At 67.6% G+C, this 53871-nt stretch carries 57 protein-coding genes, 9 tRNA genes, 1 pseudogene and 1 riboswitch (2 of these 68 only partly in view); of the genes and pseudogenes, 20 read left to right on the top strand and 47 right to left on the bottom strand.

All coding sequences use genetic code 11. From position 1 onward, the window contains the following. A protein-coding gene (locus C1932_RS07365) for a TraB/GumN family protein (RefSeq protein ID WP_159094510.1) crosses the window boundary here: on the bottom strand, window positions 1-960 show its 5' portion. It extends 45 nt beyond the left edge of the window; 960 of the gene's 1005 nt are visible here — the first part of the coding sequence; its start codon is at window positions 958-960; its stop codon lies beyond the left edge, outside the window. Between the two features lie 130 nt (window positions 961-1090). Between C1932_RS07365 and C1932_RS07360 the strand changes: the two genes are divergently transcribed. Continuing rightward, window positions 1091-1177: transfer RNA gene (locus C1932_RS07360), tRNA-Leu, on the top strand. Window positions 1178-1241: 64 nt separating this feature from the next. After that, window positions 1242-1469 (top strand): hypothetical protein, encoded by a 228-nt coding sequence (locus tag C1932_RS07355; protein ID WP_108761708.1) that lies wholly within the window; start codon window positions 1242-1244, stop codon window positions 1467-1469. 39 nt (window positions 1470-1508) lie between these two features. Here C1932_RS07355 and hemN read toward each other — a convergent pair whose 3' ends face one another. After that, window positions 1509-2915, bottom strand: a complete 1407-nt coding sequence (gene hemN, locus C1932_RS07350) for an oxygen-independent coproporphyrinogen III oxidase (protein ID WP_108761707.1) — start codon at window positions 2913-2915, stop codon at window positions 1509-1511. 44 nt (window positions 2916-2959) lie between these two features. Beyond that, on the bottom strand, window positions 2960-3400 hold the full coding sequence (locus C1932_RS07345) for a group III truncated hemoglobin (RefSeq protein ID WP_108761706.1): 441 nt from the start codon (window positions 3398-3400) through the stop codon (window positions 2960-2962). Window positions 3401-3583: 183 nt separating this feature from the next. Here C1932_RS07345 and C1932_RS07340 point away from each other — a divergent pair, with 183 nt between their 5' ends. Next, a complete protein-coding gene (locus C1932_RS07340) occupies window positions 3584-3868 on the top strand; it encodes a hypothetical protein (RefSeq protein ID WP_108752715.1) in 285 nt (94 codons plus the stop codon). Further along, complete coding sequence (locus C1932_RS07335; RefSeq protein ID WP_108761705.1) at window positions 3865-4908, top strand: 4Fe-4S dicluster domain-containing protein; 1044 nt, start codon at window positions 3865-3867, stop codon at window positions 4906-4908. Before C1932_RS07340 ends, C1932_RS07335 begins: the two co-directional genes overlap by 4 nt. A 1-nt stretch (window position 4909) precedes the next feature. Here C1932_RS07335 and C1932_RS07330 read toward each other — a convergent pair whose 3' ends face one another. Both C1932_RS07330 and C1932_RS07325 read right to left on the bottom strand, forming a co-directional pair. Beyond that, complete coding sequence (locus tag C1932_RS07330) at window positions 4910-5146, bottom strand: hypothetical protein (RefSeq protein WP_108749200.1); 237 nt, start codon at window positions 5144-5146, stop codon at window positions 4910-4912. A 326-nt stretch (window positions 5147-5472) separates the two neighbouring features. Next, the gene (locus C1932_RS07325; RefSeq protein WP_108763379.1) at window positions 5473-5682 is read right to left on the bottom strand and encodes a hypothetical protein; all 210 of its coding nucleotides are present in this window, start codon (window positions 5680-5682) and stop codon (window positions 5473-5475) included. A 78-nt stretch (window positions 5683-5760) separates the two neighbouring features. Here C1932_RS07325 and C1932_RS07320 point away from each other — a divergent pair, with 78 nt between their 5' ends. Continuing rightward, entirely contained in the window at window positions 5761-6201 is a 441-nt protein-coding gene (locus tag C1932_RS07320) for a helix-turn-helix domain-containing protein (RefSeq protein WP_233614986.1), read from the top strand. 22 nt (window positions 6202-6223) lie between these two features. Then, window positions 6224-6284, top strand: a riboswitch (Fluoride riboswitch). An 82-nt stretch (window positions 6285-6366) separates the two neighbouring features. Next, entirely contained in the window at window positions 6367-6759 is a 393-nt protein-coding gene (gene crcB, locus C1932_RS07315) for a fluoride efflux transporter CrcB (RefSeq protein ID WP_108752712.1), read from the top strand. A 3-nt stretch (window positions 6760-6762) separates the two neighbouring features. Here crcB and C1932_RS07310 read toward each other — a convergent pair whose 3' ends face one another. Further along, window positions 6763-7590 (bottom strand): AraC family transcriptional regulator, encoded by an 828-nt coding sequence (locus C1932_RS07310; RefSeq protein ID WP_108761704.1) that lies wholly within the window; start codon window positions 7588-7590, stop codon window positions 6763-6765. Here C1932_RS07310 and C1932_RS20145 point away from each other — a divergent pair. The 3 genes and pseudogenes from C1932_RS20145 to C1932_RS07295 all read left to right on the top strand — a co-directional run. Continuing rightward, window positions 7471-8127: pseudogene (locus C1932_RS20145) on the top strand (DUF6265 family protein); the annotation flags it as partial. The gene C1932_RS07310 and the pseudogene C1932_RS20145 sit on opposite strands and share 120 nt — an antisense overlap. Before the next feature lie 51 nt (window positions 8128-8178). After that, window positions 8179-9261: an alpha/beta hydrolase gene (locus C1932_RS07300; protein ID WP_234412373.1), complete on the top strand. Its 1083-nt coding sequence runs from the start codon at window positions 8179-8181 to the stop codon at window positions 9259-9261. A 25-nt stretch (window positions 9262-9286) separates the two neighbouring features. After that, entirely contained in the window at window positions 9287-10051 is a 765-nt protein-coding gene (locus C1932_RS07295; RefSeq protein WP_108761703.1) for a thioesterase family protein, read from the top strand. Window positions 10052-10063: 12 nt separating this feature from the next. Here C1932_RS07295 and C1932_RS07290 read toward each other — a convergent pair whose 3' ends face one another. The 6 genes from C1932_RS07290 to C1932_RS07265 form a co-directional block, all read right to left on the bottom strand. Further along, window positions 10064-10333: a hypothetical protein gene (locus C1932_RS07290; RefSeq protein ID WP_108749195.1), complete on the bottom strand. Its 270-nt coding sequence runs from the start codon at window positions 10331-10333 to the stop codon at window positions 10064-10066. A gap of 131 nt (window positions 10334-10464) precedes the next feature. Continuing rightward, the gene (locus tag C1932_RS07285) at window positions 10465-11016 is read right to left on the bottom strand and encodes a DUF4124 domain-containing protein (protein WP_234412321.1); all 552 of its coding nucleotides are present in this window, start codon (window positions 11014-11016) and stop codon (window positions 10465-10467) included. Window positions 11017-11106: 90 nt separating this feature from the next. Beyond that, on the bottom strand, window positions 11107-12024 hold the full coding sequence (locus C1932_RS07280; RefSeq protein WP_108761702.1) for an ADP-ribosylglycohydrolase family protein: 918 nt from the start codon (window positions 12022-12024) through the stop codon (window positions 11107-11109). Window positions 12025-12140: 116 nt separating this feature from the next. After that, window positions 12141-12214: transfer RNA gene (locus C1932_RS07275), tRNA-Cys, on the bottom strand. Window positions 12215-12279: 65 nt separating this feature from the next. Beyond that, window positions 12280-12355, bottom strand: a tRNA-Gly gene (locus tag C1932_RS07270). Window positions 12356-12510: 155 nt separating this feature from the next. Next, a tRNA-Gly gene (locus C1932_RS07265) sits at window positions 12511-12586 on the bottom strand. Between the two features lie 35 nt (window positions 12587-12621). On the opposite strand from C1932_RS07265, the gene C1932_RS07260 reads away from it, so the two are divergent. After that, on the top strand, window positions 12622-13128 hold the full coding sequence (locus C1932_RS07260) for a hypothetical protein (protein WP_159094509.1): 507 nt from the start codon (window positions 12622-12624) through the stop codon (window positions 13126-13128). A 3-nt stretch (window positions 13129-13131) separates the two neighbouring features. On the opposite strand, the gene C1932_RS07255 is transcribed toward C1932_RS07260, so the two are convergent. The 14 genes from C1932_RS07255 to C1932_RS07190 form a co-directional block, all read right to left on the bottom strand. Continuing rightward, window positions 13132-13207 (bottom strand) — tRNA-Gly (locus C1932_RS07255). Between the two features lie 125 nt (window positions 13208-13332). Next, window positions 13333-13408 (bottom strand) — tRNA-Gly (locus C1932_RS07250). A gap of 151 nt (window positions 13409-13559) precedes the next feature. Further along, window positions 13560-14186: a CDP-diacylglycerol--glycerol-3-phosphate 3-phosphatidyltransferase gene (gene pgsA, locus C1932_RS07245; protein WP_108752707.1), complete on the bottom strand. Its 627-nt coding sequence runs from the start codon at window positions 14184-14186 to the stop codon at window positions 13560-13562. 17 nt (window positions 14187-14203) lie between these two features. Further along, window positions 14204-16048 carry an excinuclease ABC subunit UvrC gene (uvrC, locus tag C1932_RS07240; RefSeq protein WP_108761700.1) on the bottom strand — a complete coding sequence of 615 codons (1845 nt, stop codon included), beginning with the start codon at window positions 16046-16048 and terminating at the stop codon, window positions 14204-14206. Continuing rightward, window positions 16045-17457 carry a hypothetical protein gene (locus C1932_RS07235; RefSeq protein ID WP_108761699.1) on the bottom strand — a complete coding sequence of 471 codons (1413 nt, stop codon included), beginning with the start codon at window positions 17455-17457 and terminating at the stop codon, window positions 16045-16047. Before C1932_RS07235 ends, uvrC begins: the two co-directional genes overlap by 4 nt. After that, on the bottom strand, window positions 17454-17939 hold the full coding sequence (locus C1932_RS07230; protein WP_108761698.1) for a low molecular weight protein-tyrosine-phosphatase: 486 nt from the start codon (window positions 17937-17939) through the stop codon (window positions 17454-17456). Before C1932_RS07230 ends, C1932_RS07235 begins: the two co-directional genes overlap by 4 nt. After that, complete coding sequence (gene kdsB / locus C1932_RS07225) at window positions 17936-18709, bottom strand: 3-deoxy-manno-octulosonate cytidylyltransferase (RefSeq protein ID WP_108761697.1); 774 nt, start codon at window positions 18707-18709, stop codon at window positions 17936-17938. Before kdsB ends, C1932_RS07230 begins: the two co-directional genes overlap by 4 nt. Window positions 18710-18784: 75 nt before the next feature. Continuing rightward, window positions 18785-19804, bottom strand: coding sequence for a tetraacyldisaccharide 4'-kinase (gene lpxK / locus C1932_RS07220; protein WP_108761696.1), 1020 nt, complete (start codon window positions 19802-19804; stop codon window positions 18785-18787). Beyond that, a complete protein-coding gene (gene msbA / locus C1932_RS07215; RefSeq protein ID WP_108749184.1) occupies window positions 19804-21552 on the bottom strand; it encodes a lipid A export permease/ATP-binding protein MsbA in 1749 nt (582 codons plus the stop codon). The genes lpxK and msbA overlap by 1 nt, the downstream gene beginning before the upstream one ends. Continuing rightward, window positions 21549-21971 (bottom strand): biopolymer transporter ExbD, encoded by a 423-nt coding sequence (locus C1932_RS07210; RefSeq protein WP_108749183.1) that lies wholly within the window; start codon window positions 21969-21971, stop codon window positions 21549-21551. Before C1932_RS07210 ends, msbA begins: the two co-directional genes overlap by 4 nt. A 3-nt stretch (window positions 21972-21974) precedes the next feature. Continuing rightward, on the bottom strand, window positions 21975-22637 hold the full coding sequence (locus tag C1932_RS07205; protein WP_108749182.1) for a MotA/TolQ/ExbB proton channel family protein: 663 nt from the start codon (window positions 22635-22637) through the stop codon (window positions 21975-21977). Window positions 22638-22640: 3 nt separating this feature from the next. Beyond that, entirely contained in the window at window positions 22641-25049 is a 2409-nt protein-coding gene (locus C1932_RS07200; RefSeq protein ID WP_108761695.1) for a DNA internalization-related competence protein ComEC/Rec2, read from the bottom strand. Window positions 25050-25108: 59 nt separating this feature from the next. Further along, a complete protein-coding gene (locus tag C1932_RS07195) occupies window positions 25109-26461 on the bottom strand; it encodes a HAMP domain-containing sensor histidine kinase (protein WP_108761694.1) in 1353 nt (450 codons plus the stop codon). Window position 26462: 1 nt separating this feature from the next. After that, a complete protein-coding gene (locus C1932_RS07190) occupies window positions 26463-27134 on the bottom strand; it encodes a response regulator transcription factor (protein ID WP_108761693.1) in 672 nt (223 codons plus the stop codon). A 144-nt stretch (window positions 27135-27278) separates the two neighbouring features. Between C1932_RS07190 and C1932_RS07185 the strand changes: the two genes are divergently transcribed. The 4 genes from C1932_RS07185 to C1932_RS07170 all read left to right on the top strand — a co-directional run bounded on the left by C1932_RS07185 (window position 27279) and on the right by C1932_RS07170 (window position 29301). After that, window positions 27279-28052 (top strand): MipA/OmpV family protein, encoded by a 774-nt coding sequence (locus tag C1932_RS07185; protein ID WP_108761692.1) that lies wholly within the window; start codon window positions 27279-27281, stop codon window positions 28050-28052. 32 nt (window positions 28053-28084) lie between these two features. Then, entirely contained in the window at window positions 28085-28375 is a 291-nt protein-coding gene (locus C1932_RS07180; RefSeq protein ID WP_108761691.1) for a hypothetical protein, read from the top strand. 150 nt (window positions 28376-28525) lie between these two features. Further along, complete coding sequence (locus C1932_RS07175; protein ID WP_108761690.1) at window positions 28526-28756, top strand: hypothetical protein; 231 nt, start codon at window positions 28526-28528, stop codon at window positions 28754-28756. A 65-nt stretch (window positions 28757-28821) separates the two neighbouring features. Further along, window positions 28822-29301: a hypothetical protein gene (locus tag C1932_RS07170; RefSeq protein WP_108761689.1), complete on the top strand. Its 480-nt coding sequence runs from the start codon at window positions 28822-28824 to the stop codon at window positions 29299-29301. An 81-nt stretch (window positions 29302-29382) separates the two neighbouring features. Here the strand turns inward: C1932_RS07170 and C1932_RS07165 are convergent. From C1932_RS07165 to uvrB, 3 genes are all read right to left on the bottom strand, one after another. After that, window positions 29383-29457: transfer RNA gene (locus tag C1932_RS07165), tRNA-Val, on the bottom strand. Window positions 29458-29541: 84 nt separating this feature from the next. Next, a tRNA-Val gene (locus C1932_RS07160) sits at window positions 29542-29616 on the bottom strand. Between the two features lie 103 nt (window positions 29617-29719). Next, on the bottom strand, window positions 29720-31744 hold the full coding sequence (uvrB, locus tag C1932_RS07155) for an excinuclease ABC subunit UvrB (protein ID WP_108761688.1): 2025 nt from the start codon (window positions 31742-31744) through the stop codon (window positions 29720-29722). Between the two features lie 152 nt (window positions 31745-31896). On the opposite strand from uvrB, the gene C1932_RS07150 reads away from it, so the two are divergent. Further along, window positions 31897-32409 carry a GspH/FimT family pseudopilin gene (locus C1932_RS07150; RefSeq protein WP_108761687.1) on the top strand — a complete coding sequence of 171 codons (513 nt, stop codon included), beginning with the start codon at window positions 31897-31899 and terminating at the stop codon, window positions 32407-32409. Between the two features lie 62 nt (window positions 32410-32471). Here C1932_RS07150 and C1932_RS07145 read toward each other — a convergent pair. From C1932_RS07145 to grxD, 11 genes are all read right to left on the bottom strand, one after another. Then, window positions 32472-32548, bottom strand: a tRNA-Asn gene (locus C1932_RS07145). 54 nt (window positions 32549-32602) lie between these two features. Next, on the bottom strand, window positions 32603-33031 hold the full coding sequence (locus C1932_RS07140; RefSeq protein ID WP_108761686.1) for a type IV pilin protein: 429 nt from the start codon (window positions 33029-33031) through the stop codon (window positions 32603-32605). A gap of 14 nt (window positions 33032-33045) precedes the next feature. Further along, a complete protein-coding gene (locus C1932_RS07135) occupies window positions 33046-36909 on the bottom strand; it encodes a PilC/PilY family type IV pilus protein (protein ID WP_108761685.1) in 3864 nt (1287 codons plus the stop codon). Window positions 36910-36919: 10 nt separating this feature from the next. Next, entirely contained in the window at window positions 36920-37429 is a 510-nt protein-coding gene (locus C1932_RS07130) for a PilX N-terminal domain-containing pilus assembly protein (protein WP_108761684.1), read from the bottom strand. A gap of 4 nt (window positions 37430-37433) precedes the next feature. Beyond that, window positions 37434-38600 (bottom strand): PilW family protein, encoded by a 1167-nt coding sequence (locus C1932_RS07125; RefSeq protein WP_108761683.1) that lies wholly within the window; start codon window positions 38598-38600, stop codon window positions 37434-37436. Then, entirely contained in the window at window positions 38597-39073 is a 477-nt protein-coding gene (pilV, locus tag C1932_RS07120; protein WP_108752687.1) for a type IV pilus modification protein PilV, read from the bottom strand. The genes C1932_RS07125 and pilV overlap by 4 nt, the downstream gene beginning before the upstream one ends. Next, window positions 39070-39585 carry a Tfp pilus assembly protein FimT/FimU gene (locus C1932_RS07115; RefSeq protein WP_108761682.1) on the bottom strand — a complete coding sequence of 172 codons (516 nt, stop codon included), beginning with the start codon at window positions 39583-39585 and terminating at the stop codon, window positions 39070-39072. The genes pilV and C1932_RS07115 overlap by 4 nt, the downstream gene beginning before the upstream one ends. Before the next feature lie 207 nt (window positions 39586-39792). Beyond that, window positions 39793-41181, bottom strand: coding sequence for a nucleotide 5'-monophosphate nucleosidase PpnN (gene ppnN, locus C1932_RS07110; RefSeq protein WP_108749166.1), 1389 nt, complete (start codon window positions 41179-41181; stop codon window positions 39793-39795). A gap of 252 nt (window positions 41182-41433) precedes the next feature. Beyond that, window positions 41434-44646: a carboxypeptidase regulatory-like domain-containing protein gene (locus tag C1932_RS07105; protein WP_234412320.1), complete on the bottom strand. Its 3213-nt coding sequence runs from the start codon at window positions 44644-44646 to the stop codon at window positions 41434-41436. A 229-nt stretch (window positions 44647-44875) separates the two neighbouring features. Continuing rightward, window positions 44876-45649, bottom strand: a complete 774-nt coding sequence (locus C1932_RS07100; RefSeq protein ID WP_108761680.1) for an SDR family NAD(P)-dependent oxidoreductase — start codon at window positions 45647-45649, stop codon at window positions 44876-44878. Next, entirely contained in the window at window positions 45646-45966 is a 321-nt protein-coding gene (gene grxD / locus C1932_RS07095) for a Grx4 family monothiol glutaredoxin (protein WP_108749163.1), read from the bottom strand. The genes C1932_RS07100 and grxD overlap by 4 nt, the downstream gene beginning before the upstream one ends. 119 nt (window positions 45967-46085) lie before the next feature. Between grxD and C1932_RS07090 the strand changes: the two genes are divergently transcribed. Beyond that, window positions 46086-46664, top strand: a complete 579-nt coding sequence (locus C1932_RS07090) for a superoxide dismutase (protein WP_108761679.1) — start codon at window positions 46086-46088, stop codon at window positions 46662-46664. 38 nt (window positions 46665-46702) lie between these two features. Here C1932_RS07090 and C1932_RS07085 read toward each other — a convergent pair whose 3' ends face one another. The 3 genes from C1932_RS07085 to purE form a co-directional block, all read right to left on the bottom strand. Beyond that, window positions 46703-47044: a carboxymuconolactone decarboxylase family protein gene (locus C1932_RS07085; RefSeq protein WP_108752682.1), complete on the bottom strand. Its 342-nt coding sequence runs from the start codon at window positions 47042-47044 to the stop codon at window positions 46703-46705. 97 nt (window positions 47045-47141) lie between these two features. After that, on the bottom strand, window positions 47142-48290 hold the full coding sequence (locus C1932_RS07080) for a 5-(carboxyamino)imidazole ribonucleotide synthase (RefSeq protein ID WP_108761678.1): 1149 nt from the start codon (window positions 48288-48290) through the stop codon (window positions 47142-47144). After that, window positions 48287-48790, bottom strand: coding sequence for a 5-(carboxyamino)imidazole ribonucleotide mutase (gene purE / locus C1932_RS07075; RefSeq protein WP_079221357.1), 504 nt, complete (start codon window positions 48788-48790; stop codon window positions 48287-48289). The genes C1932_RS07080 and purE overlap by 4 nt, the downstream gene beginning before the upstream one ends. Before the next feature lie 58 nt (window positions 48791-48848). On the opposite strand from purE, the gene C1932_RS07070 reads away from it, so the two are divergent. From C1932_RS07070 to C1932_RS07055, 4 genes are all read left to right on the top strand, one after another. Further along, window positions 48849-49118 carry a Trm112 family protein gene (locus tag C1932_RS07070; protein WP_005408847.1) on the top strand — a complete coding sequence of 90 codons (270 nt, stop codon included), beginning with the start codon at window positions 48849-48851 and terminating at the stop codon, window positions 49116-49118. Further along, the gene (gene nadC, locus C1932_RS07065) at window positions 49115-49966 is read left to right on the top strand and encodes a carboxylating nicotinate-nucleotide diphosphorylase (protein ID WP_108761677.1); all 852 of its coding nucleotides are present in this window, start codon (window positions 49115-49117) and stop codon (window positions 49964-49966) included. Before C1932_RS07070 ends, nadC begins: the two co-directional genes overlap by 4 nt. Before the next feature lie 114 nt (window positions 49967-50080). Continuing rightward, a complete protein-coding gene (locus C1932_RS07060; RefSeq protein WP_234412319.1) occupies window positions 50081-51025 on the top strand; it encodes a DUF2272 domain-containing protein in 945 nt (314 codons plus the stop codon). Between the two features lie 67 nt (window positions 51026-51092). Beyond that, window positions 51093-51443, top strand: coding sequence for a DUF3301 domain-containing protein (locus C1932_RS07055; protein WP_108761676.1), 351 nt, complete (start codon window positions 51093-51095; stop codon window positions 51441-51443). 38 nt (window positions 51444-51481) lie between these two features. Here C1932_RS07055 and C1932_RS07050 read toward each other — a convergent pair whose 3' ends face one another. The 4 genes from C1932_RS07050 to C1932_RS07035 all read right to left on the bottom strand — a co-directional run. After that, window positions 51482-51934, bottom strand: a complete 453-nt coding sequence (locus C1932_RS07050; protein WP_108761675.1) for a ClpXP protease specificity-enhancing factor — start codon at window positions 51932-51934, stop codon at window positions 51482-51484. 84 nt (window positions 51935-52018) lie between these two features. Then, window positions 52019-52654 carry a glutathione S-transferase N-terminal domain-containing protein gene (locus tag C1932_RS07045; RefSeq protein ID WP_108761674.1) on the bottom strand — a complete coding sequence of 212 codons (636 nt, stop codon included), beginning with the start codon at window positions 52652-52654 and terminating at the stop codon, window positions 52019-52021. 133 nt (window positions 52655-52787) lie between these two features. Continuing rightward, complete coding sequence (locus C1932_RS07040; RefSeq protein WP_108761673.1) at window positions 52788-53537, bottom strand: cytochrome c1; 750 nt, start codon at window positions 53535-53537, stop codon at window positions 52788-52790. After that, window positions 53530-53871, bottom strand: the end of a protein-coding gene (locus C1932_RS07035) for a cytochrome bc complex cytochrome b subunit (RefSeq protein WP_108761672.1). It continues 918 nt past the right edge of the window; only the last 342 of its 1260 coding nucleotides appear in the window; its start codon lies off the right edge, out of view; its stop codon occupies window positions 53530-53532. Before C1932_RS07035 ends, C1932_RS07040 begins: the two co-directional genes overlap by 8 nt.

Below are 53871 nucleotides of genomic sequence, written 5' to 3'. Positions count from 1 at the left end.
CTGCAGGTAGCCCTCGCCCAGCAGCAGGCTGACCGGCACGGTGGCGAAGGTGGCCGCATGCTCCTGCAGCGCGTTGTCCACGCCCTGCAGCCAACGCTGGCGTACCTGCTCGGGCAGATTGCTCCAGCCGCGACGGCGCACGAAGGCCGACTCCTGCAGCACTTCGCGGCAGGTCTGCGCCATGGCCGAGCCGGACAGCCGGCGCAACGCTGCCACATCACCCAGCGCCCAGGCATTGGCACGCTCACGCAGCACCGGCGCCTGGAATTCGACCGTATCAAGCGTGCGCTCGAAACAGGCGCGGTCATCCACTTCGGTCACCTGCAGTTCCTTCAGCGTGGCCCGCGCATCGTCGATCTTCAGGGTGACCTTCAGTGCCTCCGGCTGCAGGTCGCGCGCCTTGTAGAGCCGCTGCAGCGCCTTGTCCACCTGCCGGCCATCGCGCAACCCGTTACGCTTCAGGAACGCCTGGTACAGACGACCGGACGCCACCAGCGGGCGCTCCTTCTCGACACCGCGATCGCTGCCCAGGTAGGTCTGCTTGAGCTGCAGCCAGCGCGCGTAGGTCGGTGCCGACAGGACCTGCTGCAGCGTGCGCCCCTGCGGATCGCGCGCGCTGCGGCGCGCCAGCGGCAGCAGGGTCAGGCCCTTCAGCAGCCCCACCTGCGCATCGACCTTGAAGCCCGGTTCGCCCAGCACGTGATCGACCCCGGCGATGGTGCGCTCGACTTCGTCCGGTCGCCATTCCACGCCCGCCGGCAAGGGCGAAACCGTGCCCAGTATCCACAGCACATGTCCCTGCGGCGCGGTCACTTTCCACAGGCCGGGGCCGGGCTGCTCGCCGGTGACCTGCACGGTGGCCATGTCCACCACGCCATCGGCCGGCAGCGGGCGCTGCTGCGCGCCCAACGGAGCCGTTGCCAGCAGCAGCACCGACAGCCCCAGAACCATCCTTCGCATGCGCCGTCGTGCCATGTCGCCCTTCCTGTATGCGTTGGCGGACTGTAGCGGGCCGCGCACGGCCCTGCGTAAAGGCCGCGTTAGCCGCTGCCGGCCGGGTCGATTCGGCTACAATCGGCGCGCGCTGCAGGCCCGGATGGCGAAACTGGTAGACGCATCGGACTTAAAATCCGCCGGGGGCAACCCCATGCCGGTTCGATTCCGGCTCCGGGCACCAAAGCTGCTTTTCCTGTTTGAATGTATGCTCATGGTTCCAATGGACATGGAACTGGGGAACGAACATGAGCGAAACCGTGCAACGCGAAGAATACGCCTACCGGGTCGCAGCGGTTATCAGGAACGACTTCAAGCGCGAACTCTCTGAGCAGGAGACTGAGAAACTGTCCGCACTTATCAGACCTGTGTTTGACGGAGCTCCCGACCCGGACAGTCTGGAACCCATCATCCGGAAGGTCTTGATCGAGATCGGCATCGATGGTGATGACCTCAAGGTGAAGTGGCCTCTCTGATTCAACCTCCGCTGCAAAGCCGCTGACTCGAACAGCGGCTCAGATCGCCCGCGAGTAACGCGGTTGCTGCTGCGCGCGCAGGTACGGGTCGAAACACATCGCCAGCAACCGCAGCAGTGGCCGGCCCGGCTCGGTGGCGCGCACCACGCCATCGCGGTACTCGGCCAGTCCGTCGCCCTGCAGCCGCTGCACGGCCTGCAGGTCCTCGGCGAAGTACTGCTCGAAATCCACACCGTGGCGCTGCCCCAGCACTGCCCCATCCACTTCGCCCTGGCACATCAGCTGCTGGATCAATTCGGCGCGCAGCTGGTCATCGGCACTCAGGGCCACGCCGCGCCAGACCGGCAGCTGGCCCTGGTCGACGGCCGCTTCCCACGCCGTCAGTTCGCGCGGATTCTGGCTGTAGGTGGCGCCCACGTGGCTGATCGCACTCACGCCCAGGCCCAGCAGATCGGTATCGGCATGGGTGGTGTAGCCCATGAAGTTGCGGTGCAGCTGCCCGGCACGCTGGGCGCGCGACAGGTCTTCTTCGGGCAGGGCGAAGTGGTCCATGCCGATGTACTGGTAGCCGGCAGCGGACAGGCGCTCCACCGCCAGGCCCAGCAACGCCAGCTTGTCCTCCGGCGACGGCAACCGGGTTTCGTCGATCTGCCGCTGCGCGCGGAACAGATGCGGCAGATGCGCGTAGCCGTACACCGCCAGCCGATCCGGGCGCAGTGCCAGCACCAGTTCCAACGTGCGCCCGAAGCCTTCCAGACTCTGCCCAGGCAGGCCGTAGATCAGGTCCACGTTCACCGAGCGCATGCCGTTGTCACGGCAGGCCCGCAGGATGTCCAGGGTCTGCCGCACGCCCTGCACGCGGTTGATCGATTCCTGCACCTGCGGGTCGAAATCCTGCACGCCCAGGCTGGCGCGGTTGAAGCCCAGCCGGGCCAGCAAGGCCACGTCGCCCACATCGATGAAGCGCGGGTCCAGTTCGATGGAGAAATCGCGATGGGCCGATTCGCTGAAGTCGAAGCGCCTGCGCAGCCCTTCCACCAGCGTGGTCATGGCCTCGGCGTCGAGGAAGTTCGGGGTGCCGCCGCCCAGGTGCAGCTGGATCACCTCGCGACCGTCGGCGAACTGCGGCGCCAGCAGGTCCGCCTCGGCCAGCACGCGCGCCACGTAGCTGTGGCCGCGGCTGCGGTCACGCGTGATGATCCGGTTGCAGCCGCAGTAGAAGCAGGGGCTGCTGCAGTACGGCACGTGCACGTACAGCGACAGCGCGCGCGCCAGCGGGTTGCTGTCGGCGATGGCCTGGCGCAGGGCGGATGCATCGAAACCGTCGTGGAAGTGCGGCGCGGTGGGGTACGAGGTATAGCGCGGCCCGGGCCGGTCATGCCGGCGCAGCAGGTCGGGGTCGAAGGTCCAGGCCAGGCCGCCGGCGGCGGGAGAGAACGTGTCCATGGCTCCAGCATCGCCCTGCCCCGGGCGGCACGCCTTGACCCAGATCAATCGCGGCCGGGAACACCCAGGACCGGCAGGCCCACCTGCGGCCAGCGCAGCATCTGGTAGCGGCGCCAGAAGGTATCGGCGATGCGCGCGGCCACGTCGTCGGCCAGCGCCTGCATCGGCGGGTTCCCGCATTCGGCCGTGGTCTGCCGGAACAGCACCAGCCAGCGGTCGAACAGATCCTTGTCCAGGGCGATGGCCATGTGTTTGGACATCGGCGAGCCCTTGAAACGGCGCGTGCCGCGCAGCATGGCCGACCAGAAGTCGACCAGCTGTTCCAGGTGTGCCGGCCAGTCGTGCACGTGCCCGCCGAACACCGGGCCCAGGCGCTCTTCCTGGCGCACCCGCGCATAGAAATCGTGCACGAGTCGGGTCACCTCGGCTTCGCTGCACAGCTCCAGCGATGCAGTGGGAATTTCAGGCGGGGACATTGCGTTCATGCAGGGGCACCGGAAGCGTTGCAGCAGTGTGGTGCCAGCCTTCACCGCCACCGTTGATCCAGATCAATGTCGGCGCCGGGCACCGCGCATAGGCTGACGCGCTTGCAGGACCCACGCCCCGCGCATGCCGCGCCCGCCACGGCGAAGTATACGCGGCGCCCACCACCCCGAGCCCGCACGCACATGAACACACCGCATTCCAGCCGCCGCCAGCGGTTGATCCAGCACTGGGGCGCGATCCTGTGGCCCAGCTTCGTCGCCGCCGGCCTGGCCAGCGTGATCTTCTTCGCCTTCGTCGACCCGCTGCGGCTGCAGGCCATCAGCTTTCCTGGCACGCCCATCAGCCGTGAACTGGGCTACAGCGTGGGCTTTTTCATGTTCTGGTCGGTCACCGCGCTGGCCAGTGCGGTGACCGGATACCTGCTGCGTCCCATGGCTGAGGACGACGACGAGCTGCCGCTGGGATGAGCGCGCCCGTCCGCTCCCGCCACTGGCACTGGCGCGGCCCCCTGCGGGTGGGCCTGCTGGCGCTGTTCTACGCCCTGCCGTGGCTGCAGTGGAATGGGCGCCAAGCGCTGCTGCTGGATCTGGCCGCGCGCCGCTTCGACCTGTTTGGCTGGACCCTGTGGCCCGATGACGTGGGGGTGCTGCTGGGCCTGCTGGCGGTGGCGGCCGTCGCGTTGGCCCTGTTGACCCACTTGGCCGGGCGGGTCTGGTGTGGCCATGCCTGCCCGCAGACGCTGTGGTCGGCGGCCTTCGACACGCTGGCGCGGGCGGCCAGGCGCGCCCTGCCGGCGTCGCTTGCGGCTCCGGCCACGCAGACGGCGTGGCTGCTGTTGTCGCTGTGGACCGGGTTGACCTTCGTGGGTCTGTTCAGCCCGATCCGCGCGCTGCTGGCGGCCGCCCCGCACGCCGGCTGGAGCGCCTGGGAGACGTTCTGGGTGCTGTTCTATGCGGCCGCCACCTGGGGCAACGCGGGCTTCCTGCGCGAACAGGTGTGTCGTTCGTTGTGCCCGTTCGCACGGATGCAGCCGCTGCTGACCGATCCCGATACCCCGCGCATGCTGTACGACGCGCCGCGCGGCGAACCCCGCGGGCTGCGTCCAGCCGGGCTGGGCGGTGTGCTGGAACGGGGGCGCGGCGTGTTGGATCCGACCACGGCACAGGACTACGTATTCCGCGCCGCGCATCCGCTGCTGGCCGGGCCGCTGCCGTCCTTCCCGGATGATCGCCTGGGCGACTGCCTGGATTGCGCGGCCTGCGTGGCCGCCTGCCCGATGCAACTGGACATCCGCCACGGCCCCCAGGCTGACTGCCTGGCCTGTGGCGCCTGCCTGGAAGCCTGTGCCGAGCAGCAGCAGAACGCGGGTTTCGGCGCCGCGCTGGTGCGCTACTGCAGCCCGCAGGCCATGGCAGGCCAGCCACGACGCTGGTGGCGACCACGCACCCTGGGGCTGCTGGCCATGCTGCTGGCGCTGTTGGGATGTGGTGCCTGGCGGTTGCTGTGAATCAGCGCGTGCGATCGGCGTCCGGCGGCACCAGCTGGGCGCGGCGGACGATGCCGAGCTGCTCGATGATCAGCGCCATTTCGTTGGTCACTTCGGTGCGGGCGGTGCCCTGCGGTACCAGCCGGTTGAGCACCTGCTGGTAGGTATCCCAGAACGCGGGGCCGCATCCGTGTCTGTGGTAGCTGGCTTCCAGTTCGCGGCGTACCCGTTCAGCCAAGCCATGCATGCCGTATTCCATACGACCTCCGTTGGACTTGTTCTGCATCAGTGACGGACGACCACTTGTGATCCTGCTGCTGCCACTCCCGGCCTTCACAACCGGCTGATGCCAATTAGTCACAATTTTCACGACAGGTCAATTACAAGCCGCACGTTTTTCGATTGAAATTATTAATGGTTCATGCTGCGACGTGCGTGTGCCAACCGGTCCATTGGCGACAGATCGCCCGCGCGATGGGTTGGGCAGCCAATCAGAAGGCACGGTTCGATTGAATTTCCCTATTTTGTTAAGCGTACTTAGCGTTTTCTGCAGCCCGAGGTAATCGCGCCATACCATGTCGCAAATCAGACGCTTTCGCCCTCAGGGCTCCGGTTGGCCGGGAACAGATGCGGGTAGCGCTGCTGCAGGATGTAGCGGCGCAGCGGCGGTATGGGGAAGTCCCGGGGCCATTGGGACACCGCAGAACGGCTGACACCAAAGAATCGGGCCAGTTCCGCGTCGGTGCGGAACCCGAGCCGGTTGCGGACCTGTCGTTTGTTCCAGAAGTCGGGCATGGGCTGTTCCATTCATCAATCGGCCCGATGGTGCGCCAAGGATTCTTCGGCATCCACGCGTTAAGCTGGCTTGCATAGATGAATACTCTTGGACAACGACTCGCCGCCGCCATGAAGGACGCCGGGCACCCCCGCCCGGCCGACCTGGCCCGCGCCGCCGATACCACCACGGCCACGATCAGCAACTGGCTCAACGACCACGTCAAACCCGGCCATGTGAAGGCCGAGCAGCTGTTCCGCATTGCCGATGCGGTGAAGCTTGACCCGCGCGAACTGCTGCTGGGCCCAGAAGGCCGGGGCGTGGGCGAGCACGGCACGGCCTACATGTACATGCCCAGCGAGGCCTATCTGGATGTCTGGCAGACGGCCTGCGAAATCGTCGCGCGCCTGCTGGAGCAGCGCGGCCTGACCGTTGATTACCGCCGCCGCGCCGCACTGGAACTGATGGCGCACGACCTGCTGATGGAAGGCCTGCACCGCACGAAGGTGGCGCGGGTGGTGATGACCTCGCTGCCCTGACGCCATCGGCACTGGTAGCATGCGGGTTGATGGGGATGGGGCTCCCCGACAACCGCCAGATGGCTGATGGCTCCTGCCGTACAACGAACCGGCGTTCGTTGATGGCAGGCCCGTGCCCGCCATCGCCCACGCCTCCGCACCCGTGCAGCACAGACGAGGCCTGCCATGCAGACAATGAACAATTATTTCCTGGTTTTCCTGGGCGGCGGCGCCGGCGCCTGCCTGCGCCATGCGTGCAACCTGCTGGGCGCACGGGTGGCGGCCAGCAGCGGCTGGCCCTGGTCCACGTTCCTGGTGAACCTGAGCGGCGCCGTGCTGATGGGCGTGGTGGTGGAGGCCTTCGCGCTGCGCCACGGGGCATCGCCGCAGCTGCGGCTGCTGCTGGCCACCGGCGTGCTGGGCGGGTATACGACGTTTTCGACCTATGCGCTGGAAATCGGCCTGCTGCTGCAGCGTGGACAGCACGGCCTGGCCGCCCTGTATGCGGGCGGCTCGGTGGCACTGGGCGTGGCCGGCCTGTTTGCCGGCATGAAACTGAGCCGGCTGCTGCTGGGCTGAGGCCTAGGCCGCGCGCGCCTGCCCGCGCCACTGGCGGGGCGACTGCCCGGTGTGTGCCTTGAAGGCGCGCGACAGGGCCGCCTCGCTGCCGTAGCCCACTTCGTCGGCAATGATCTTCAACGGCCGCCCCTGGCGCAGCGCCTGCTGCGCAAGGCCCACCCGCCAGCCCTGCAGGTAGTGGCCCGGCGTGGTGCCCATCGCCTCGCGGAAACTGGCCGCGAACACGCTGCGCGACATGCCGGCCACGTCGGCCAGGGTTTCCAGCGTCCAGGCCTGGGCCGGTGCCTCGTGCATCGCCACCAGCGCAAGCCGCAGCCGCGGGTGGCCCAGGCCGGCGAACAGGCCACCGCGCATCTCGCCGCCTTCCATCAGCTGGCGCAGCACCTGGATCATCACCACCTCGAACAAGCGGTTGACCATTGCCGTGCGGCCGCAGCGCTGCTCGAAGGCCTCCTCGAACAGCAGCTCCAGCGCGGTGCCACCGCCGTGCAGATCGGCCAGCGGCATGCACAGGAAATCAGGCAGCGCGGCACTGATCGGGTTCAACCGCCCGCCCTCGAAGGACAGGTTGGCGCAGGCCATGTCCGCCCCCTGCTGCGGGTCGGTGTGGAAGCGATGCGGCATCGGTCGCGGGTACAGCAGCAGGCTGGGCACGTCGATCTGCAACGTCTGTTGACCGTGGCTGACCTGCAGCGGCCCGCGCCGGACCAGATGCAGCTGGCCCAGCTCATCCTCGCCCTGCAGGCTGTTGATGCCGCACAGCGCGCCGGCGTGGAAGACCGAGGCGGTGACCGCAAAGCGGTCGAGCAGAATGGCAAGACGATCGACCATGGACAGACTCCGGATCAAGCATTGCGATGCTATATACGACAAATCGTATCGGAAACGGCCCGTTCGCGCTGGGCACTGGTCCGCGCGCAGGGGCGGCGCTATACAGGCACCACCCCATCACGCACGGAGGCACCGATGTCGATCCGGACCCTGCTGGCCAGCCTGCCGTTGCTGCTGGCCACGACCGTCAGCCAGGCCGCAGACCCGCCATCGATCACCCAGCTGCAGTGGTTGAGTGGCTGCTGGCAACTGCAGGGTGCGCCCAGCGGATCGGGTGAGCAGTGGTCAAGCCTGGCCGGCGGCACCCTGCTGGGCAGCAGCCGCACCCTGCGCGACGGGCAGACGGTGGGGTTTGAATTCATGCAGCTGCGCCAGCACGACAACGGGCGCCTGGTATTCACCGCCCTGCCCAACGGCCGCGATGCAACCGACTTCATCGCCACACGGGTGGACGCAGACAACGCGGTGTTCGAGAACCGCGACAATGATTTTCCGCAGCGCATCCACTACCGGCGCGTGGACGCGCAGCACCTGCTGGCACGCATCGACATCGCCCGTGACGAACCCGGCAGGGCCATCGACTTCCCGATGCAGCGCGTGGCCTGCGCCGACGGCGCGACCGCAGGCACCGGGCGCACTTTGGACGGCGTACTGCAGGGCGCCCCCTGGCGGCTGGACGTTCCTGCCGGCTGGAACGGCGAGCTGGTGATGCTCGCCCACGGCTATGAGCCCAAGGGGGTAGCGCGGCCAACACCGATGGCCGCCAATGACGCCACCGCGGCTCTGACCGGCGCGGGGTTTGCCGTAGCGCAGAGTGCCTATGCCTCGCAGGGCTGGGCCGTTGCCGATGCCATCGCCGATACCGAACGTCTGCGCCGCCAGGTGCTGGCGCAGTTGCCGGGCCTGCGGCACACCTGGCTGCTGGGCTTTTCCATGGGCGGCGCGGTGACCCTGGCCACCCTTGAACGCACGCCGCAGGGCTACGACGGCGGCGTGGCGCTGTGCGGCGCCAACCTGCCCGGCGAGGTACTGGCCAGCGATCTGCTGACCACCCTCGTCGCGTTCGACTATTTCTTCCGCCAAGCCGAGGGCCTGCCGCATGGCGGATTGCTGGCTGCCGAGACCGCGGCCCTGCCGCAGGCGACGCTGTACCAGGGCATCGCCACCGCGTTGCAGGGCGATGCGGACGCCGCCGCGTTGTTGGCCACACGCCTGCAGGTGCAGCCAGACGCGCTGGCGGGCACGATCAGCCTGCATGCGCTGGTGCTGCACGAGCTGATCGAACGTGCCGGCGGCATGCCGGTGGGCAACGTCGCGGTGCGCTACAGCGGCTTCGGCGATGACCCCGCATTCAATGCCGGCGTCGCACGCGTGCGTGCCGCGCCTGCCGCACAGCGCTACGTGCGCGGACCGCTGGCCCTGACCGGCGCGCTGCAACGACCGGTGGCACTGCAGTTCAACACAGGCGATCCGACCATCGTGCCGCACATGCAGGCGGTGTATCCGCAGTTGGCAACGCGCGCCGGGGCGACTGCGCGACTGCGGCAGTTGCCGGCAGCAGGGGAAGGCCACTGCGGCTTCAGCGATGCGCAGGTGCTGCAGGCCCTGCAGACCGTGCGCGCCGCGGTCGTACCCGCCGCCCTGCACAGCGAAGGCGCCGCGCTACGATAGAGCGTTTCCTCATGCTGCTGTAGCGATGTCCTTTTTCGAACGACTGAGTGATACCCGCTACCTGCCCACCGCCCACACCAGCGGCGCGTGGAACATCCACGAACAGCACATCGCACCGGCGATCGGCCTGCTGGCCCACCACATCGAGCGCGATGCCGCCGCGCGCGAACATGGCTTCGTGATCGGGCGCCTGTCCTACGACATCCTGGGCACGATTCCGATCGACGCGATGGACGCGCGCGTCGAAGTCCTGCGTGGCGGTCGCACCATCGAACTGGTGGAAGCCACGCTGCTGCACGACGGTCGGGCCGCACTGCGCGCGCGCGCCTGGCTGCTGCGCCCGAACGCGACCGGTGCCATCGCCGGAACGCCGATCGCGCCCCTGCCCTCGGCCGAGACCATGCCGGCGTGGGATCCGGCCAGCGTGTGGCCGGGCGGTTTCATCCAGAACGTGCAGGTCCGCCGCCTGGACCACGGGCCCGGCCGCGCGCAGTACTGGGCACGGGCACTACAGCCGCTGCTGGCCGACGAGCCGGTGAGTGCGCTGGCGCGCGCGGCCACCCTGTTCGACCTGTCCAACGGCATGGCCGTGCGCGCCGACCCGAAGGACATTGCCTTCCCCAACCTGGACCTGACCGCGCATCTGTTCGCGCTGCCGCAGGGCGAGTGGCTGGGCTTCGATACGTCGGTATCGTTCGGACCACAGGGCATCGGTCTGACCAGTACCGTGCTGCACGACATGCACGGCCCGATCGGCAGCATCGGCCAGGTGCTGACCGTGCGGCCGTGATTCCCGCAGTACTCAGCCGCCCAGCGTCCCCATGGTGAAGATGTAGCCGGACCGCATCAGGAAATCGCGCATGCGCAGTTCAGCGGTGCGCGGCGATGCCAGGTCTGCCGGCGCGTACAGCGCATAGACGGTGCCGTGGCCTTCGTTGCGTTCGCGCCGCACCCCGCAGTGGCGGGTTCCCGCGGCCGTCACCCAGCCATCCTTCAACTGGTCGGGCCCGATCGACTGCCCGTTCTTCAGCCGGAACGTGAGCCAGCGGACATCGGCAATCGGCTGCTTCATGCGCAGTCCCCCGCGCGGTGCCCTTCGGTGTTCATGTGCTTGCCTGCCATCGCCGCTCCTGACTACCTGGACCCCGACCATAGCGCCTTGGCATGTCTTGGCGGTTTGAGACTGGGCCGGCGCCCGCGGGCTCAGCGGGCGGCGCTGGTGGGCTGGCTGTACTTGTCGTGGACTTCCTTCTCGCGGTCGCGGCGCGCGGCCGAACAGCGGTCGCGTGCGGCCGACATCTGCCCATCGGCGGCACTCCGTTCGGCGCTGAGCGACTGCTGCAGGCTGGAGATCTGCGCGCGGATACCGGCATCGGCGGTGGCACCGGCCAGGCTGTCGCTGGTGGCGGCCAATTGGCGATTCAGATCGGCGACCTGGCGGCTGACCGCCTGCGAGCGGGCGTCCAACGGGCCGTAGATGCGTGACTGCTCGCTCTGCAGGCAGTTGCGCTCGGCAATACCGGCATCCGTCAGCTCCGTGGTGCGATACACCGCCGAGCGATTGGCCGCTTCACCGGCGGTTTCAGTGGCCGCGCGGTTCGAACGCAGCTTCACCGATTCTGCACCCTTGCCGCAGGGGTCCTGCGAATAGACCGTTTCGCCGGACGCGCCCTTGCACTTGTACACCTGCGCCGACGCCCAGGGTGCGGCCGCCAGCAGTGCAATACCCAGAACGACCTTCAACATCGCGTGCATGGCAGACCTCCTGTCCACGGGCCGCGTGGCCCAACGCCGCTACGCTACGCCGGCAGCGGGCCAGCGCCAAATGTGAACGATGCAGCCCGATCACACTGTTGCGGCGTGCGCCACGACGTTGCGCTGGAACAGACCATCGGCCAGCGCCTGGATCTGCGCGCGCAGCGCCAGCCACTGCAGCCACTGCGGCGGAATGCCGGCCATGCCGTGGAAGGCACCGGCAAGCTGCCCCGCCACTGCAGCGGTGGTGTCGGCGTCGTCCCCCAGATTGGCGGCTTCCAGCACCACCGCAGCGAAATCATCGTGCTGCGCGAAGCACCACAACGCCGCTTCCAGACTGTCCACCACGTAACCGCTGCCACGGATCTGCCCGCGACTGCGCGGGCGGTAGCCACCGGCGGCGATGTCACGCAGGCGCTCGCTTTCCACGACCACGTCGCGCAAATCCAGCACCTGCGCCTTGCTGGCACCGGCCAGTGCCCGCTGCAGCGCGACCGCGAACAGGCGGCACGCATCCAGGCATTCGCGCGCAGCGTGGGTGGTGCGCGAGCTCAGTTCGGCCATGGCCGTGAGTTCCGGCAGGCCGGCGTAGCGCAGCACCACCGGTGCCAGGCGCATGATCGAACCATTGCCGGCACTGCGCGGATCGTCGTTGCCGGCCAGCGGCTGACCGGTCAGCAGGAACTGATCGAGCGCCGAACGCGTGGCCATGCCGATATCGAAGCATTCGCCGGTGGCGCTCCAGTAGCCGTGCCGATACCAGTTCGCATAGCGGTTCATCTGGTCGCGTGCATCGAAGTCATTACAGCGCAGCAGGCTTTCGGCCAGGCACATGGCCATGGACGTGTCGTCGGTCCATTGCCCGCGCTGCAGGTTGAACGGACCGCCGCCCACCATGTCGGTGAGGGGCGTGAAGCTGCCGCGCGGCTTGAATTCCACGGTGGTGCCAACGGCATCACCGCAGGCAAGGCCCAGCAGCGCGCCGCGGAAGTTGTCGATCGAATTCATCGGTTCAGTGTACGCCGCAGTGGTGCGGCGGCACTGAGCGGTGCGACACACTGCTGCGAGCGGTAAACATGCGCGACGCAAAAAAAAAGCCCGGACCGTAGTCAGGGCTTTTCATCTGGAGGCCTCAAGCGGAATCGAACCGCTGTAAACGGATTTGCAATCCGGTGCATAGCCACTCTGCCATGAGGCCAACGTACCGCTACCAGGGGGTGGCCCTGATATGACAAAACCCCGTGATGGGGCTCTGTCGGAACATGGAGCGGGAAACGAGACTCGAACTCGCGACCTCAACCTTGGCAAGGTTGCGCTCTACCAACTGAGCTATTCCCGCGTAAGCCGTGATGATACCGGAAGACCGGGAACCACACCAGCGATTTGACGCTTGTTTTCACTTTTCTGACTGCGCGAAAAGCCTTGCGGCCCAACGCGCCCCGCCCCGCCAGGGTGGGAGAAAAACAAGGCCCCTTGTGGGGGCCTCATCGAATCTGGAGCGGGAAACGAGACTCGAACTCGCGACCTCAACCTTGGCAAGGTTGCGCTCTACCAACTGAGCTATTCCCGCAGATTCCGTTCGACCTGCGTCGAAGGAGCGCTATTGTGTCCAAATTCCTTCACGCCGTCAACAGTCTTCACGCACGCATGTTCACACGTCCCGTCCTGTTCACCACACTGCTGGCCAGCCTGCTCTGGCTGGTCCTGCTGGCCATGCTGATCTCGGCCGGCTACACGCCCGACTACTGGCAGCTGCGCCATCTGGAAGACGGTGCGACCCTGCCCTATCCCGCCACTGCGGTGGCGTGGTTCGCATTGTCCGGTGCGGGGGTATTGGCGCTGCTTGTCGTGATCGCCCGCCCCTGGCTGTTTCGTGGCCTGTGGTGGCGGTTGCTGATCGCACTGCTGCCGGTGCTGGCGTGGTCGCTGTTGTGGGCGGCCGGGGCCATGCATCAGCCACCAGTACAAGGCGCGCACCTGCTGTGGTTGCTGGTGCTGGATCTGGCGTTGCTGCTGGCGATGCTGGGCATCTGCGTGGTCACGCTGTGCAGGGCCGTTGGCAGGCGCTGGGCGCAAACGAAAAACGCCCCCGTGCGGGAGCGTTCTTCTTGAATCTGGAGCGGGAAACGAGACTCGAACTCGCGACCTCAACCTTGGCAAGGTTGCGCTCTACCAACTGAGCTATTCCCGCTTGGGAGGCGAAATAATACTTGTTCTGCGCAGGACGTCAAGCGTTTTTCTGCATCTGGCACGCAAACATCGGCAGCGCCGCCGCAAACGAAAAACGCCCCCTTCCGGGAGCGTTTTTCTTGAATCTGGAGCGGGAAACGAGACTCGAACTCGCGACCTCAACCTTGGCAAGGTTGCGCTCTACCAACTGAGCTATTCCCGCTTGGGAGGCGAAATTCTACCGGTTCTGTGAATGGCGTCAAGCGATTTTTTCGGGTGGATTTCAGCGGGATTCGGCATCGCGTATCCACGCATGGGGGCTGCAGCCGTGGGGTCAGAGCCCTTTCCTGCGGAAAGGGATCCGACCCCGGGGCTCAGTTGCCCAGCTTCTTCTGCCGCGAGCGCTCGCGTGCGGCGCGCTCGTCTTCGCGCAGGCTGGGCCATGCGGCGTGCAGGTACTGCAGGCCCGACCACAGGGTCAGCACGGCGGCGATGGCCAGGGTCCAATCACCGATATGGAACACCGGCGGCCCCATCCAGATGTCTTCCACCGGCACGTTCGGCGCCACCGAATACAGCAGGCACAGCAGCGCAACCATCTGCGCGGTGGTCTTGACCTTGCCGATCATCGCCACCCGCACCTTGGCGCGCTGCCCCAGTTCGGCCATCCACTCGCGCAGCGCCGACACGGCAATCTCGCGGCCGACGATCACCGCCGCCCAGAATGCCATCCACGGCGTGGGGTGGCCCTGCACGATCAGGAACAGCGCCACGGCCACCATCAACTTGTCTGCCACCGGATCGAGGAAGGCGCCGAACGCCGATTCCAGGCCATAACGGCGCGCGATCCAGCCGTCCAGCCAGTCGGTGATCGCGGCCAGGCCGAAGATCGCCGCGGACGCGAAGTTGGTCCAGGTGTAGGGCAGGTAGAACACCAGCACCAGCACCGGGATCATCACGATCCGCAGCAACGTCAGCCAGGTGGGCAGGGTCAACTTCATGCGGCTTGCTTCTCTCTCTATTCGGCCGCGTCCGGCGTGGCCAACCCGTGCAGGTTAGCGTAGATGCGCGCCGCGAGGGCGTCATTGATGCCTTCAACCTTGGCGATTTCCGCTTCACCGGCGGCTTTCAGCCCGACCAGCCCGCCGAAATGCTTGAGCAGACTGGCGCGTCGGCGCGGACCGATGCCGGGAATGTCTTCCAGCTTGCTGGTCATGCGCGCCTTCTGCCGCCGCCCACGGTGGCCGGTGATGGCGAACCGGTGCGCCTCATCGCGCACCTGCTGGATGAACTGCAGGGCGGGATTGGCCGCACCGGGGCGCAGCTCGCGGCCATCGGGCATCACCAGCGCTTCGTGGCCGGCGCGGCGCTCAACGCCCTTGGCCACGCCCACCAGCAGCACCCCTTCCACGCCCAGGTCGGCCAGCGCGGCCTGCGCCTGCGCCAGCTGGCCGGCACCGCCGTCGATCAGCAGCACATCCGGCAGCACCCCCTGCTCTTCCACCGCGCGGCGGAAACGGCGGTCGATGGCCTGGTGCATGGCGGCGTAGTCATCGCCCGGTTCGATGCCGCTGATGTTGAAGCGGCGGTACTGCGCGCGCACCGGGCCGGCTGCATCGAACACCACGCACGAGGCCACGGTCGCCTCGCCCATGGTGTGGCTGATATCGAAGCACTCCACCCGCTTGACCGGTTCGGCCAGGCCCAGCATTTCACGCAGGGCATCGCTGCGCGCATGCTGCGCATTGCGGCTGTTGAGCTCGGTGGCCAGGGTCAGCTGCGCATTGCGGCTGGCCAGCTCGACATAGCCGGCGCGCTCGCCGCGCACGTTCCACTTCAACTGCACCTTACGCTCGGCCGAGGCCGACAGCGCCGCCACCAGCAGATCGGCATCGGGAATCTCGCGGTCGAGCAGGATCTCGCGCGGCGGTTCGAACTCGATGTAGTACTGCGACACGAAGGCGGCCAGCACTTCTTCCGGGCTCTCTTCGCCGTTGGTGCGCGGGAAGAACGGGCGCGTGCCCAGGTTGCGGCCATCACGGAACGCCAGCAGCAGCACGCAGGCCTGCGAGCCCTGCATGGCCACGGCCAGCACGTCCAGGTCGGCAGCGCGGCCGTCCACGTACTGGCGGGTCTGCATGCTGCGCAGCGAGGCGATCAGATCGCGCAGGCGCGCGGCCTGTTCGAACTCCAGCGCCTCGCTGGCCTGCTGCATCTGTTCCCCCAGTTCGCGGGTCAGCTCATCGCTCTTGCCTTCCAGGAACAGCGCCGCGCGACGCACCGATTCGGCGTATTCGTTGGCCGGCACCAGGTCCACGCACGGCGCGCTGCAGCGACCAATCTGGTACTGCAGGCAGGGCCGGGAGCGGTTGCGGAACACGCTGTCTTCGCAGCTGCGCAGCTTGAACAGCTTGTGCATCAGGTTCAGCGTTTCGCGCACCGCGGTGACGCCGGGGTACGGGCCGAAATAGCGCCCGGGAATGGCGCGCGGGCCGCGATGCAGGGCGATGCGCGGCCAGTCTTCGCGGGTCAGCAGCACGTGCGGATAGGTCTTGTCGTCGCGCAGGGACACGTTGTAGCGCGGCGACAGCGATTTGATCAGCTGGTTTTCCAGCAGCAGCGCTTCGGCTTCCGACCGCGTGACCGTCACGTCCATGCGCGCGATCTGCGACAGCATCGACATGATGCGCGCATTCTTCGGGCTGCCGTTGAAGTAGCTGCCGACGCGGTTGCGCAGCGCGCGCGCCTTGCCCACGTACAGCAGCGTGTCGTCGGCGGCGTACATGCGGTAGACGCCGGGCGCAGTACTCAACTGGCCCGCGAAGGCCTTGCCGTCGAAGGCCGGGGCAGGCGCGGAACTCATTCGCTGATCGGCACTTCGCTCAGCACGCCGCTGTCGGGATCGAAGCGCAGCACGGCGTGGCCGTCGGTTTCGGCAATCCACACTGCGCCGGCGCCCACCGCCAGCCCGGCCGGGCCCTGCAGGCGGCGCGGCAGCGGCTGGGTCACCAGTTCGCCGCCGCCCAGGCGCAGCGTGCGCAGGCGGCCGTTGCCGGTATCGGCAATCCACAGCAGCGGCGCATCGGGGCTCAGCGCGATCGCCTGCGGGAACTGCAGGCTGGCCTGCGCGCGCGGGCCATCGTCGTCGCCGAAGCGCCAGGCGCCCTGGCCGATCAGGGTCTGCACCAGGTCACCGCGCAGCTGCAGCGCCCGGATCGATGAGCCCAGCGCGTCGGCCACGTACAGCACCTGCTGCACCACCGCCACCGCCGTGGGCTGGGCAAATGCCGCCAGATGGCCGCTGCCATCGCGCTCGTCGATGGCACCGCTGCCGGCGCGCCACTGCAGGCTGCGCAGGCCAAGGTGGAAGCTCCACAGTCGGTTGTCGCCGGCCATGGCGATATGCAACTGGTTGTCGGCGATGGCCAGCCCCACCGGGTGGTCCAGTGAGACCTGGCGGGCCTGCGCCACGGGCCCCTCCACCGGGGCGCCGGGGCGGCCGTTGCCACACACCGTGTCGACCTGGCCGGTCATCAGGTTGATGCGGCGCACGGCGTGGTTGCCGGTGTCGGCCACGTAGAGTGAATCGCGCTCCAGGGCCAGGCCCTGCGGGCGGTGGAAGGCCGCCTCGGCCAGGTTGCCGTCCATGAAATCGGCGGTGCCCAGGCCGAACTGGCGCAGCACGCGCCCGCCATGGCTGCATTCGAGGATGCGGTGGTGGCCGCTGTCGGCGATGTACAGCCGCTCCTGGCTGACCGCCAGCCCCAACGGGAAGCGCAACGGGTGTCGTGGCTCAGGCTGCAGTTCGCTGCCACCCCGCGGCGGCGCGGCGGGCGCGCCTTCGCACAGCGCATTGAGCGCCCGCTCCAGCTCGCCCGGCGCGCCCATGCCCACCAGCCGTTGCTGCTCGCGCCCCTGCGCGTCCAGCAGCACCAGGGTCGGCCACGCGGTCACGCCGAAGCGGCGCCAACCGTCCCAGTCGGCGTCCAGCAGGGCCGGCATCACCAGCCCCTGTCGACGCAGCAGCTTCAACGCGGCAGGTGCTTCACGCTCGAAATCGAAGCGCGGCACCTGCAGCACCAGCGGCTGCAGCTTGCCGGGGTTGCGCGACAGCCATTGGCCGAACTCAGCCAGGCGCTGCGCACTCCACGCCGAGGCAGCGTTGACGAACAACAGCGCGACCGGCCGACCGCGCAGTTCGGTCAGGGTGCAGGGCGCGGCGTTGAGCCACGTGGCGAATTCCGGCAGGTCCGGGACGGGCTGGACGTTCATGGCTCGATTATGCCGGAGTCGGCGTCATTCAACAGTCGTGCCACGACAGATTTTGCCGCGTCATCCACCATCGTCCAGACCTGCTCGAAGTGATCCTGGCCGCCGGTGTAAGGGTCGGGAATGGCGCCGCCGCGCAGCCCGGCCCACGGCAGGTACAGCGCCAGACGGTCCCTGCCCTGTGCATCCGCCAGGCGCCCGGCGTCGCGCAGATTGGCCTCATCGGCGCACAGCACCCAATCAAAGCGGTCGAAATCGGCGGCCTGCAGCTGGCGTGCGCGCAGGCCGCTGATGTCCACGCCATGCCGTGCGGCGCAGGCAATCGCACGTCGATCCGGCGGCTCGCCAACATGCCAGTCGCCCGTACCGGCCGAATCCACCTGCACCCGCTCCGCCAGGGGCGAGGCCTGCAGTCGCGCGCGCAGCGCCCCTTCGGCCATCGGCGAGCGGCAGATGTTGCCCAGGCAGACCAGCAGCAGCTTCATCGGCCGCCCATGGCCTGCAGGCGTGCCTCGGCGCGTTCCAGGTCTTCGGGTGTGTCGATGCCCGGCGGGAACGCTTCGGGCGAGATCGCCACGCTGATCGCATGGCCGGCCTCCAGCACACGCAGCTGCTCCAGCGCTTCCACCTGTTCCAGCTGGCCCGGCGGCATCGCCGCGAACTGCTGCAGGAAACCGGCGCGGTAGCCATAGATGCCGATATGGCGCAGCCAGCGATGGCCTTCCGGCAGTACGTCGCGGTTGCGCGCGAAGCCGTCGCGATGCCAGGCGATGGGTGCGCGGCTGAAGTACAACGCTTCGTTACGCACGTTGCGCACCAGCTTCACCACATTCGGATCGAACAGGGTATGGGCGTCTTCCACGGCCGTGGCCAGGGTCGACATCGGCGCATCGCCTTCAACCAGCGCCTGGGCCACCGCGCGGATGCCCGCGGCCGGCGCAAATGGTTCGTCGCCCTGCAGGTTGACCACCACCGTGTCATCGGCCCAGCCGGCAATGCGCGCGCACTCGGCCAGGCGGTCGGTACCGGAGGCGTGGCAGCTGGCGGTCATCGCCACCTTCACCTCACCCAGCCCGGCAAGCGCGTCGGCAATGCGGGTGTCATCGGTGGCGACCCAGACCTCGCGCGCACCGGCCTGCAGCGCGCGGTGCGCGACGTGCAGCACCAGCGGTTCGCCGCCCAGCAGCCGCAGCGGCTTGCCGGGCAGCCGCGACGCGGCATAGCGGGCGGGAATGGCAACGACGAAATCATTCATGCGGGCAGTACTCGGCAGGCGCGATACAGCAGGAATGCGGCCGGCAACGCGCAGATGCAAGTGCCCGGCGGCCGCTCAGTTCGGGCGCAGCTTGTCCAGGCGATCGGTCAGGGCCACCCAGAACGCCGCAGGCAGATCGGCGCGCAGCGGCACCGCAAAGTGCCAGTCGTTGCCGAAGGCACGGCACTTCACCGCGTCCTTCTCGGTCATCAGTACCGGCAACTGGCTGCCGAAGGACAGGTCCTGCGGCTGGTAGACCTGGTGGTCGGCGAATGCGTGCGGCACCACGCCGATGCCGCGCGCGCGCAGCATGTCGAAGAAGCGCTGCGGATGGGCGATGCCGGCCACCGCGTGCACACGCTGCCCGGCAAACGAGGACAGCGGACGGCTGCGCCCGCCCGGCAGCGGCTGCGCGCTGTCGATCTGCAGGGCCATCGGCCACTGGCCGAACCCACAGGCCTGCGCGGCCGCGGCTGCATCGGCCTGGCCCAGGTTGACCACGCGGAAATCGCAGTGCTCGGCCCGGCTGACCGGCTCGCGCAACGGCCCGGCCGGGATCATCCGGCCGTTGCCATAGCGGCGCTGTGCGTCCACGACTTCGATCTCGATGTCACGTGCCAACCGGTAATGCTGCAGGCCGTCGTCACAGACGATCACGTTGCAGCCGGCGTCCACCAGCGCCTTGCCCGCGGCCACGCGGTCGCTGTCCACGCGCACGGGAACGCCGGTTTTCCAGGCGATCAGCACCGGTTCGTCACCGCCCAGTGCGGTGGACGTATCGGCGTCCACCCAGCGCGCCGTGCCGGCGTCTTCGCGGCCATAGCCACGGCTGGCCACGCCCGGCTTCCAGCCGGCCTCGCGCAGGCGGTTGACCAGTTCGATCGTCAGCGGCGTCTTGCCGGTGCCGCCCGCGGTGATGTTGCCGACCACGATGACGGGGACCGGCAGCGCATGGCGCTTGCGCCAGCCACGGCGGTACAGCTGCCGACGCAGGCCGGCAATGCCGGCGTAGACCGGTGCCAGCAGGCGCATCGGCCACGGCACCGGGCTGCCGTCGTACCAGTACGCGGGGGTCTGGGTGCCCTTTGCAGCCATCAGTCCTGCCTGTCGCGGAACTGCATGCTGTGCAGGTGCTGGTACAACCCGCCCATGGCCAGCAGTTCCTGGTGGGTGCCGCGTTCGACGATACGGCCATGATCCATCACCAGCACCTGGTCGGCATGTTCGATGGTGGACAGGCGGTGCGCGATCACCAGCGTGGTGCGCTCGGGCATCAGGCGCTGCAGCGCATCCTGCACCAGGCGTTCGGATTCGTTGTCCAGCGCCGCGGTCGCCTCATCCAGGATCAGGATCGGGGCATCACGCAGGATCGCGCGGGCAATCGCCAGGCGCTGGCGCTGGCCGCCGGACAGCAGCGCGCCGTTCTCGCCTACCGGCGTCTGCAGCTGCTGCGGCATGCGCGCGATGAACTCCCAGGCATTGGCCGCTTCGGCCGCGGCCCGGATCTGTTCGTCGGTCGCATCCATGCCATAGGCGATGTTGGCGGCGATGGTGTCATCGAACAGCATGACCTTCTGCCCGACCATGGCCACCTGCCGGCGCAGGTCGGACAGCGGGTACTCGTCCAGCGGCACCCCGTCGAGCGCGATGACGCCGCCGCTGGGCTCGTAGAAGCGCGGCACCAGCCGGATCAGGCTGGTCTTGCCGCTGCCGGACCGGCCGACGATGGCGGTCACCGTCCCCGGCCTGGCCACGAAGCTGATGTCGTCCAGGGCGATGCCGCTGTCTTCGCGGTAGCGCAGCATCACGTGGTCGAACGACAGTTCGCCACGCACGCGCTGCACGCGGGTGGTGCCGGTATCACGCTCCACCGGCATGTCGATGATGCCGAACAGGCGTTCGGCCGCGGCCACGCCACGCGAGATCGACGTCTGCACGCTGGTCAACCGGCGCAGCGAAGGAATGATGGCCATCATCGAGGTCATCAGGCCCATGAACTGACCCGCGTTGAGCTTGCCGGCCAGGGCTTCGCGGGTGGACACCCAGACGATCACCGCCAGCGCCAGCGCGGCCAGGAACTGGACCACGCTGGAGGCGGCCGCACGGGTCACTTCCACCTTCATGTTCAGCGCCAGCATGCGGTTGGCCAGGCGCGAATAGCGGGTCATCTCGTGCTGCTGGGTGCCGTGCACCTTCACTTCCTGCTGCGCGGCCAGCGACTGTTCGGCGGTCTGCGCCATGGTGCCCATGCCATCCTGGATGCCACGGCTGATGCGCCGGTAGCGCTTGCCGACATAGGACACGATGGCACCGATCAACGGCACCACCAGCAGCATCGCCAGGGTCACCTTCACGCTCATCTGCAGCATCACCACCAGCATGGCGATGATGGTGAGGGTATCGGCCACCACGGTCTTCAGCGCATCGGCGCTGGCCTGGGTGACCTGCTCGGTATCGAAGTTCAGGCGGCTGACCATCACCGGCGTGGCTTCGTTGTCGAAGTGCGACGACGGCAGGTGCAGGTACTTGTGCAGCACCTGCTCACGCAGGTCGCGCACCACGCTGCGGCCGGTCTTGGCCAGCGTGTAATCGCTCACCCAGGTGGCCAGGCTGCGCATCAGGAACAGGCCGAGGATGGTCAGCGGCAGGATGACCGCCATGCGCGGCTCGGGGTTGACGAAGCCACGGTTGACCAGCGGCTCCATCAGCTTGGTGAAGTGATAGCCGGCCAGGGCTTCGACCACCATGGCGATGACCGCGGCCACCATGAACACCCAATAGGCCCGGGTATAGCCGAGCAGGCGTTTGTAGATCGGCCACACTGGCGCGTGTTTGGAACTCATGGACGCACCTCTGGCGCTGTTGCGATTGCGATACGGCGGAAGCCAAGCTGGCCCAGCGCATCCTGCGCGGTGACCACGGCCTGGTAGGGAGTACGCGCGTCGGCGCGCAGCAGCACGGTCTGCTGGCGGTCGCTGCCGGCGACGGCGGCGATGGTCTGCTTGACCGATTCAACGTCGCTGCGCAGCACTTCCTGGTCGTTGATGAAGTAACGGCCTTCGGCGTTGATCAGCACGCTCAGCGAACGCGGCGGTTCGGGGTTCTGCTGGTCGCTGGCCGTCGGCAGCTGCACCTGCAGGGTCGAGCGCGCATCGAAGGTGGTGGTGACCACGAAGAAGATGATCAGCACCAGGATGACGTCGATCAGCGGCACCAGGTCGATGTGCGGCTCATCCTGGGATCGGTCGTTGCCGATGCGCATCGATCAGGCCTTGGCCGTGGCAGGCGCTGCGGCGCGCGCGACCGGGGCCGGGTTCATCACCCCCGGGCGACCATCCAGCGTGTCCAGCAGGGCGCTGGCCTCCTGCTCCATCTCCACCACGTAGCCATGGATGCGGCCCTTGAAGTAGCGATGGAACATCAGCGCCGGAATGGCCACGATCATGCCGGTGGCGGTACAGACCAGCGCCTTGCCGATACCGCCGGCGAGCTGGTTCACATCGCCCACGCCGTGGTCGAGGATGCCCAGGAACATCTGGATCATGCCGATGACGGTACCCAGCAGGCCCAGCAGCGGGCCGGCCGAGGCGATGGTGCCCAGCGCATTGAGGAAACGTTCCATGCGATGCACCAGGTGACGGCCGGTGTCTTCGATGCGCTCGCGGATCTGGTCGCGCGGGCGGTTGCGGGCTTCCAGCGCGGCCGCCAGCAGGGCGCCCAACGGCGAGTTGGCGCGCAGGGTCTGCAGGTGGGCCGGGTCGAGCTTGCCGCGTGCGGCCCAGTTGCGCACCTCCTGGCCCAGGCCAGGCGGCAGCACCTCGTTACGCCGCAGGGACCAGAAACGCTCCAGGACGATTGCCAAAGCCAGTACGCCCAACAGCAGCAGCGGCACCATCGGCCAGCCACCGGCCTTGACCAGTTCCCACACGTTTCAACCCTCCGGCCCATCGGCCGCTTGTTCGATCGACGATAGGATAGCAGCCGACCGTGCCCGCCCAGCGGCATCCCACCACCGGGCCGCATGGACCCGCTGTTCGCGCACCTGCAGGCCTTGTGCGCCAAGCCATACGCGGATCGCGCCGGTGTCGGCGGTGACCAGCACTTCGGCGCCCGCTGCGCGCCAGCGCTGCACTACGTCACGTTTCGGGTGGCCAAAGCGGTTCTGGTGCCCGGCCGAGACCAGCGCCAGCCGGGGCTGCACCGCCGCCACCCAGGCCGGGCTGGAGCTGCCGCCACTGCCGTGGTGCGGCACCAGCACCACGTCGGCCCGCAGGCGGTCCGGGCGCTCATGTACCAGCCGCTCTTCGGCGCTGCGGCCGATATCGCCCGGCAACAGCACGGCCCCGTGGGCGCCGGCAATGCGCAGCACGCAGCTGGCTTCGTTGCCGTCCGCGACCGCGGTGCGGCCGGGGTGCAGCACCTGGAAATCGACCCCGTCCCACTGCCAGCGCAGGCCTTGCCGGCAGAGAGCACGGGCGCCGGGCGGCGCCTGCCCCGGCGGGGCCAGCACCTGCAGCTCCGGCACCTGCCGGCGCAGTGCCGGCAGCCCGCCGGCGTGATCCAGGTGATCGTGGCTGAGCAGAAGGAGCCGTGGCGGTGCCTGCCCCAGCGCGCGCACGGCCGGCATCAACACCCGCTCCGCTGCGTCGGCGCCGCCGGGCGGCCCGGCGTCGTACCACAGCGCATGGGTGGCCGTTCTCACCAGGACCGCGGCACCCTGCCCCACATCGTGCACCAGCAGCTCAACCTCGCCGTGGCGCGGCGCCGGCGCCGCTGGCCAGAGCAGGGGCAGGCACAACAGCCCACCGGCCAGCAGGCCGCCACTGCCGCGCGGCAGCAGCCACCAGAACACGCCCGCCACCGCCGCCGGCAGTGCCCAGCGTGGCGCTTCGGCCAGCCACCACATGGCCTGTGGCTGCGCCGCCAGCGGCTGCAACGCCTGCCAGCTGAGTTCGAACAACCACGCCGCCGCCCGCCACGGCCAGCGCCCCGCGCCGTCATGCACGGCGTGCAGCGCGGTACCGGCCAGCGCGACCGGCACCACCACCAGACTCCACCAGGGAATGATCGGCAGGTTCAGCAGGGGCCCCCAGCGCGCGGTTCCGCCGAACAGCGCGACCGCCAGCGGCAGCAGCGCGACGCTGGCCACGCCCTGCCCCGCCAGCGCGGTGCGCACGTGCTGCCACAGCCCATGCGGGCGTTGCTGCGGCAGGCACCACAACAGCCACAGGACGCCTCCGAAACTGAGCCAGAAGCCGGCCGACAGGATCGACAACGGTGCCGGCAGCACCATCAGCAGCGCGGCCAGGGCCAGGCATTGCGGCACCGATACCGCCCGCCGCGCCACCCGGGCCAGCGCCACCACCGCAATCATCAGGGCCGTGCGCACCGTCGGCAGCTCGGCACCGGCCAACAGCGTGTAGCCGCCCGCCGCCAGCGCCGCCGCGAGGGCGGCCGCCTGCGGGCGTGACACATGGACCGCCAGCGGCGCCCACAGCCGCCACGACATTGCACACAGCAACGCACCGAAGCCGGCCACCAGCCCCACATGGAAGCCGGATATCGCAATGAGGTGGGTCAGGCCCAGGGCACGCAGGTGCTCCCAGTCGGAATCGGTCAGCCCGCGGGTATCGCCCAGCGCCAGCGCCTGCACGAAGCGCGCCGAGGGGCGCCCGACCTGGGTGGCAATGGCATCGCTGCAGGATTCGCGCCATGCCAGCAGGCCGTGGGCCGGCCGCAGCAGCCGGGGTTGCCGCTGCTGCTGCACGCTGGCGCTGCCCGCGAGCCCCTGCAGCAGTGCATGGCGCTCACCGTCGAAGCCGCCGGGATTGATGCGCGAACGCGGCGCCCGTATCCGCAACGCCAGCTGCCACTGCGCGCCGGCGCGCACGGCATGGCGCTGCTCCGCGGCAGCGCCGCCGTTGCGCGCCTCGGCCCCTTTCAGCGCAGACCAGCGCACCTGCAGCCGACGGCCACGCAGCGCAGGCAGGCCATCGGCGTGCGCGACCTGCAGCGTAAAGCGGGTGTGGTCGCGGGCATGGGTCGGCAGATCGACCACCCGACCGCGCACCTGCACCACCTGCGCCGCAGCACCTGGCGGCCACTGCTGCTGCAGCGCTGCATGGCCATGGCAGGTTGCCCAGCCGAGACCGAACACGGCGGCCGCCACCACCCGGCCGCGCCAGCGCAGCAGCCAGCCCGGCAACGCCACCACCACCAGCAGCACGCCCAGCCACATCGGCAGCAAGACCGGCGCAGCACTACAGGCCAGCACCCCCAGCACCAGCGCGGCGGCGCAGCCGGGGCCAAGGCAGGCAGACAGGGGCACGGTCGCGGCCATGCCCCCAGCCTGCAGGCTTGCGGCCCGCAACGGCCATCAGCCGACGCCGTGCTGCGCCGTCAGCGTTCGCTTCGGCGTGACGACCCGCGGTGGAAGTTCACCCGGAACCGCGCGCCGCCGCCCGGTGCCTCCCCCACGCTCACGCTGCCGCCATGGTGCTGCACGATCTCCTTCACCAGGTGCAGGCCCAGGCCACTGCCGTTGCCGGCCGCTCGCAGGCGATGGAACGGTTCGAAGATCGCTTCGCGATCGCCCACCGGCACACCGGCGCCCTGGTCACTGACGTCCAGCAGGCCCTGCGGATCCACCCGCACGCAGATGGTGCCGCGACCGCCGCCGTGCACGATGGCGTTGTGCACCAGGTTGGCGATCACCCGGCCCAGCGCCAGCCCGTCGCCCTGGATCCACACCGGGGCGTCGGGCGCATCCACTTCGAAGCCATAGCCGGCACCCACCACCAGCGGTGCCAGCTCGGCCGCCGCTTCCCGCACCAGGTGCGCCAGGTCCAGCCGCTGCAGTGCGGTGGTATTGCGATCCAGCCGCTGCAGGTCCAGCAGATGTTCGGCGACATTGCCCAGGCGCGCCACATCGGTCAGCAGCTGCGATTTCAGTTCACCCTGCGGCAGCTGCGAAAGACGCGCCTGCACCACCGCGATCGGCACGCGCAGTTCGTGGGCGGCATCGGCCAGGAATTTGTCACGCGCGGCGTAGCCCTGCTGCACCTTGTCGATGGCATCGTTGAACGCTTCGACCAGCGGTGCGATTTCGGTGGACACCAGCTGCGCATCCAGCCGCGCGCCGGGCTGGCCCACATCCAGTTCCTTGGCCTGCTGCGCGGAACGACGCACGCCGCGCATGGCGCGGTGGATCACCGTGGGCATCACCAGCAGGGTGACCACGATCAGCGGCAGGAAGAACCACAGCCCGATCAGCCGCAGCACCATCAGCGCGCCGTCGACCAGGCCTCCCTTGGGCGCGCCGCCAACCATCACGGTGATGCGCCGGCCTTCGTCGTAGCGGATCATCACCCGCGCCACATCCAGGTAGGGCGGCACCAGCGAACCCAGTTCGGTCGCGCCCAGTGTCGGCAGGCGTGCCAGCAACGGCGCATGCACGCTGGGCACCTTGCCACGCTCCAGCCACGCGCCGCGGTCATCCACCGCAGCGAACCACAGGTTGCCGCCGGCGCGCGCATCGACCTTCTGCCAGCGGGCTTCATCCACCTGCAGGCGACCGTCCACGCTGCGCAGCGCATCGGCCACGTCCTCGGCCATGAACATGTCCATGCCCCAGGTGTCCTTGTCACCCCAGGTGATGATCAGCGCGGCCACCGCGAACAGCACGGTGAAGGCCTGCGCCAGGAACAGCCGCCAGGCCAGGCCCAGGGTGATCGAACGGATCTGCCGGGCCATCTCAGACCTCCGCCAGCAGATAGCCGACGCCGCGGATGACGTGGATTTCCACGCCCGCCCCGGCCTGCTGCAGCGCCTTGCGCAGCTTGGAGATATGCGCGTCCAGCGCATTGGACTGGATCTCGTCATCGAAGCCGTACACCGCCGCTTCCAGCGCGCTGCGGGTGACGGTGCGCCCCTGGCGCATGGCCAGTGCCTGCAGCACCAGCACCTGGCGCCGCGGCAGGGCCAGCAGCTGGCCATCGACCTCGGCCTGCAGCGATTCGAAGTCGAATGCCAGCCGGCCCAGCGCCAGGCGCGGAGTCACCATGGCCGTCGGCCGCCGCGATACCGCGCGGATGCGCGCCATCAGTTCTTCGATGGCGACCGGCTTGACCAGGTAATCATCGGCACCCACGTCCAGCCCTTCCACCTTGTCCGACAGCGCGCCCTTGGCGGTCAGCATGATCACCGGCAGATTGGGTCGCAGCGCGCGGGCGGTGGCGACGAAGGCCACGCCATCGCCATCGGGCAGCTGCCGGTCCAGCAGCAGCAGCTGGTGCACCGGTTCGCGCAGGGCCAGTGCCGCCTCGGCCAGGCTGCCGACCACGTCGGCGACCACGCCCTGCCGCTCCAGCCCGCTCTGCAGGGCACGGGACAGATCGGGATCGTCTTCGACCAGAAGGATGCGCATCGGAAGCTCGGTGGCGGAAATCGCTGCCGATGATAGTGCCTGCGGCGGCACTGCGACGTGCGCGTCGTGTCCACCGGCCGCGCAATGTTCCGACAATGTTGGCGGCGCAGCATGGGGGCTTGTTCCCTGCCAAGTCGTCCCTCGATGTCCCTGCGTTCCCCTGCCCTGCTGCGCCCCCTGCTGTGCACCGTCGCTCTCTCCACGCCGCTGCTGGCAAGCGCCCAGGACCAGGAGGCCGCACCGGGCGTGCAGGCCGGCATCACCATCGGTGCGACCACCGGTGCGTACGCGCACTACGATGACAAGCCGCTGGTGGTGCCGGCGCTGGCATGGCAGGGCAAGCGCTTCTTCGCCAGCCCCGGCTCGCTGGGCATGCACCTGTACAAGGCCGATGGCCTGCGGGTATCGGCGGTGGTCACGCCTTACACGCTGCGCTTCAAGACCGACGATGTGGACGATGCGCAGCTGCGCCGCCTGCACAGCCGGCAGATGTCGGCCATGGCTGGTGTCAATGCCGAGTACAAGGCGGATTGGGGCATCGTGGGTGCCAGCGTGCAGCGCGAAGTCAGCGGCCACGGCGGCGGCATGGAATCGAACCTGCACTACAGCTACCCGATCCAGGCCGGCCGCTTCACCTGGGTGCCGCGGGTGGGCGTGGTGCATTCCAGTGCGCGCCTGCTGGACTACTACTACGGCATTTCCGACGAAGAAGCCCTGCGTTCGGGCCTGGCCGCTTACCGCCCAGGCAGCGCCACCTCGCCCAGCCTGCAGATCGCGGTCAGCACGCCGCTGGGCAGCAAATGGCGTGCCACCGGCGTGGTCGCCAACCAGTGGTTCGGCGATGCGGTGAAAGACAGCCCGATGACCCGCGATGGCAGCCAGACCTCCGCGTTCATTTCATTGATGCGCGCCTTCTAGCGCCGCGCATTCATTGCCCAGAAGGACCTTGCATGGCCGCCGCCAGCCCCCTCCCCGACGCACACGCGATCCTGCGCGCCCCCGACCTGGACAGCGCCGAGCGCGTGTACCTCGGCCTGCTGCCGGACCTGGCCCACGTTGACGCGCTCACCCGCCATGCGCTGGGCGCGTCGCGGGCGGCCGATGCCACCGCACGCGGCTACGTGCTGTCGATGACGCTGGTGGGGCTGCGCCTGCAGGAACTTGAGATGGACGAGCCGTGTGCCAGCGCACACCGCCAGGCCACGCTGCACAGTCTGCGCCAGGCGTTCGCTGCTGCCTGAGCGCGCGACGCGGACGGTCCGGGCATCCCTGGCCCCGGATTCATCCTCGACCCATGCGCTTGGCACGCGGTTTTCCGCGCTTCGTCGCATGCCGCTACCGGCCGCCCTGCGCCGGTGACAGGCTGGGCTCCCTTTCCGGAGCACCGTGCCATGCCGATGCTTGCCCTGCTTCTGCTGTATGCCGCCGTACTCGGTGGCGACGATACGCTGCCGGTGGCGCACGTGCAGGTGCGCCTTGGCCAGGACAGCGTGCTGTGCTGGGAACGCGATACCGCCCAGCGCACGCGCTCGCTGGGCCTGTGGCGGCAGACCGGCGGCGGCTGGCAGCTGCAGCATCGCCTGCGCGTCAGCAGCGCACGCGTGCTGTCCTCATCGCGATAAGGGGCGCGGTTCATCCGCTGCAGCGCCGATGATGCAAGCATGGGCGCCTGTCGAAAGGATGCGCCATGACCCTGTCTTCTTTCATCCGCACGGGCCTGATGCTGGCGTGCATGCTGCTTGCGGGCTGCTGCCCGTTCGGTAGCGAGATGCGTTCCCGCCCCACGTTCGTCAAGCCAGACGTGTCGCCGGCAACATCACGCGCCCAGGTGGCCGCGTGTGATCGCCAGGGCGCACGCCTGCGCAGCGAGCTGGAACGTCGCTTCGTCGCCACCACGCGCGCGCAGTGTGCGCTGCCGCAGCCCTTCGCCGACTACACGATGGTGAACGCCGCCGGCCAGGCCCTGCCGCCTGACCAGGCCGCCGAGCGGCGTGCCAGCCATGTGCAGCGCATGTGTGCGGGCCCGGTGCGTAAGGACGAGGAACTGGCCGCGCTGTGCCCGGACTGCCGGGCCCGCGCTGACGATCAGGTAGCGCAGTGCCGCACGGGAAAGGGCATCGTGCGCAGCTCGACGCCAGTGCGGATGTGCAGCATGATCCGCTTCTAGCCGGACGGCAGAAACGAAAACGCCGGCCCAGGGCCGGCGTTCGGGATTTCCACCGCTGCACCGGCAATGCCGGGAGCCAGGTGGTGGGCGGTACAGGGTTCGAACCTGTGACCCCTACCATGTCAAGGTAGTGCTCTACCGCTGAGCTAACCGCCCAATGAATCTGCATGTCTGGACTGAAAAACCCGGCTTGCCGGCCGGGTTTGTCTTTTTCACGACAGCCCCTTGCCAGGGACTTCGTGGTGGGCGGTACAGGGTTCGAACCTGTGACCCCTACCATGTCAAGGTAGTGCTCTACCGCTGAGCTAACCGCCCGTTTTTCCTGCATTTCCGCGATTGCGTCGGTGCAGGCCGCGTATATTACGGATGCGGGCGCGCCAGCGCAATAGTTTTGTGAAGGCAACCGACGCTGGCCCGTTCAGCCAAGGCTGGCTTCCTTCAGCTGCCGGATCTGGTCACGCACACGCGCGGCATCCTCGAACGCCAGGTCCTTGGCGTGCTGGTACATCTGCTGCTCCAGCGCCTTCAGGCGTGAAGCCAGCTGGGCCGGGCTGAGCGAACGATAGTCCGCAGTCGGCTCGGCCACGCCGCCACGGGCCTTGCCCTTGCCCTTGCGCGCTTCCTTCTCGGCAGCATCCGAACGCGCACCTTCCAGCACGTCGGTGATCGGCCGGGCCACCGAACGCGGCACGATGCCATGCGCTTCGTTGTACTCGACCTGCTTGGCGCGGCGGCGGTCGGTCTCGTCGATCGCTGCCTGCATGGAACGGGTGATCTTGTCGGCGTACAGGATCGCCTTGCCGCGCACGTTGCGCGCGGCGCGGCCGATGGTCTGGATCAGCGAGCCGGTGGAGCGCAGGAAGCCTTCCTTGTCCGCGTCCAGGATCGCCACCAGTGACACCTCGGGCATGTCCAGGCCTTCGCGCAGCAGGTTGATGCCCACCAGCACGTCGAACTTGCCCAGGCGCAGGTCGCGGATGATCTCCACGCGCTCGACCGTGTCCACATCCGAATGCAGGTAGCGCACGCGGATGCCATGCTCGGTCAGGTACTCGGTCAGGTTTTCGGCCATGCGCTTGGTCAGCGTAGTGACCAGTACACGGTCGCCCGCCTTGATGCGCTCGTTGGCCTCGCTCATCAGGTCGTCGACCTGGGTGCCGACCGGGCGGATTTCCACCACCGGATCGATCAGGCCGGTCGGGCGCACCACCAGTTCGGTGATCTCATCGGCGGACTCGCGCAGCTCGTACGGGCCCGGCGTGGCCGAGACGTAGATGCTGCGCGGGCAGCGCGCTTCCCATTCTTCGAAGCGCAGCGGGCGGTTGTCCAGCGCCGAAGGCAGGCGGAAGCCGAACTCGACCAGCGTTTCCTTGCGCGACCGGTCACCCTTGAACATGGCGCCGATCTGCGGAATGGTCACGTGCGATTCGTCGATCACCAGCAACGCATCCGGCGGCAGGTAATCAAACAGCGTCGGTGGCGGCTCGCCGGCATTCTTGCCGGTCAGGTGCCGCGAATAGTTTTCGATGCCGTTGCAGAAACCCACCTCGGCCATCATTTCGATGTCGAACTGGGTGCGCTGGGCCAGGCGCTGGGCTTCGACGAGCTTGTTCTGCGCGTACAGCTGCTCCAGCCGCTCCTTCAGCTCGACCTTGATGGTTTCCACCGCCGCCAGCACGCGCTCGCGGGTGGTGGCGTAGTGGGTCTTGGGGTACACGGTGAAGCGCTGCAGGTTGCGCATCGTCTCGCCGGTGAGCGGATCGAACATCGTGATCTTCTCGACCTCGCCATCGAACAGCTCGATGCGCAGGGCCTCGCTGTCCGACTCGGCCGGAAACACGTCGATCACTTCGCCGCGCACGCGGAAGGTGCCGCGCTGCAGTTCGTACTCGTTACGCGTGTACTGCAGCTGGGTCAGGTGGTTGATCAGGTCGCGCTGGTCGATGCGCTCACCCTTGGACAGGATCAGGCGCAGCGACAGGTAGTCTTCCGGCGCGCCCAGGCCGTAGATAGCCGACACCGTGGCGACCACGATCGCGTCGGGGCGCGACAGCAGGGTCTTGGTGGCGGCAAGGCGCATCTGCTCGATGTGCTCGTTGATCGAACTGTCCTTCTCGATGAAGGTGTCCGACGAAGGCACGTACGCTTCGGGCTGGTAGTAATCGTAATAGCTGACGAAGTACTCCACCGCGTTGTGCGGGAAGAACGCCTTGAACTCACCATACAGCTGCGCCGCCAGCGTCTTGTTCGGCGCCATGATCAGCGTCGGCTTCTGCACGTTCTGGATGACGTTGGCGATGGTGTAGGTCTTGCCCGAACCGGTGACGCCCAGCAGGGTCTGCTTGGCGATGCCGGCCTGGAAATTGTCGGTCAGCTTCGCGATGGCGTTGGGCTGGTCGCCAGCCGGTGAATAGGGCGAAACGAGTTGAAAGCTGTCGCTCATGGTGCTGCCAGATCCCGGGAACCTGCAGTATACCGGCCACTCCAGTGACGACCGGTTGAACCAGAACCCGATTCAGGCAGCGGCAAAACCCGATGGTGCCGCGCCGGCGGTAGGCGGAGGCTGGTGCCCTGCCCGTCGCTGGAGTCCGCCTGATGCTCTCCCCTGCCCCCGGCCACACCCTGGCCGAACTGCTGCTGGCCATTGCGGTGCTGGCGATCCTGGCCTGCCTGGCGGCGCTGCCGTTCGCTGGCCTGCTCGATCGCCTGCGCGCCGACCAGCTGCGCATGCAGCTGCATGCGGCGCTGAACCAGGCCCGCAGCACGGCGCTTGCCCAGCGCCGCTCCGTTGTGGCCTGCCCGAGCAGCGATGGCCTGCAATGCGGGCAGGACTGGAGCAAGGGCTGGCTGCTGCGCGCTGAGCAAGCTCGGCCGGATGAGGCCGATCCTGCACCGCCACTGGCCGCGCGCCGGTTTCAGAGCCATTCCTCATTGCAGGCCTTCAGCACGCACGGTCGCCCGCACATCGTGTTTCGTGCCAGCGGGCGCAGCGCGGGCAGCAACGCGCGCATCCGCGTCTGCCAGCGTGGCCTGACGCAGGCCGAAGTGGTGGTGAGCAATACCGGGCGTGTGCGCTCGCTGCGCAGCGCGTCGCCGGAACCGTGCTGAAGCACGCAGATACCGGACGCAGAAAAGCAGAAGCCGCGATTTCTCGCGGCTTCTGCAGGATCTGGCGCCCGAAGTTGGACTCGAACCAACGACCCCCTGATTAACAGTCAAGTGCTCTAACCGGCTGAGCTATTCGGGCGGGGACGCGCATTCTAGTAGCTGCTGCGCGCCGATGCAACACCCCTGCGCGAAATCACCAGCAACCGGCCACCGCACTGGCGCTCGGAGTCTTCACATTGGCCTGGTTGACCGTCATCGTGCCGCACTTGTCCTTGGCTTGCGTGCCCTGCGGCGCCGCGGTCAGAGTGAAGGTGCCCTGCGCGGCCTGGATACTGATCGTGTACCGCGCCGTACCACCTTCGCGCGGCGACTGGATGCTGGTGGTGCCGTTGCTGAAACGGAAGTTGGCGTAGGTGTTGTTGGTGGTGTGCGAACGCTCGGCCATCTGCGCGTACTCCACCATGTCCGCCTTGGCCTGCGCACGCCGCGACTTGCGGATCTGGTCGGTGTACGAGGGATAGGCCACCGCCGCCAGAATCGCCACCACGGCCACCGTGACCATCAGCTCGATCAGGGTGAAGCCGCGGACCTGGCCCATTGCGCGGATTGCTTTGAGTGACATCGCAGGAATCTCCGTTACTGGATCTGGCGCCAGGACTGGCGGCCACAGGGATACGGCACGTACAGCGGCTGCGCGCCGGACACATTGACCACCATCCAGCAGCCCGCACCGGCCGGCACCGTCGGCACACCCGTGCCGTCGTTGGGATTGGTCGGCGGCTGCAGGCGCGGCACCACCGATACGCCCACGTCCTTGATCGGCGCGGTGCCCGGCGAGTTCAACGACATTGCAGCCGTGCCAGCGGCGGCGGAGCTACCGTTGGGCGAGCCCACCCGCACGCCGGACAGCGCGCCGGCACCGCTGCGCGGGCTCAGTCCGAACAGCCAGTTCGCGCCCGAGGTGCTACAGCCACTGGTGATGGTGACCGGCGCATAGGTGGGAATGAACAGGATGCCCGAGGCCAGCTCCGGGTAACCCACCGCACGTTCACCGGCCGGCAGGTCAACGTACCAGCCCAGCGACGAAGCCGGTGCATTGCCGGCCTGCAGCGTACGCGAACCGCTGGTGGTGACCACCGCGTTCGGGGTCAGATTGGCACGCGTGAGTGTCGTGAGGACCGCACCGTTCACCACATCGTTGAAGCCATACAGGCTCTGGATCTGGGTGGACGAGATCGGCAGGGTGTCGTCGTTGAAGGAGAAGCTGCCGGTACCGAACATCACCAGCACGCCACCGCGCTCACCCGACGCCACCTGCAGGCCGCCGGTGATCGGCTGGCGGTAGGTCTGCCCGCTCTGCACGAAGGTGCCGGTGGTGAACACAGGCACGGTGACCGAAGTGGCGGTGGAGGTCAGGTCAAACTTCCACACCGCGCCCTTCAGGTCAGCTGCATACACGGTATCGGCGTAACCGTCGCGCACGCGGGTCGGCTTGTTGGTGACCGGGTCGATGGTCAGGTTGTTCACCCGATCGACCACCACGATGTTGCCCAGGCCATTACTCCCGGCGATGGTGGAATTGGGCTCACCCGCTTCGATCATGCGGATGGTCGGCGTACCGGTGCCGATGTCGACCACGAACAGCACGGCCTTGCCGCTGGCGCTGGAATAGCCGTTGCCGAAGATCGCCTTCCAGCTGACCGTGCCATCGGCCGCGCGCACCGGAACGATGACCGGCTTGCCCAGCACGTGGCCGATGTTGGCCCGCACCGTGGCATCACCGGCCAGATCGTTGATTTCCCACAGGCGGTTGCCCGCCGCGAAGCTGCCCGGTGTGGTCACGTCCAGCGCGAACACGCCGCGCCCGCCGGCGCCGGTGGTGCCGACCAGGGTGGTGTGCCAGCCGCCACCGTAGAAGGTATCACCCACGGTCAGCGGACCGTCGACGAAGTACTTGTGCACGAACGGCTGGGCATTCTTCTTGGTCGGGTCGTAAGGCAGCAGCAGGTTGCCCATGTGCCCGTACGAGGTGGCCGGAATGTAACCGAACAGCTCACGACCACCATTGCCGCCGACCGTGCCGGCTGCGTCCATGCCGCCGTCGAACGCATGCAGCATGCCGTCGTTGGCACCGGCATAGACCACGTAGCGGTTGTTGGTGCGCTTGCTGGTCAGGTAGTTGGTATAGCTCGTGCCCAGGGTGCCACCCAGCGCGCGGTAGCCGAAGTCGTCCACCGGCGCGCTGATCACCGGCGTGGAGTTGACGATGTCACCCAGCACGGTGGTGCGGTCACGCAGCTTGCCGCCGTTGCGCACCTCACCGGAAGTTTCGCCCAGAAGGTAGTTGGCCGCGCTGTTGGCATCGGCGCCCAGCGCGGTCAGGTTGGCAACGGTGCAGATCGACTGCGCCGGGTACAGCGCGCTGGACAGGTTGCAGAGCCCGGCCAGGGTGGCCGTGGTACCGCTGAACTTGCGCACGCTGCTGCCGTCGTTGAAGAACACATTGCGCGCGGCCGCGGCCGGCATCTGCGCACTGGCTTCCCAGCGCGTGGTGTACTGCGCCTCGCGGGTGGTGGGGTTCACCGACACGCTGCTGGCGGTCAGCTTGCTGTACCAGTCCGTGCCGTTGTTCTGTACGTCGTACATCGGGGTGACGGTCAGCGAACCGGTACCGATGCGCGCGCCACTGAGTGCGAACGTACCCGACGGCGTCTGCCCCGACCCCACCGCCGACAGCACCCGGCGCATGGCCTCGGTCACGTCCGACGGGGTCTTGGCATTGATGAACTCACCGCGGCTGTTGATGGCGGCATGCCACAGTTCGTCGATCACGCGACCATCGTCATCGGTCAGCGGGTCGCCATTGGCGTTCCAGTTCGGCGGGTTGGCATACGGGTCATCGGTGGCGGCCTGGTTGACCTCGTAGATCAGGCCCTGCGCGCCCAGGGTAACGCCGTAGAAGTTCATGTGCAGGTTGGTCTGGCAGTCCAGTCGCTTCCAGTCAGGCGAGGACTGGCTGAGCGTGCTGCACTGATCCGGCACCGGGACCAGGCCGGTGGGGAAACTGGCACCCGTGCGCAGCGGGGTGGAGCCACCTGCGTAGTACGACGCGGCGATATCGGCGATGGTGTTGCTGTAGCCATCGGCGAACGGCTGGGCCGGGAAGAACGTGCCGCCGGCGCTGTCGGCATTGCCATAGCCGCTGGCCGAGTTGCCCACGTTGGTATAGCCGTCGGTGAACAGCATGCCGCCGTTCTTCTGGCAGGCGCGGATGACCGGCGCACCTGCGTCGGTGCGTCGGAACTGCTCGCCGAGATAAGCCACCGCCTGCCGGTTCGGGGTACCGCCATTGGGCTTGAGCCGGTAGATCTGCCCAAACAGGTCCGGACGCTGCGAGGTCACGTCGTACATGGTCACGTTGTTGCGGGCATTGATGGTGAAATAGCCCACGCGCATGTTGTCCACGCCCACCATGGCGTGCGAGGACGAGCCGACCATCGACAGGATGCGGTTGCGGTGATACTGGAACCAGTTGGCGAAGTTGCGCTGCGCGTTGGCCAGATCGGCCGTATTGGCGCCGTAGTTCTCCGGCAGGATCTGGTAGCGGCGCATGTTGCAGCCCGGGCCGCAGGCATTGCTGATCAGGGGGCGGTTGGCGTCGCCGGTGAGGTAGCCGGCCGGCGCGGCCTGGTCGGCCGGCAGGTAGAAGGTGGCCGGTACGTAGGCGATCTGCACCGTACAGTCCGCGCGCACCAGCACGTCACTGCCCAGGTTGGTCCAGACGTTGCCCGAACTGGCCAGGCCGTTGTTGTTGTTGCTGTTGCAGGTGCGCCCGTTCGAGCGGTAGCGCGTACCGGCCGGAATGGTCATGCCGGTGACGAACTGGAACGCCTCGCCGTTGACCTGGCGCGAGGACAGGTCGTACACGGTGTTGTAACCGGTATTGAAATCGCTGCCGTAGACCGTCGGGTCACGCGGATCAACGCGTGCCGCAGAGAACGTGGCGTTGGGCCAGAGCATGTTGCCGCCGCTGTCACGCACCGGCAGGCTCCACGGCTCGTAGGTCACGGCCGGGTTATAGTAGCTGGCGTTGTAGGTGGGCGAACGGGCAAAGCCGAACGTATCGATCGGCGGGATCGCGCGGCCCGGCGAATAGGAAGTGTTGAAGTTCGCGTGCGGGAACAGGTAAAGATAGCAGTCTGTGGAGCTATTGCTGCAGCCTTCGCCCACGTTGTAGAACACGCCGGCCGAACTGAAGAAGCTGCTGCCGTTCCACTGCATGCGACCATCGCCACCACGGAAGATCCGCTCGAAGGTCATCGAGTTGGAATCGTCCACGGCCATGATGAAGGCCGGCGGGATCGAGGTGGTGTTGTTCAGCGGCGCCTGGGCAAGGGCGCCCTGCCCCTGCGCGGCGAACAGGCTGTAGGCGAAGTAGCCACCCATGCCGAGCACGGCGAAGGCAGACGCGGCGATGATCCGGGAAGTGCGACGGGACATGCCGGCGGCCTCAGAGCTTGAAGATGGAATCGACCGACGCCGTGGACGAGGAGTCCGTGGCGGTATCGGTAGCGAAAGTGGTGATCTGGTAGATGGGCGTGACCGGATCCAGTGGCTTGCCCATCGACAGCGAGCCGCCGCCGATCACGCAGGTATCGATGCGGCGCACGTTCACCGCCTGCACGGTGGTCAGCGCGCGGGCACGGCCCCAGCCCACCGGATCGAAGGCGATATCGCAGTTGTCCTGGATATCGCTGGCCACCAGCGGGGCATCGGCAGCGGCGGCGGTCCGGTTGGCGATGGCTTCCACCGCGCGTTCGCTGCGCCGGGTCACGCCTTCGGCATTCTGGAAGGCGATATTGGTAGCCAGGTAGTTGGACGCCATCTTTTCCTGCATGCCTGCCACCTGCATGCCGGCAATGCCGATCAGGGCCAGCAGGATCAGCATGATCAGCGCAACGTACAACACGGCCCCGCGCTGCTGGCGGGGCATCGGACGGATGCGGACTCGAGCGTTCATGGCATCAGTTCCCGAAGAGGCGGTTACGCAGGGCAATGGTGGATTCGTAGGCGGCGCGGTAGCGTGCGTCGTTCGGCGTGGACGGCGCGAAGCCGACGCCGAGCATGCGCGGGTAGCGCAGCGCATCGGTGGCCGCTTCGGCCTGCGAGGGCTGCGGGCTGCGCGCCAGGATGCCGACCTGCACCTGGCCCACGCGCCGCCACTGCGCCGCTGCCGCTGCGTTGGTGCCGGTGGACACGCCGCTGGCAATGGCCACGGTGGTGATGTTGCCGGTGGGCGGGGTGGTGCTGGTGATGGCCGCGGTGCTGTCCAGGCCGAACAGCAGCTGCAGGTTCTCAATGCCTTCCACCAGTTCTTCGGCGGCGGCGTAGCCGTCGGCACCGTCCGAGCGCGCACGCATCAGCGCCGGTTCGCCGGTGGTACCGGAGGTACCCACGAAATACACCACCGATTCAGCGCGGTAGATCATGGTCTGGCCGGTGGGCTGCACGGTGTAGCGGTCCAGGTTGGCGCCGCTGGCGGTGACCTGGCCTTCGGCATACGTGCCCTTGAACACGTTCACATGGCTGCAGTCGGCCACGCCGAACAGTGTGGGCGCAGCCACGCCACCTTCCAGCAGGCGCTTGCCAATGGTGCCGTCGAAGCCGACCACGCTGTTGGCGGCGGGCGCCAGCGCGGTGACCGGCACGCCTTCGGCGGCCAGATAGCGCAGCACCAGGACATCACTGCCAGCGCGCGGCTTGAGTGCACTGATCGAACTCGGCAGGCCCGTCACCGCCGGCCAGCTGCCACCGACGGTCAGGCTGGTGCCCGGCCCGGTGCCCGGGGCCTCATAGCCCTGGATGCTGACACTGAAATCCAGCGGATGGCCCGAACCGGTGGCGGCGCCGGTGTTGATGGTCGGGTCGCCCTCGCCCTTCACGAAATGCGCCTGGTCATTCACACAGCCGAAGTGGCCGGCCATGCGGATGTCGCGCTGCAGGAACTCCAGCGCGAAGCGACCGTTTTCCTGCGCGCGGGCATTGCCTTCGGCCAGCCGCGAGGCGGTGCGCGAGGCGATGAACACCTGCACCACGCCCAGCATCAGCACCAGGCCGATGACCATGGCCACCATCATTTCGATCAGCGACAGACCGGCGGCGTGGCGGCGGGAGGACAGGTGCGCGCTCACAGCTGCGATACCAGGGTGAAGGTGGTGCGGGCATTGGGATCCTGCGGATCCCAGCGCTGGTCGCCCCAGGCGATGCCCACGGTGACCCGGCCGTTGGCGTTGAGCACGGTGGCGCTGGCGCCCTCGCCCAGCGACTGCACCACCTGACACTGCCAGCGGGTGATGTTGCTGGCCACGCCCTGGTCGGCGCCGAGTACGCGGGTGCAGGAACTGGCGCTGACCGAGTTGGCCGCGAAGCTGGCACCGGTGTACCAGCCCGCCTGGTAGCGGTTGCTGCGCATCTGGTCCAGCAGATCGTAGGCCAGGTTGGTGGCCTGGGTGCGGTAGTTGGCGCTTTGCACGAAGCGCACGTTCATGGTCTGCAGCAGGGCGAAGCCGAGCAGGCCGAAGCCGAGGATCAGGATGGCGATCAGCACTTCCAGCAGGCTGAAGCCGGCCTGGCGCCGCGAGAACGAGGGAAGACGACGGCTCATTGGCAGGCGGCCTTGGTGGAGGTGATCTGGCCTGCCGCGTTGACGGACAGGGTACGGCGCTGGGGATCGCTGCCGCATTTCACCGGCTGCAGGGTGATCTGCTGGGTGGCGGCCGCACGGCGGCGACCGCGGGCGTCGAAGGCGACTTCGGCCGCCGGGCCGGTGACGGTGACCGAATCGGAGGTGACCGCAACGAAGCGCAGCACGACCTCGTTGGCGCCCTTGCTGCCGTTGCCGTCCACGTCGGCCCAGGCCAGCATGCCCGAGCGCCAGGCGCCATCGCAGCTGCTGCCGTCAGAGCTGCCGCAGACCCCGCCGCCGCGCTTGTTGCGCACGGCCTCGCTGCGGGCCAATGACAACAGGCCGGTCATTTCATTGCCGGCCGAGGCGATGCGGTTGGAACGGATGGTGCTCTGGAAACTCGGAAACGCAATGGTGCCGAGAATGGCGACCACCGCGATGGTGACCATCAACTCGACCAGCGTGAAGCCGTTGGACCGGCGCAGTTTCATTGGACGCTCCCCAGCGTGTTGGTGGCCACGATGGCGCAGCCACCGGCCGCCGGCAAGCGGCGGCAGGATGAACGGTCAGTTCCGGGCGATGGGCGTCAAAGGGTTGACACGCCAGCGTGCCGGACGGGGGTCGGAGCCCCTGCGGGGATCCGACCCCGGGTCGGTGCTATGGGGTCGGATCCCCGCAGGGGCTCCGACCCCGGCCAGTCAGGCCAGCACCTGGTAGCAGGGCTGGTATTCGCCGGAGATCTTCATCCGGCGCTGGTCGACGAACGCGCGCAGCAGCGCGTCCAGGGCCTGCATCATGTCGGCGTCGCCATGGATCTGGAACGGACCGAATTCCTCGATGCGGCGCATGCCGTCTTCCTTCACGTTGCCGGCCACGATGCCCGAGAAAGCCCGGCGCAGGTCGGCTGCCAGCGCGTGCGGGGCACGGCCGTGGTGCAGGTCCAGCGCGGCCATCGCTTCGTGGGTCGGCACGAACGGCTGCTGGTACTCCCACGGAATCTCGATGGACCAGTTGAAGAAGAACGAATCCTTCTGCGCCAGGCGGTACTCACGCACCTGCTTGATGCCGCTGGCCATCTTCTTGGCCACGGCCACCGGGTCGCCGATGATGATCTCGTAGCGGTCGGCTGCCGCGTCGCCCAGGGTCAGGCGGATGAAGCGGTCGATCTGCTCGAAGTACGGCGCGGCCACGGTCGGGCCGGTCAGGATCAGCGGGAACGGCAGGTCCTTGTTTTCCTCGCGCAGCAGGATGCCCAGCAGGTACAGGATCTCTTCGGCGGTACCGACGCCACCGGCGAACACGATGATGCCGTGGCCGATGCGGACGAAGGCCTCCAGGCGCTTCTCGATGTCCGGCATGATGACCAGGTGGTTGACGATCGGGTTCGGCGACTCGGCCGCGATGATGCCCGGCTCAGTCAGGCCGATGTAGCGGGTGACCGTCCTGCGCTGCTTGGCATGGGCGATGGTGGCGCCCTTCATCGGGCCCTTCATGGCGCCCGGGCCGCAGCCGGTGCAGATGTCCAGGCCGCGCAGGCCCAGCTCGTAGCCCACCTGCTTGGTGTACAGGTACTCGTCGCGGCCGATCGAATGGCCGCCCCAGCACACCACCAGGTTCGGGTCGCCGGGGTTGAGGATGCGCGCGTTGCGCAGCAGGCCGAACACCGCGTTGGTGATGCCTTCGGACGATTCCAGCTCGGCCGCGTAGGCCGGGCCCATCTCGATGGCCATGTAGGCCAGGTCACGCACCACCGCGAACAGCAGCTCGGCCACGCCGCGGATGATCTCGCCGTCGACGAAGGCCATCGCCGGGGCGTTGACCAGGTCGATGCGCACGCCGCGATCCTGCTGCGCCACCTGGATGTCGAAATCGGGGTAGAGATCACGCGCGGCGCGCGGATCGTCCGAGGCACTGCCACTGGTCAGCACGGCCAGTGCGCAGCGGCGCAACAGCTCGTGCATGCCACCGCCGGAGGCATCGCGCAGGCGCGCCACTTCGGCGCGCGACAACACATCCAGCCCACCACGCGGGTAGATCCGCGCATCCTGCACCGGCAGCGCACGGGCTGCCTTTTCGTTCGTGGTCATATCCAACTTTTCGCTTCCTTCAAGGTTTCCGACTGTACTGCCGCCCCCTTAAAAAGCAAAACGGCCGGGAAACCCGACCGTTGGATGCGTGCTGACCCCGTTCGCCGTTGCTGGGACCGCCGTTGCGGCGAAGGCGCCGCGCACGTGTCTGGATGCTACGCCGAAGCCAAACGCCCCGCAAGCACTTTCGCCTGAACGGAAAACGGCCGGGTTTCCCCGGCCGTTTCCGTGTGCAGCAACTACGTCAGTTCATCAGAACTGGTAGCGGAAGCCCAGCTGCAGCGACCACTGCGAGACGCCGACGTCAAAGCCGTCTGCGTCCGCGTTGGCCACGGTCGGGGTGTCCGCGCCGCGGTAGTTGTACACGTACTTGCCCTGATACATGCCCTGCAAGGTAGCCACACGGCTGTCGGCGAAGAAGCCGTAGTCGTAAATGTTGCCCCACTTCTTGTTCAGCATGTTGCCGATGTTCTGCACATCCAGCCAGATCTCGGACTTGTGGCCCTTCATGAAGCCCGGCAGCTGCTGGCTGATGCGCAGGTCGAAGGTGTTGATCCAGCCGGTACGGAACTGGTTGGCACCCGGCGTGGTGCCGGCGTACTTGGCCAGGTCCGGGTTGGCGGCCAGCCATGCGAAGAAGTTCTTTTCCATGGCAGCGTCGGCGGTGAACTGGCCATTGGCTGCCAGCGTACCAAACAGCACGTCGCCCGGGCCCTTCGGCACGTAGAACAGGTCGTTGGCGCTGCGGCCGTCGCCGTTGGCATCGTTGACGAAGACGTAGCTGTACGGACGACCGCTGCGGCCTTCGTACACCAGGCCGATCTTGGTTTCGTAATCGCCGAAGAACTTGTGCTTCCAGTTCAGCGCACCCGACAGGCGGTCACGGATCTGGTAGCGCGAGGTGTTCTCGATTTCGGTGTTGGCGTCGAAGGCGTACTGGTAGTTCCAACCCGAGCTGGCGGTGGAGCTGGTCAGCGAGCCGACTTCGGTCGCATCGGTGTAGGTGTAGCCGATGTTCCAGGACCAGTCACTGGTTTCCGACCACGGCTTGCTCAGCGACGCGGTGAACTGCGACGTGCGGCCCTTGTCGGTGTTGGTGATCAGGTAGACGTTGTTGTAGTTGGCACGGTTGCGGCCAAAACGGGCGTCGCCCGAGGTCCAGGCGCCGTTCTTGCTGGCGCTGTAGAACATGTCACGACCGTCCGGCCCCTGATACTGCACCGGACCCAGGTTCAGGTTCTGGTAGAACAGGCCGTCCTTGACCTTGGTGACCAGCAGTTCGGCCGAAGCCACGATGCCGTACCACGGGGTTTCGTGGTCGAAGGCCAGGTTGGCCTTGTAGGTCGACGGCATGCGGAAGTCATTGCCGACGAAGTTGACGTTCTGCACGGCCGAACCTGCGCCTGCCGGAACCGGCTGGCTGTCCTTGTCCGGGCTGAAGACCAGGGTCGGATCGTAAACGGTGCGATTGTAGACGCTGGTGTTGAAACCGGTCGCCGAGTAGCTGTTGCTCAGCCACACCTGCGGGGAATCACCCTGGAACAGGCCCACGCCGCCGCGCAGCTGGGTCGGACGCTCGGTGTCGAAGGTGTAGTTGAAACCGAAGCGCGGCTGGACCAGGAACTTGTTGTTCAGGACCTTGCTGTTGTTATAACCGAAGAAGGTCGAGGCCGGTGCGTTGTAGGCCGGTGCCGGGCTGGTGTCCGGACGGTCAGCGCGCAGACCCAGGGTCAGGGTCAGGTTGCTGTTGACGTACCAGGTGTCCTGCACGAACAGAGCCAGGTTGCTGTACTTGTAGTCAGCGGCGATCGAACCGGCGCTGCGCTCCGGGGCGTAGTCGTAGGTGCTCCAGATACCGTTGGCGAAGTTGTTCAGGCCAAAGAAGGTATAGGTGCCCCACGAGTTGGCGCCATAGTAGTTGTAGATGTCGTTGGTGTCGTAGGAGGCACCGAACTTGACGTCGTGGTCACCCAGGGTCAGGGTGCCGGCGGCGTAGTAGTTCCACGCCTTGGTTTCGAGGATATTGTCCTGCGAGTTGACTTCGGTACCCAGGTACAGCGAGTCACCCGACGGCGCAGCCTGGGTGCCGCCGAAGTAGATGCGGATGCTGGGCGCGTTGGTGTTGACGGCACGGATGGCCGAGTATTCGCGGTACGAAGCCTTCAGTTCGGTCGAGAAGTTGTCGGTCCAGTCACTGAAGACCTGGGCAACGTAGCTTTCGTTGGTCTTGTTGTGCTGGTACCAGTACGAGCTCAGCGACGCCGAGCTGGTGGTCATGCCGTTGATGCGCAGCTTGCTCTGGTCGATCTTGCTGTAGCGCACGCTGGCACGGTGGTTGTCGCTGATGTTCCAGTCCAGCTTCAGCGCGTACTCTTCCATGTTCGTGTCGCCATTGCTTTCCAGGCCACCGGCGTCGATGCCGTAGCCCTGGGCAATTTCCTGCGCACGGGTCACGTCAGCCAGGGTGAACTGGCCATTGGCCTTGCCCAGCGGCGTGGTCGACAGGTCCGCACCCGGTGCGGCCTGTTCGAACTTTTCGTAGTTGGCGAAGAAGAACAGCTTGTCCTTGACGATCGGGCCGCCCAAGGTCATGCCGTAGGTCTTTTCCTTGGTGAAACCGTTGAAGGGCTGGCCTTCCGGGTTGTCACCGAACCAGTCGCCGTCGCGGTAGGTGCCGTAGACCGAACCGTGGAATTCATTGGTACCGGACTTGGTGACCGCGTTGACGGTGGCACCGGCGGCGGCAGCGATGCTGACGTCGTAGTTGGACAGGTTGATGTCCAGCGCTTCGATGGCTTCCATTGCGACCGGCTGGCGGCGGGTCGGCATGTTGTTGCCTTCCAGACCGAAGGTGTCGCTGGCCGACACGCCGTCGATGTTGATCGAGTTGTAGCGCGGGTTCTGGCCACCGGCCGAGATCGAGCCCGAGGCGCGGTCGATGAAGGTGACGCGCGGGTCAAGGCGCATCAGATCCTGGATGTTGCCGCCGATGGACGGCGCAACTTCGATCTGCTGCTGGCTGAGGTTGGTGCCCGAGCCCATCTTGGTGGCGCTGAACACTTCCGAGCCGCCGCCGACAGCGGTGACCTGCACGGTGTCCAGGTTGGTGGCGCCGGCCAGGTCACCGGCCAGGGTGGCGTTGATGGTGCCGGTCTGGTTCACGCCCAGGTAGACGCCATCTTCGGTCTTGGTGCCTTCACCCGGCTTGGTGATGGTGATGGTGTACGGACCGCCCACGCGCAGGCCGCGCGCGTTGTAGCGACCGGCCGCGTCGGTGGTCGCACGCGAGACGGTGCCCGACTCACTGTGGGTGATGGTGACTTCAGCGCCGGCAACGGGCTGGCCGCTGCGGGACACGACCTGGCCGCCGACACCGGCAGAGGTGCTCTGGGCGAAGGCGGGGGCGGCGGCAAGTGCAGCCACGAGACCAAGGGTGAGCTTGGACATCCGGAGTGGGTGGGTCATTTTTCGGTAGCCTCGATGCGAGTTGGCGATGGCGGAAAAAAAGCGCATCCAAACAGCCTTGCGGGTGGCTGCTCGGAGATTTATCTGGGGTTCCCTACCGTGAACGGCAGCTGCCGCAACGGTTAACACTAGATTAACACGCTATCCCATCAATGTGACGGTTGTGCGACAAACGGCACCGGATCGCAACGCTATCGTGACGGAATCTTCATTCCGGGCTATCGCTTACTTAACGGGATACGGTGTCCGCGCGGGCGTCAAGCACCAGGCCCCGCCAGGGGTGGCCGGCGGCGGACAGCAGCGCGACCGCGGCCTCGGCTGCCGTTTCCGGCCCTACGGCGCTTGCGTCCTGGTCGATCGAGTAGGCACGGGCGCGCAGCGCCGTGCGCAGAGGGCCGGGGTACAGCCCTGCCACCCGCACCGGGCCCTTGGCCAGTTCATCGTGCAGGCTGGCGATCAACCCGCGCAGCCCATGCTGGGCCACGCCATAGCCACCCCAGTAGGCCTGCCCCACCCGCTCGGGCGCATCCACGGCGAACACCAGGGCGGCATCCTCGCGCTGGCGCAGCAGGGGCAGGCAGGCCTGGGCCAGCCAGGCCGGTGCGGTGAGAGTGACATGCACGGCGCGGGCGAAGCTGGCCGGGTCGGCCAGTTCAAACGGGGTCAGGCCGGGGAAGTGCGCGGCGCACACCAGCACCCCATCCAGGCGCCCCAGCTCGCGGCCGATGGCCTGCGCCAGGTCGGCGTAGTCGTCAGGGCTGGCCCCTTCCAGATCCAGCGGATACAGCAGGGGTTCGGGGCCCACGGCCTGGACCTGGGCATAGACCCGGTCCAGGCGGCGCGGCTTGCGCCCCAGCAGGACCACTGTTGCACCGGCCCGGGCGGCGGCTACCGCCGCGGCACCGCCCAGCCCTCCGCCGGCGCCGGCCACCAGTACCACGCGGTCCCGCAGGGGACGGCCATCGAGCGCCGTATCGGTCGACGTCGACGACCAGGCACTCATCCCTGGGTGGCCTCTTCGACGATGCGCTTGAGCTCGCCGGCCTCGAACAGTTCCATGATGATGTCGCAGCCGCCGATCAGCTCGCCGTTGATGAACAACTGCGGGAAGGTGGGCAGGTTGGAGAAGCGCGGCAGGTTGGCGCGGATCTCCGGCTCTTCGAGCACGTTGACCGTGCGCAGCGACACCGCGCCTGCGGCCATCAACGCCTGCACGGCACGGCTGGAGAAGCCGCACATCGGGTATTGCGGGGTGCCTTTCATGAACAGCACGAGCGGGTAACGATCCACCTCGGCCTGGATTTGCTGCATTACCGCCACACCTCACTCCTTGCTTCGCCGGACAAACCAACCGCGATGGTCGGCTAGACTGCCCACGGTAGCCGCCATTGTAAGCCGATGGTACCGGCTGCCACCGCTCCCTGGCCACGAACCTGTCCATGTCTGTCGAACTGCCTGCCCTGCCCTACCTTCCCGGCTCCCTGCAGCCGCACCTGTCGGCCGCCACCGTGGAGCTGCACCACGGCCGCCACCATCGCGCCTACGTGGACGCGGTGAACACCGCCATTGCCGGCACCGAATGGGAAGAGGCCACGCTGGAAGACATCGTGCGCCAGACCCAGGGCGCGCTGTTCGATGCCGCCGCCCAGGCCTGGAACCACGGGTTCTACTGGCAATGCCTGCGCCCGCGCGGCGGCGGCGAACCGCAGGGGCGCCTGGGCGAGCTGGTGAAGCGCCAGTTTGGCGATGCGCAGCGCCTGCGCGAGGAATTCAACCGCGCTGCGCTGGGCCTGTTCGGCTCGGGCTGGGCCTGGCTGGTGCAGCACCCTGGCGGGCAACTGGGCATCCAGGTCACCCGCAATGGCGGCACGCCCCTGACCGGCGACAGCACGCCACTGCTGTGCTGCGACCTGTGGGAACACGCCTACTACACCGACTACCAGAACGAGCGCGCGCGCTATCTGGACGGGTTCTGGCAGCTGGTCAACTGGGAATTCGCCGAAAGCCAGCTGCGCTGAGGCGGAGCGCCGGGCCATGCCCGGCGACGCCGCACGCCTCACGCGTTCTCGTGTGCGGCCACTGCATCCATCACCCGCGCCGAATACACCAGCGCGGCGCCGGCATTGAGCGACACCGCCACACCCAGCGCCTCGGCAATCTCTTCGCGGCTGGCGCCCTGCTTCAGCGCCGCATCCACGTGCACGGTGATGCAGCCATCGCAGCGGGTGGTGACCGCCACGGCCAGCGCTATCAGTTCGCGGGTCTTGGCATCCAGGTGGTTGGTCTGCGCGCCGGCGTTGGCCAGCGTCGCGTAGCCCTTCAGGGTATCGGGCGAGAGCTTGCCGATCTCGCCGATGCGGCCCTTCAGTTCCTTGCGGTAAGCGTTCCAGTCGAGCATGGCGGTGACTCCGGGGAAAGGAGCCCCACGCTACCACCGCAGGGGCTGCGCCGATGCGTACACCGGCGCGCCACAATGTTGCAGCGTTGCGCCCGCCTCAGCGGTTGCGCAGCGCGTGTACCGCCGGGGCGACCTGCGCCTGGCGGTCCAGCTCCAGCCCGACCTGCTCCAGGGCATCGGCCAGGGCATCGGCCTGGTCGTCGCGCAGCGTGGCATGGCCCACCTTGCGGCCATCGCGCGGCTGCTTGCCGTAGTCGTGCCAATGGCCGCTGGCCTGGCCCAGCACCGGCGCCGGATCGGGCATGGCGCCCAGCCAGTTCAGCATGCAGGCATGGCCGAGCATGCGGGTGCTGCCCAGCGGCAGGCCCAGCACGGCACGCAGGTGGTTCTCGAACTGCGAGGTTTCGCTGCCTTCGATGGTCCAGTGCCCGGAATTGTGCACGCGCGGCGCCATCTCGTTGGCCAGCAGTTCGCCATCGCGGCAGAACAGTTCCAGTGCGAACACGCCTACGTACTGCAGGTGTTCGGCCACGCGGCGCGCGTAGCCAATGGCAGCTTCGTGCTCTGCTGCGGACAGCACGGCCGGGGCCACGCTGGCCGACAGCACGCCATCGACATGCCAGTTGCCGGTGACCGGCCAGGCCTGGAAGCTGCCATCGCGGCCACGCACGGCCACCACGCTCACTTCGCGCTGGAAGGCAACGAAGCCTTCCAGGATCAGCCCGGTGCGCTCGACCTGCGCGCCCAGCGCATCCCAAGCGGCGTCGATGTCGGCCGCGCTGCGCAGACGGAACTGGCCCTTGCCGTCGTAGCCCAGGCGGCGGGTCTTGAGGATGCACGGCAGACCGAACTCGGCGGCCTTCGCGGCCAGCTCGTCACGGCTGCGGATATCGGCAAAGGCCGGCAGCGGAATGCCCAGTTGCTGGAACAGGGTCTTCTCGCTCAGCCGGTCCTGGGCCACCGCCAGCGCGGCCGGCGGCGGGTAGACCGGCACGCGGTCGGCCAGGAACTGCGCGCTGTCGGCCGGCACGTTCTCGAAATCGAAGGTGACCACATCCACCTTGGCGGCGAACGCGGCCAGCGCCTGGCGGTCGTCGAAGGCGGCCACGGTGAGCGGCGCCAACGGCCCACTGCAGGCGTCGGCCGCCGGATCGAACAGTTCAAAGCGCAGGCCCAGCGGCGCACCGGCCAGGACCATCATGCGGGCGAGCTGGCCGCCGCCCAGGATGCCGACGGTCAGGTTCATTGGCGCGGGTCGTCGTGGGCCATCACGTCTTCGGTCTGGCGGGTGCGGAACGCTTCCAGCGCCTGGCCGATGGCCGGCTGGTCGCTGGCCAGCATGGCCGCGGCGAACAGCGCGGCATTGGAGGCACCCGCGTTGCCGATGGCGAAGGTGGCCACCGGAATGCCAGCCGGCATCTGCACGATCGACAGCAGCGAATCCATGCCGTTCAAGGCTTTGGACTGCACCGGCACGCCCAGCACCGGCACCGCGGTCTTGGCCGCGATCATGCCCGGCAGGTGGGCCGCACCGCCGGCACCGGCGATGATGGCGCGCAGGCCGCGCGGGCCGGCTTCTTCGGCATAGCTGAACAACACGTCCGGCGTGCGGTGGGCCGAAACCACCTTCACTTCGAACGGAACACCCAGGGCTTCAAGCTTCTGGGCCGCGTGCTGCATGGTTTCCCAATCGGAGCGGGAACCCATGACGATGCCGACGAGCGGCGCGATCGGGTTGGGGGTCATTGGCCGTCACCTACCTTAAAGACGTATTCTAGCCGTCTTCCACGCAAGACGAAGAACCATGGATCGCAAGCTGCTTGACCTGCTGGTGTCGCCCGATACCCGCCAGCCCCTGTCCCTGCTGGATGGCAAGGGTCTGGAAGCCCTCAACAAGGCCATTTCCGCCGGTGCGGTGAACAAGGCCGATGGCAACCCGCTGGCCCAGCCGCTGCGCGAGGCCCTGGTGACCCGCGACCGCAAGCAGGTGTTCCGGGTGGACGACGGCATTCCGGTGCTGCTGGCCGAGGAGGCCATCCCGACCGCACAGATCGCCGACTTCCCCGCCGCATGAGTGCCCTGCCGACGCCGGATGCGGCCCAGGTCGCGGCCGATGTCGCCCGCGCGTTGGCCGAGGACCTGGGCAGCGGTGATGTCACCGCTGCCCTGCTGCCGGACCAGCCGGACAGCGCCTACCTGCTGTGCAAGCAGGATGCGGTGATCTGCGGCCGCCCGTGGTTCGATGCCACCCATCGCGCGCTCGATCCGCAGGTCCGCATCGACTGGCAGGTGGACGAAGGCGCGGTGGTCAAGGCCGGCACCGTGCTGGCCCTGCTGCAGGGCCGCAGCCGCAGCCTGGTCAGTGCCGAGCGCACCTCGCTGAATTTCCTGCAGACCCTGTCCGGCACCGCCACCACCACCGCGCGCCATGTGGCGGCCGTGGCCGGCACCGGCACGCGCATCCTCGATACCCGCAAGACCCTGCCCGGCCTGCGCCTGGCGCAGAAGTACGCGGTGCGCTGCGGTGGCGGCGACAACCACCGGTTCGGCCTGTACGACACGGTGATGCTGAAGGAAAACCACATCCGCGCCGCCGGCTCGCTGTCGGCCGCGGTGGCTGCTGCACGCCAGCAGTGGCCGCAGCTGCCGCTGGTGGTGGAAGTGGAAGACCTGGACCAGCTGCAGCAGGCGCTGGACGCCGGCTGCGAGCGCATCCTGCTGGATGATTTCAGCGCCGACCTGCGGCGCGAGGCGGTGCGCATCACCGCCGGCCGCATTCCACTGGAAGTATCCGGCAGCGTGGGCCTGGACGGCCTGCGCGCCATTGCAGAAGACGGCGTCGACTGCATTTCCATTGGCGGCCTGACCAAGCATGTGCAGGCGATCGATCTGTCGCTGAAGCTGGGCCCGCCGCCGGGTTGAGGCCTGGCATGGGGTCAGATCCCTTTCCCACGGGAAAGGGATCTGACCCCGTTCTCACACCCTGCGTTCACGACGGCACTGCGACGCTGCGGCCATCCCCCACAGGAGCCGCGCATGCGCCGGATGCTGTTGCCTGCCTGCCTGCTGCTGGCCGCCGCGCCGCTGTCGGCCGCCGCCGCCGAAGCCTGCGACGTGCCACCCCGCTATGGCCTGAGCCCACTGGCGATCTCCATCCGCAACGCGGCCTGCAACGAACACCGGCTGTGGTACCGCGCCTTCATCGACCGCGAAGGCCGTGCGGCCAGCCTCACCGTCACCGAGGCCGAGAGCGGCCATCTGGCTGACAACGGCCTGGTGGCCTGGCGGCGCGTGGCCGCCTACTGGCGTGACAGCGGCACCTTGAACGCGATGGGTAGCATCGACGGCGCCAGCAGCTGCCTGGCGCCCCTGGGGGTGCGCTACACCGACAGCGACTGCCGCGCCTTCCTGGTTGACAACCCGTGGTCGGCCGCGTTCATTTCCTGGGTGATGGTGCGCGCCGGGGTACCCGGCTTCACCACCTCGCCGCGCCACATCGACTACATCCGCGCTGCCTACCAGGCCGGTCCGGCCGGCAGCCCGTACCGGCTGCTGGACCCGGCCACCGCCAAGCCCGCCCCCGGCGACATGGTGTGCTACCTGCGCGACCGCAGCAGCACCCTCAGCTACAGCGGGCTGGTGCAGGCACTGGGCAACGGCTCGGTGGGCCATTGGAAATCGCATTGCGAAGTCGTGGTGGCCGCCAACCTGGGCGGCGACCAGACCCTGTACCTGGTGGGCGGCAACGTGATGAACACCGTGGCCATGCGCCTGCTGCAACTGGATCGCAGCGGGCGCATCCAGCTGCCGCCGGCACGAGCGCGCGACAGCACCGGCATCGATACCAGTTGCACGCCGGGGCGCGAAGACGAGTGCAGCTTCAATCGACAGGACTGGGCGGCACTGTTGCAGCTGAATGTTGCGGCACCTGCCGCGCCTACTTACCCCAGCGCCCCCGCTGCAGCACCCGTTGGCCGTTGAAGATAACGCTTGATCCCGGCCCGCTTCGCCGCCATCTTGGCTGCATCGACGCCAGACATTCCATGCCATGCCCACCCTGCTCTTGTTGCTGATCGTTGGCGGTATCGTCTACTTCTTCTGGAATGCCGCACGTTCGGCCGCCGAGCGCGCGGTGGAGCTGGGCCGCAATGCCTGCCGTGCCGCCGACGTGCAGTGGCTGGACCAGGCGGTGCATGCCACCGGCCTGCGCCTGTCGCGCGGCGAGGATGGCCGGCTCGGTTTCGAGCGCACCTTCAAGTTCGAGTATTCCTACGATGGCATCGATCGCCATGTCGGGCGCATGGTGCTGCGTGGCGACCAGCTCGTTTCGTTCACCGGACCGGGCGCGGCGCGGATCAGCAGGATCCGCGCGGATGTGGATGAGGCCGAGGATGTGTAGACGGCAATGATGTGCCGACCAACGGTCGGCACCCACATTTATTTGACCACGCGCAGGGTCGGCCGGCCCTTCGGCGGCGGGTTGGACGGCGGCGTGTCGTCCGGCGGGGTGTCGCCCTCGTGCAGCGGCTCGTCACTGGCAGCGGTCGCTTCGGCACCGGGAATATCGTCCGGCAGTGCCATGCCCTGCCCGGTTTCGCGCGCGTACACGGCCAGCACCGCACTGATCGGCACCTGCACCGGGTAGCTGGTGCCGGAGAAGCGCGCCGAGAAGCTCACCATCTCGTTGTCGATCATCAGCCGTACCACCGCACGCTCGGCGATGTTGAGCACCACGCGCCCGTCCTTCACGGACGAAGGCGGCACCTGCACGCCGGGCACGCCGGCGTCGACCAGGATGTGCGGGGTCAGCTGGTTGTCGTTGATCCATTCCACCAGGGCCCGCAGCAGGTACGGGCGGTGGCTGGTCATGTGGAAGAAGTCGTCGGTCATGCGTGAAGTGTACGCGCACGACGCCCCTGTCGGGGCGTATCACGGCACGCCGGTGGGCGTGCAGACGGGAACTGCAGCAATCGCCTAGACCGGCAGGTCGCGCAGCTTCTTTTCCTGATCGGTCAGGCTGCGCACGAACCCGGGGTGGCGGAAGATGCGGTTGCCATAGTCTTCGATGACCTTGCCATCCTTGGGCAGCGGCACGTCCAGCGACTGCAGGCGCCAGATGATGGGCGCCATCGCGCAATCGGCCAGGCTCATTTCCGGGTTCAGGAAGAACTTGCTGGCCTTGAACAGCGGCAGTGATGCGGTCAGCAGTTCCTTCAGGCGCTTGCGGCCGGCTTCGGCCTGGGTCTTGTTGCCCAGCTGGATGGCCTGCACCTGCGGCACCCAGTCGTGTTCGATGCGCAGCATGGCCAGGCGGATGCGTGCACGCGACAGCGGATCAACCGGCATCAGCGGCGGATGCGGGTAGCGCTCATCCAGGTACTCACTGACCACCGAGGCGGCGTACAGCACCAGCTCGCGCTCCACCAGGGTGGGCACCGAGTGGTACGGGTTGAGATCGATCAGATCTTCCGGCGGGTTCTGCGGATCGACCGGCACGAAATCATACGTTACGCCCTTGGCCGCCAGGACCAGGCGCACCCGATGGCACAGGACATCGTCGTTCGAGGAAAACAGCGTCAGTGTATTGCGCATGCGTACGCTCGCCGCCATCAAAGGCTCTCCCACGACAGGAGACCGCCTGCCGTACCGGCGCCACCAGCCCCTTGCCGGTGGTCGACTCCTGCCCGAGTGTGCAACCGGGCATCACAAAAGCCAATAGGCCTGAGGCAATGCCCCGCCCGGCTCAATGCACGTCCTTCCAGTATTCCTTCTTCAGCAGATACAGCAGGAAGGTCAGCAGGGCCAGGAACAGGATCACCCATACACCCAGCTGCTGGCGCTTCAGTGCGGCCGGTTCGCCGGCGTATTCCAGGAAGTTGGTGATGTCGCGCACGGCCTGGTCGTACTGCCCGGCATCCACGTTGCCGGGGCTGTCGATGCGCAGACCGGTGACCGGCGGGTCCATGCCCGGCGCTTCGGCCTTGCCATGCACCGCGTGCTGCAGCCCCTGCATTTCCCACAGCGGGTTGGGCATGGAGGCATTGGGGAACACGGTGTTGTTCCAGCCCAGCGGACGGCTGCTGTCCAGGTAGAAGGACTTCAGGTAGGTGTAGATCCAGTCGCTGCCACGCACGCGGGCGATCAGGCTGAGATCGGGCGGCATCTTGCCGAACCATTTCTCGGCCTGTTCCTTGGGCATCGCCACCGGCACCGGATCGCCGATGGCCGAACCGGTGAAGTTGAGGTTGTTCATCACCTCTTCCTCACTCAGGCCCAGGTCCTGGCCCATGCGCGAATAGCGCAGGTACTTCAGCGCGTGGCAGCCGGAACAGTAGTTCATGTACAACTGCGCGCCGCGCTGCAGCGACGCGCGGTCACCCAGATCATTGCCGGCCTGCAGCAGTTTGGCGCCGCCCTCGGCGGCGTGGGCCAGGCTGCTGCCCAGCACAAGGGCGGCCACCAGGGCCAACCGGACCATCCAGCGCTCAGTCATGCGTGGTCACCCTTTCCGGTACCGGCTTGGTCTTGTCCAGCCTTGTCCATATCGGCATGGTGATGAAGAACGCGAAATACAGGAAGGTCAGCACGCGGCCGATGTAGGTTTCGTGTACATCGGTGCCCGGACCCGAGCCGATCACCCCGAGCCACACGAAGCACACGGCGAACACCCCCAGCAGCACCTTCGACAGCAGGCCGCGGTAGCGGTAGGACTTGACCCGCGCCCGGTCCAGCCACGGCACCAGGAACAGGATGGCGATGGCCGAGAACATCACCAGCACGCCGCCCAGCTTGTTGGGCACCACGCGCAACATGGCGTAGTACGGCGT

Source organism: Stenotrophomonas sp. YAU14D1_LEIMI4_1, from assembly GCF_003086815.1.
In the GTDB taxonomy this organism is placed as follows: Bacteria; Pseudomonadota; Gammaproteobacteria; order Xanthomonadales; family Xanthomonadaceae; genus Stenotrophomonas.
This window is presented reverse-complemented; position numbering and strand designations above follow the sequence as displayed.

Bases quoted from the DNA above. Each gene is read 5' to 3' on its own strand.
- C1932_RS07355 (WP_108761708.1), top strand. From the start codon at position 1,242: ATGAGCGAAACCGTGCAACGCGAAGAATACGCCTACCGGGTCGCAGCG.
- hemN (WP_108761707.1), bottom strand. From the start codon at position 2,915: ATGGACACGTTCTCTCCCGCCGCCGGCGGCCTGGCCTGGACCTTCGAC.
- C1932_RS07345 (WP_108761706.1), bottom strand. From the start codon at position 3,400: ATGAACGCAATGTCCCCGCCTGAAATTCCCACTGCATCGCTGGAGCTG.
- C1932_RS07340 (WP_108752715.1), top strand. From the start codon at position 3,584: ATGAACACACCGCATTCCAGCCGCCGCCAGCGGTTGATCCAGCACTGG.
- C1932_RS07335 (WP_108761705.1), top strand. From the start codon at position 3,865: ATGAGCGCGCCCGTCCGCTCCCGCCACTGGCACTGGCGCGGCCCCCTG.
- C1932_RS07330 (WP_108749200.1), bottom strand. From the start codon at position 5,146: ATGGAATACGGCATGCATGGCTTGGCTGAACGGGTACGCCGCGAACTG.
- C1932_RS07325 (WP_108763379.1), bottom strand. From the start codon at position 5,682: ATGCCCGACTTCTGGAACAAACGACAGGTCCGCAACCGGCTCGGGTTC.
- C1932_RS07320 (WP_233614986.1), top strand. From the start codon at position 5,761: ATGAATACTCTTGGACAACGACTCGCCGCCGCCATGAAGGACGCCGGG.
- crcB (WP_108752712.1), top strand. From the start codon at position 6,367: ATGCAGACAATGAACAATTATTTCCTGGTTTTCCTGGGCGGCGGCGCC.
- C1932_RS07310 (WP_108761704.1), bottom strand. From the start codon at position 7,590: ATGGTCGATCGTCTTGCCATTCTGCTCGACCGCTTTGCGGTCACCGCC.
- C1932_RS07300 (WP_234412373.1), top strand. From the start codon at position 8,179: ATGCAGCGCGTGGCCTGCGCCGACGGCGCGACCGCAGGCACCGGGCGC.
- C1932_RS07295 (WP_108761703.1), top strand. From the start codon at position 9,287: ATGTCCTTTTTCGAACGACTGAGTGATACCCGCTACCTGCCCACCGCC.
- C1932_RS07290 (WP_108749195.1), bottom strand. From the start codon at position 10,333: ATGAAGCAGCCGATTGCCGATGTCCGCTGGCTCACGTTCCGGCTGAAG.
- C1932_RS07285 (WP_234412321.1), bottom strand. From the start codon at position 11,016: ATGCACGCGATGTTGAAGGTCGTTCTGGGTATTGCACTGCTGGCGGCC.
- C1932_RS07280 (WP_108761702.1), bottom strand. From the start codon at position 12,024: ATGAATTCGATCGACAACTTCCGCGGCGCGCTGCTGGGCCTTGCCTGC.
- pgsA (WP_108752707.1), bottom strand. From the start codon at position 14,186: ATGAAGTTGACCCTGCCCACCTGGCTGACGTTGCTGCGGATCGTGATG.
- uvrC (WP_108761700.1), bottom strand. From the start codon at position 16,048: ATGAGTTCCGCGCCTGCCCCGGCCTTCGACGGCAAGGCCTTCGCGGGC.
- C1932_RS07235 (WP_108761699.1), bottom strand. From the start codon at position 17,457: ATGAACGTCCAGCCCGTCCCGGACCTGCCGGAATTCGCCACGTGGCTC.
- C1932_RS07230 (WP_108761698.1), bottom strand. From the start codon at position 17,939: ATGAAGCTGCTGCTGGTCTGCCTGGGCAACATCTGCCGCTCGCCGATG.
- kdsB (WP_108761697.1), bottom strand. From the start codon at position 18,709: ATGAATGATTTCGTCGTTGCCATTCCCGCCCGCTATGCCGCGTCGCGG.
- lpxK (WP_108761696.1), bottom strand. From the start codon at position 19,804: ATGGCTGCAAAGGGCACCCAGACCCCCGCGTACTGGTACGACGGCAGC.
- msbA (WP_108749184.1), bottom strand. From the start codon at position 21,552: ATGAGTTCCAAACACGCGCCAGTGTGGCCGATCTACAAACGCCTGCTC.
- C1932_RS07210 (WP_108749183.1), bottom strand. From the start codon at position 21,971: ATGCGCATCGGCAACGACCGATCCCAGGATGAGCCGCACATCGACCTG.
- C1932_RS07200 (WP_108761695.1), bottom strand. From the start codon at position 25,049: ATGGCCGCGACCGTGCCCCTGTCTGCCTGCCTTGGCCCCGGCTGCGCC.
- C1932_RS07195 (WP_108761694.1), bottom strand. From the start codon at position 26,461: ATGGCCCGGCAGATCCGTTCGATCACCCTGGGCCTGGCCTGGCGGCTG.
- C1932_RS07190 (WP_108761693.1), bottom strand. From the start codon at position 27,134: ATGCGCATCCTTCTGGTCGAAGACGATCCCGATCTGTCCCGTGCCCTG.
- C1932_RS07185 (WP_108761692.1), top strand. From the start codon at position 27,279: ATGTCCCTGCGTTCCCCTGCCCTGCTGCGCCCCCTGCTGTGCACCGTC.
- C1932_RS07180 (WP_108761691.1), top strand. From the start codon at position 28,085: ATGGCCGCCGCCAGCCCCCTCCCCGACGCACACGCGATCCTGCGCGCC.
- C1932_RS07175 (WP_108761690.1), top strand. From the start codon at position 28,526: ATGCCGATGCTTGCCCTGCTTCTGCTGTATGCCGCCGTACTCGGTGGC.
- C1932_RS07170 (WP_108761689.1), top strand. From the start codon at position 28,822: ATGACCCTGTCTTCTTTCATCCGCACGGGCCTGATGCTGGCGTGCATG.
- uvrB (WP_108761688.1), bottom strand. From the start codon at position 31,744: ATGAGCGACAGCTTTCAACTCGTTTCGCCCTATTCACCGGCTGGCGAC.
- C1932_RS07150 (WP_108761687.1), top strand. From the start codon at position 31,897: ATGCTCTCCCCTGCCCCCGGCCACACCCTGGCCGAACTGCTGCTGGCC.
- C1932_RS07140 (WP_108761686.1), bottom strand. From the start codon at position 33,031: ATGTCACTCAAAGCAATCCGCGCAATGGGCCAGGTCCGCGGCTTCACC.
- C1932_RS07135 (WP_108761685.1), bottom strand. From the start codon at position 36,909: ATGTCCCGTCGCACTTCCCGGATCATCGCCGCGTCTGCCTTCGCCGTG.
- C1932_RS07130 (WP_108761684.1), bottom strand. From the start codon at position 37,429: ATGAACGCTCGAGTCCGCATCCGTCCGATGCCCCGCCAGCAGCGCGGG.
- pilV (WP_108752687.1), bottom strand. From the start codon at position 39,073: ATGAGCCGTCGTCTTCCCTCGTTCTCGCGGCGCCAGGCCGGCTTCAGC.
- C1932_RS07115 (WP_108761682.1), bottom strand. From the start codon at position 39,585: ATGAAACTGCGCCGGTCCAACGGCTTCACGCTGGTCGAGTTGATGGTC.
- ppnN (WP_108749166.1), bottom strand. From the start codon at position 41,181: ATGACCACGAACGAAAAGGCAGCCCGTGCGCTGCCGGTGCAGGATGCG.
- C1932_RS07105 (WP_234412320.1), bottom strand. From the start codon at position 44,646: ATGACCCACCCACTCCGGATGTCCAAGCTCACCCTTGGTCTCGTGGCT.
- C1932_RS07100 (WP_108761680.1), bottom strand. From the start codon at position 45,649: ATGAGTGCCTGGTCGTCGACGTCGACCGATACGGCGCTCGATGGCCGT.
- C1932_RS07090 (WP_108761679.1), top strand. From the start codon at position 46,086: ATGTCTGTCGAACTGCCTGCCCTGCCCTACCTTCCCGGCTCCCTGCAG.
- C1932_RS07085 (WP_108752682.1), bottom strand. From the start codon at position 47,044: ATGCTCGACTGGAACGCTTACCGCAAGGAACTGAAGGGCCGCATCGGC.
- C1932_RS07080 (WP_108761678.1), bottom strand. From the start codon at position 48,290: ATGAACCTGACCGTCGGCATCCTGGGCGGCGGCCAGCTCGCCCGCATG.
- purE (WP_079221357.1), bottom strand. From the start codon at position 48,790: ATGACCCCCAACCCGATCGCGCCGCTCGTCGGCATCGTCATGGGTTCC.
- C1932_RS07070 (WP_005408847.1), top strand. From the start codon at position 48,849: ATGGATCGCAAGCTGCTTGACCTGCTGGTGTCGCCCGATACCCGCCAG.
- nadC (WP_108761677.1), top strand. From the start codon at position 49,115: ATGAGTGCCCTGCCGACGCCGGATGCGGCCCAGGTCGCGGCCGATGTC.
- C1932_RS07060 (WP_234412319.1), top strand. From the start codon at position 50,081: ATGCGCCGGATGCTGTTGCCTGCCTGCCTGCTGCTGGCCGCCGCGCCG.
- C1932_RS07055 (WP_108761676.1), top strand. From the start codon at position 51,093: ATGCCCACCCTGCTCTTGTTGCTGATCGTTGGCGGTATCGTCTACTTC.
- C1932_RS07050 (WP_108761675.1), bottom strand. From the start codon at position 51,934: ATGACCGACGACTTCTTCCACATGACCAGCCACCGCCCGTACCTGCTG.
- C1932_RS07045 (WP_108761674.1), bottom strand. From the start codon at position 52,654: ATGGCGGCGAGCGTACGCATGCGCAATACACTGACGCTGTTTTCCTCG.
- C1932_RS07040 (WP_108761673.1), bottom strand. From the start codon at position 53,537: ATGACTGAGCGCTGGATGGTCCGGTTGGCCCTGGTGGCCGCCCTTGTG.